Origin of the sequence: Pseudomonas fluorescens (genome assembly GCF_000802965.1) — a bacterium.
GTDB lineage: Bacteria > Pseudomonadota > Gammaproteobacteria > Pseudomonadales > Pseudomonadaceae > Aquipseudomonas > Aquipseudomonas fluorescens_A.
Window position 1 is genome coordinate 113,581 of sequence record NZ_JSAK01000015.1, and the last position, 56,654, is coordinate 170,234.

Annotated in this window: 55 protein-coding genes and 1 tRNA gene (2 of these 56 only partly in view); 18 read left to right on the top strand and 38 right to left on the bottom strand. The window is 57.8% G+C overall.

What is annotated here, in order from left to right; translation table 11 throughout:
- Both NL64_RS13020 and NL64_RS13025 read right to left on the bottom strand, forming a co-directional pair.
- Window positions 1–160 carry the 5' portion of a hypothetical protein gene (locus NL64_RS13020; protein ID WP_034148484.1) on the bottom strand. 137 nt of this gene lie to the left of the window's left edge, so 160 of the gene's 297 nt are visible here — the first part of the coding sequence; the start codon lies at window positions 158–160; its stop codon lies off the left edge, out of view.
- A 403-nt stretch (window positions 161–563) separates the two neighbouring features.
- On the bottom strand, window positions 564–854 hold the full coding sequence (locus tag NL64_RS13025) for a hypothetical protein (RefSeq protein WP_034148485.1): 291 nt from the start codon (window positions 852–854) through the stop codon (window positions 564–566).
- 472 nt (window positions 855–1,326) lie between these two features.
- On the opposite strand from NL64_RS13025, the gene NL64_RS13030 reads away from it, so the two are divergent.
- From NL64_RS13030 to NL64_RS13040, 3 genes are all read left to right on the top strand, one after another.
- Window positions 1,327–3,255, top strand: a complete 1,929-nt coding sequence (locus NL64_RS13030; protein WP_034148486.1) for a RecQ family ATP-dependent DNA helicase — start codon at window positions 1,327–1,329, stop codon at window positions 3,253–3,255.
- A 200-nt stretch (window positions 3,256–3,455) separates the two neighbouring features.
- Window positions 3,456–4,682, top strand: coding sequence for a 3-hydroxyacyl-CoA dehydrogenase (locus NL64_RS13035; RefSeq protein ID WP_034148487.1), 1,227 nt, complete (start codon window positions 3,456–3,458; stop codon window positions 4,680–4,682).
- Window positions 4,683–4,825: 143 nt separating this feature from the next.
- Complete coding sequence (locus tag NL64_RS13040; RefSeq protein ID WP_034148488.1) at window positions 4,826–5,245, top strand: acyl-CoA thioesterase; 420 nt, start codon at window positions 4,826–4,828, stop codon at window positions 5,243–5,245.
- Between the two features lie 71 nt (window positions 5,246–5,316).
- Here the strand turns inward: NL64_RS13040 and NL64_RS13045 are convergent, their stop codons facing one another.
- The 4 genes from NL64_RS13045 to NL64_RS13060 form a co-directional block, all read right to left on the bottom strand.
- Window positions 5,317–5,808: a glycine zipper domain-containing protein gene (locus NL64_RS13045; protein ID WP_034148489.1), complete on the bottom strand. Its 492-nt coding sequence runs from the start codon at window positions 5,806–5,808 to the stop codon at window positions 5,317–5,319.
- A gap of 303 nt (window positions 5,809–6,111) precedes the next feature.
- Entirely contained in the window at window positions 6,112–8,460 is a 2,349-nt protein-coding gene (locus NL64_RS13050) for an FdhF/YdeP family oxidoreductase (RefSeq protein WP_034148490.1), read from the bottom strand.
- Complete coding sequence (gene fdhD, locus NL64_RS13055) at window positions 8,457–9,296, bottom strand: formate dehydrogenase accessory sulfurtransferase FdhD (protein ID WP_034148491.1); 840 nt, start codon at window positions 9,294–9,296, stop codon at window positions 8,457–8,459. The genes NL64_RS13050 and fdhD overlap by 4 nt, the downstream gene beginning before the upstream one ends.
- Window positions 9,297–9,388: 92 nt before the next feature.
- Entirely contained in the window at window positions 9,389–10,276 is an 888-nt protein-coding gene (locus NL64_RS13060; RefSeq protein WP_034148492.1) for a LysR family transcriptional regulator, read from the bottom strand.
- Between the two features lie 136 nt (window positions 10,277–10,412).
- On the opposite strand from NL64_RS13060, the gene lysM reads away from it, so the two are divergent.
- Complete coding sequence (gene lysM, locus NL64_RS13065) at window positions 10,413–10,853, top strand: peptidoglycan-binding protein LysM (RefSeq protein ID WP_034148493.1); 441 nt, start codon at window positions 10,413–10,415, stop codon at window positions 10,851–10,853.
- 154 nt (window positions 10,854–11,007) lie between these two features.
- Here the strand turns inward: lysM and yrfG are convergent, their stop codons facing one another.
- A complete protein-coding gene (gene yrfG / locus NL64_RS13070; RefSeq protein WP_034148494.1) occupies window positions 11,008–11,670 on the bottom strand; it encodes a GMP/IMP nucleotidase in 663 nt (220 codons plus the stop codon).
- Window positions 11,671–11,761: 91 nt separating this feature from the next.
- Between yrfG and nudE the strand changes: the two genes are divergently transcribed.
- Entirely contained in the window at window positions 11,762–12,328 is a 567-nt protein-coding gene (gene nudE / locus NL64_RS13075; protein WP_034148495.1) for an ADP compounds hydrolase NudE, read from the top strand.
- Window positions 12,325–13,152, top strand: coding sequence for a 3'(2'),5'-bisphosphate nucleotidase CysQ (gene cysQ, locus NL64_RS13080; protein ID WP_034148496.1), 828 nt, complete (start codon window positions 12,325–12,327; stop codon window positions 13,150–13,152). Before nudE ends, cysQ begins: the two co-directional genes overlap by 4 nt.
- A 167-nt stretch (window positions 13,153–13,319) precedes the next feature.
- Here the strand turns inward: cysQ and NL64_RS13085 are convergent, their stop codons facing one another.
- The 4 genes from NL64_RS13085 to rfbC all read right to left on the bottom strand — a co-directional run bounded on the left by NL64_RS13085 (window position 13,320) and on the right by rfbC (window position 17,657).
- Complete coding sequence (locus NL64_RS13085) at window positions 13,320–13,775, bottom strand: YiiD C-terminal domain-containing protein (RefSeq protein ID WP_034148497.1); 456 nt, start codon at window positions 13,773–13,775, stop codon at window positions 13,320–13,322.
- A 39-nt stretch (window positions 13,776–13,814) separates the two neighbouring features.
- Window positions 13,815–15,209 carry a sigma-54-dependent transcriptional regulator gene (locus tag NL64_RS13090; RefSeq protein ID WP_034148498.1) on the bottom strand — a complete coding sequence of 465 codons (1,395 nt, stop codon included), beginning with the start codon at window positions 15,207–15,209 and terminating at the stop codon, window positions 13,815–13,817.
- Entirely contained in the window at window positions 15,206–17,014 is a 1,809-nt protein-coding gene (locus NL64_RS13095; protein ID WP_034148653.1) for a sensor histidine kinase, read from the bottom strand. The genes NL64_RS13090 and NL64_RS13095 overlap by 4 nt, the downstream gene beginning before the upstream one ends.
- A 97-nt stretch (window positions 17,015–17,111) precedes the next feature.
- A complete protein-coding gene (gene rfbC, locus NL64_RS13100) occupies window positions 17,112–17,657 on the bottom strand; it encodes a dTDP-4-dehydrorhamnose 3,5-epimerase (protein WP_034148499.1) in 546 nt (181 codons plus the stop codon).
- Between the two features lie 189 nt (window positions 17,658–17,846).
- Between rfbC and NL64_RS13105 the strand changes: the two genes are divergently transcribed.
- From NL64_RS13105 to NL64_RS13125, 5 genes are all read left to right on the top strand, one after another.
- Window positions 17,847–20,759, top strand: coding sequence for an aminotransferase (locus NL64_RS13105; protein ID WP_034148500.1), 2,913 nt, complete (start codon window positions 17,847–17,849; stop codon window positions 20,757–20,759).
- Between the two features lie 263 nt (window positions 20,760–21,022).
- Complete coding sequence (gene aguB / locus NL64_RS13110; RefSeq protein WP_034148501.1) at window positions 21,023–21,901, top strand: N-carbamoylputrescine amidase; 879 nt, start codon at window positions 21,023–21,025, stop codon at window positions 21,899–21,901.
- A 5-nt stretch (window positions 21,902–21,906) separates the two neighbouring features.
- The gene (gene aguA, locus NL64_RS13115) at window positions 21,907–23,013 is read left to right on the top strand and encodes an agmatine deiminase (protein ID WP_034148502.1); all 1,107 of its coding nucleotides are present in this window, start codon (window positions 21,907–21,909) and stop codon (window positions 23,011–23,013) included.
- 246 nt (window positions 23,014–23,259) lie between these two features.
- The gene (locus NL64_RS13120; RefSeq protein ID WP_034148503.1) at window positions 23,260–23,472 is read left to right on the top strand and encodes a hypothetical protein; all 213 of its coding nucleotides are present in this window, start codon (window positions 23,260–23,262) and stop codon (window positions 23,470–23,472) included.
- A 477-nt stretch (window positions 23,473–23,949) separates the two neighbouring features.
- On the top strand, window positions 23,950–25,254 hold the full coding sequence (locus NL64_RS13125) for an OprD family porin (protein ID WP_034148504.1): 1,305 nt from the start codon (window positions 23,950–23,952) through the stop codon (window positions 25,252–25,254).
- A 100-nt stretch (window positions 25,255–25,354) separates the two neighbouring features.
- Here the strand turns inward: NL64_RS13125 and NL64_RS13130 are convergent, their stop codons facing one another.
- Genes NL64_RS13130 through NL64_RS13140 form a run of 3 tightly spaced genes read right to left on the bottom strand, consistent with a single transcriptional unit; the run spans window position 25,355 to window position 28,685 of the window.
- Window positions 25,355–26,932 (bottom strand): M48 family metallopeptidase, encoded by a 1,578-nt coding sequence (locus tag NL64_RS13130; RefSeq protein ID WP_034148505.1) that lies wholly within the window; start codon window positions 26,930–26,932, stop codon window positions 25,355–25,357.
- A gap of 10 nt (window positions 26,933–26,942) precedes the next feature.
- Window positions 26,943–27,305: a hypothetical protein gene (locus NL64_RS13135; protein ID WP_034148506.1), complete on the bottom strand. Its 363-nt coding sequence runs from the start codon at window positions 27,303–27,305 to the stop codon at window positions 26,943–26,945.
- Window positions 27,306–27,344: 39 nt separating this feature from the next.
- The gene (locus NL64_RS13140; protein WP_034148507.1) at window positions 27,345–28,685 is read right to left on the bottom strand and encodes a CHASE2 domain-containing protein; all 1,341 of its coding nucleotides are present in this window, start codon (window positions 28,683–28,685) and stop codon (window positions 27,345–27,347) included.
- Between the two features lie 267 nt (window positions 28,686–28,952).
- Here NL64_RS13140 and NL64_RS13145 point away from each other — a divergent pair, with 267 nt between their 5' ends.
- The 4 genes from NL64_RS13145 (at window position 28,953) to NL64_RS13160 (ending at window position 31,473) form a co-directional block, all read left to right on the top strand.
- A complete protein-coding gene (locus NL64_RS13145) occupies window positions 28,953–29,171 on the top strand; it encodes a tautomerase family protein (protein WP_034148508.1) in 219 nt (72 codons plus the stop codon).
- Window positions 29,168–29,812: a DsbA family oxidoreductase gene (locus tag NL64_RS13150; protein ID WP_034148509.1), complete on the top strand. Its 645-nt coding sequence runs from the start codon at window positions 29,168–29,170 to the stop codon at window positions 29,810–29,812. Before NL64_RS13145 ends, NL64_RS13150 begins: the two co-directional genes overlap by 4 nt.
- A gap of 44 nt (window positions 29,813–29,856) precedes the next feature.
- Window positions 29,857–30,567 (top strand): SDR family NAD(P)-dependent oxidoreductase, encoded by a 711-nt coding sequence (locus NL64_RS13155; protein WP_034148510.1) that lies wholly within the window; start codon window positions 29,857–29,859, stop codon window positions 30,565–30,567.
- A gap of 63 nt (window positions 30,568–30,630) precedes the next feature.
- On the top strand, window positions 30,631–31,473 hold the full coding sequence (locus NL64_RS13160; RefSeq protein WP_034148511.1) for an oxidoreductase: 843 nt from the start codon (window positions 30,631–30,633) through the stop codon (window positions 31,471–31,473).
- 77 nt (window positions 31,474–31,550) lie between these two features.
- Here the strand turns inward: NL64_RS13160 and NL64_RS13165 are convergent.
- The 6 genes from NL64_RS13165 to NL64_RS13190 all read right to left on the bottom strand — a co-directional run bounded on the left by NL64_RS13165 (window position 31,551) and on the right by NL64_RS13190 (window position 36,267).
- Window positions 31,551–31,626, bottom strand: a tRNA-Thr gene (locus NL64_RS13165).
- Window positions 31,627–32,066: 440 nt separating this feature from the next.
- On the bottom strand, window positions 32,067–33,296 hold the full coding sequence (locus NL64_RS13170; RefSeq protein ID WP_034148512.1) for a methyltransferase: 1,230 nt from the start codon (window positions 33,294–33,296) through the stop codon (window positions 32,067–32,069).
- A complete protein-coding gene (locus NL64_RS13175) occupies window positions 33,277–33,966 on the bottom strand; it encodes an ABC transporter permease (protein ID WP_034148513.1) in 690 nt (229 codons plus the stop codon). Before NL64_RS13175 ends, NL64_RS13170 begins: the two co-directional genes overlap by 20 nt.
- A complete protein-coding gene (locus NL64_RS13180; protein WP_034148514.1) occupies window positions 33,963–34,658 on the bottom strand; it encodes an ABC transporter permease in 696 nt (231 codons plus the stop codon). Before NL64_RS13180 ends, NL64_RS13175 begins: the two co-directional genes overlap by 4 nt.
- Before the next feature lie 75 nt (window positions 34,659–34,733).
- The gene (locus NL64_RS13185) at window positions 34,734–35,480 is read right to left on the bottom strand and encodes an ABC transporter substrate-binding protein (RefSeq protein ID WP_034148515.1); all 747 of its coding nucleotides are present in this window, start codon (window positions 35,478–35,480) and stop codon (window positions 34,734–34,736) included.
- Window positions 35,481–35,493: 13 nt separating this feature from the next.
- Window positions 35,494–36,267, bottom strand: coding sequence for an ABC transporter ATP-binding protein (locus NL64_RS13190; RefSeq protein ID WP_034148516.1), 774 nt, complete (start codon window positions 36,265–36,267; stop codon window positions 35,494–35,496).
- 553 nt (window positions 36,268–36,820) lie between these two features.
- Here NL64_RS13190 and gabP point away from each other — a divergent pair.
- Window positions 36,821–38,212, top strand: coding sequence for a GABA permease (gene gabP / locus NL64_RS13195; protein ID WP_034148517.1), 1,392 nt, complete (start codon window positions 36,821–36,823; stop codon window positions 38,210–38,212).
- A 73-nt stretch (window positions 38,213–38,285) separates the two neighbouring features.
- On the opposite strand, the gene NL64_RS13200 is transcribed toward gabP, so the two are convergent.
- The 4 genes from NL64_RS13200 to NL64_RS13215 form a co-directional block, all read right to left on the bottom strand.
- Complete coding sequence (locus NL64_RS13200; RefSeq protein WP_034148518.1) at window positions 38,286–38,738, bottom strand: hypothetical protein; 453 nt, start codon at window positions 38,736–38,738, stop codon at window positions 38,286–38,288.
- A gap of 6 nt (window positions 38,739–38,744) precedes the next feature.
- Window positions 38,745–39,161 (bottom strand): hypothetical protein, encoded by a 417-nt coding sequence (locus NL64_RS13205; RefSeq protein WP_034148654.1) that lies wholly within the window; start codon window positions 39,159–39,161, stop codon window positions 38,745–38,747.
- Between the two features lie 36 nt (window positions 39,162–39,197).
- Window positions 39,198–40,163: an alpha/beta hydrolase family protein gene (locus tag NL64_RS13210; RefSeq protein ID WP_034148519.1), complete on the bottom strand. Its 966-nt coding sequence runs from the start codon at window positions 40,161–40,163 to the stop codon at window positions 39,198–39,200.
- A 71-nt stretch (window positions 40,164–40,234) separates the two neighbouring features.
- Window positions 40,235–41,287 carry a PDDEXK nuclease domain-containing protein gene (locus NL64_RS13215; RefSeq protein ID WP_034148520.1) on the bottom strand — a complete coding sequence of 351 codons (1,053 nt, stop codon included), beginning with the start codon at window positions 41,285–41,287 and terminating at the stop codon, window positions 40,235–40,237.
- A 261-nt stretch (window positions 41,288–41,548) separates the two neighbouring features.
- On the opposite strand from NL64_RS13215, the gene NL64_RS13220 reads away from it, so the two are divergent.
- A complete protein-coding gene (locus tag NL64_RS13220; RefSeq protein ID WP_034148655.1) occupies window positions 41,549–41,998 on the top strand; it encodes a hypothetical protein in 450 nt (149 codons plus the stop codon).
- A gap of 582 nt (window positions 41,999–42,580) precedes the next feature.
- Here the strand turns inward: NL64_RS13220 and NL64_RS30125 are convergent.
- From NL64_RS30125 to NL64_RS13265, 9 genes are all read right to left on the bottom strand, one after another.
- Window positions 42,581–43,144 (bottom strand): hypothetical protein, encoded by a 564-nt coding sequence (locus NL64_RS30125; protein WP_155292752.1) that lies wholly within the window; start codon window positions 43,142–43,144, stop codon window positions 42,581–42,583.
- A 6-nt stretch (window positions 43,145–43,150) separates the two neighbouring features.
- The gene (locus NL64_RS13230; protein ID WP_034148522.1) at window positions 43,151–43,795 is read right to left on the bottom strand and encodes a hypothetical protein; all 645 of its coding nucleotides are present in this window, start codon (window positions 43,793–43,795) and stop codon (window positions 43,151–43,153) included.
- Window positions 43,792–44,616 (bottom strand): TIGR04255 family protein, encoded by an 825-nt coding sequence (locus NL64_RS13235; protein ID WP_172668669.1) that lies wholly within the window; start codon window positions 44,614–44,616, stop codon window positions 43,792–43,794. Before NL64_RS13235 ends, NL64_RS13230 begins: the two co-directional genes overlap by 4 nt.
- Window positions 44,617–44,975: 359 nt before the next feature.
- On the bottom strand, window positions 44,976–45,167 hold the full coding sequence (locus tag NL64_RS29600) for a helix-turn-helix transcriptional regulator (protein ID WP_080757964.1): 192 nt from the start codon (window positions 45,165–45,167) through the stop codon (window positions 44,976–44,978).
- A gap of 273 nt (window positions 45,168–45,440) precedes the next feature.
- Window positions 45,441–45,659 carry a hypothetical protein gene (locus tag NL64_RS13245; RefSeq protein WP_034148525.1) on the bottom strand — a complete coding sequence of 73 codons (219 nt, stop codon included), beginning with the start codon at window positions 45,657–45,659 and terminating at the stop codon, window positions 45,441–45,443.
- A gap of 554 nt (window positions 45,660–46,213) precedes the next feature.
- A complete protein-coding gene (locus NL64_RS13250; protein ID WP_216594569.1) occupies window positions 46,214–47,062 on the bottom strand; it encodes a hypothetical protein in 849 nt (282 codons plus the stop codon).
- A 331-nt stretch (window positions 47,063–47,393) separates the two neighbouring features.
- Window positions 47,394–47,843: a hypothetical protein gene (locus NL64_RS13255; protein WP_052321244.1), complete on the bottom strand. Its 450-nt coding sequence runs from the start codon at window positions 47,841–47,843 to the stop codon at window positions 47,394–47,396.
- 395 nt (window positions 47,844–48,238) lie between these two features.
- Window positions 48,239–48,436: a toxin-antitoxin system protein gene (locus NL64_RS13260; protein ID WP_155292753.1), complete on the bottom strand. Its 198-nt coding sequence runs from the start codon at window positions 48,434–48,436 to the stop codon at window positions 48,239–48,241.
- 245 nt (window positions 48,437–48,681) lie between these two features.
- Entirely contained in the window at window positions 48,682–49,518 is an 837-nt protein-coding gene (locus tag NL64_RS13265) for a hypothetical protein (RefSeq protein ID WP_034148527.1), read from the bottom strand.
- An 847-nt stretch (window positions 49,519–50,365) separates the two neighbouring features.
- Between NL64_RS13265 and NL64_RS30130 the strand changes: the two genes are divergently transcribed.
- Entirely contained in the window at window positions 50,366–50,527 is a 162-nt protein-coding gene (locus tag NL64_RS30130) for a hypothetical protein (protein ID WP_155292754.1), read from the top strand.
- Between the two features lie 4 nt (window positions 50,528–50,531).
- On the opposite strand, the gene NL64_RS13275 is transcribed toward NL64_RS30130, so the two are convergent.
- From NL64_RS13275 to NL64_RS13295, 5 genes are all read right to left on the bottom strand, one after another.
- Entirely contained in the window at window positions 50,532–52,523 is a 1,992-nt protein-coding gene (locus NL64_RS13275; protein ID WP_034148529.1) for a hypothetical protein, read from the bottom strand.
- A 3-nt stretch (window positions 52,524–52,526) separates the two neighbouring features.
- Window positions 52,527–53,747, bottom strand: a complete 1,221-nt coding sequence (locus NL64_RS13280; protein ID WP_034148530.1) for a hypothetical protein — start codon at window positions 53,745–53,747, stop codon at window positions 52,527–52,529.
- A 357-nt stretch (window positions 53,748–54,104) separates the two neighbouring features.
- Complete coding sequence (locus tag NL64_RS30990) at window positions 54,105–54,281, bottom strand: hypothetical protein (protein ID WP_367379619.1); 177 nt, start codon at window positions 54,279–54,281, stop codon at window positions 54,105–54,107.
- 462 nt (window positions 54,282–54,743) lie between these two features.
- Window positions 54,744–56,546, bottom strand: a complete 1,803-nt coding sequence (locus NL64_RS13290; RefSeq protein WP_034148532.1) for a DUF927 domain-containing protein — start codon at window positions 56,544–56,546, stop codon at window positions 54,744–54,746.
- Window positions 56,533–56,654, bottom strand: partial view of a toprim domain-containing protein gene (locus tag NL64_RS13295; RefSeq protein WP_034148533.1) — the 3' end only. 760 nt of this gene lie beyond the right edge of the window; 122 of the gene's 882 nt are visible here — the last part of the coding sequence; its start codon lies beyond the right edge, outside the window — the gene reads right to left on this strand; its stop codon occupies window positions 56,533–56,535. Before NL64_RS13295 ends, NL64_RS13290 begins: the two co-directional genes overlap by 14 nt.

Here is a 56,654-nt window from a genome sequence, read left to right on the forward strand (position 1 = left end):
GCAGGGTTCGGAGCAGATCGCTGGACGCTCGGATGCGCTGGAGAGCGGATTCGAGAATGTCTTGGGGGTTGGCTTCTGTGTCGATAATTAGCGGGGTGGTGTCGGTGAGGTTGGTTTGGAGTGGGCGGTAGCGATTTGGAAACGGATTAAGAGTTGGCATAAGAGGTACTCGGTTTGTTGTTTAGTAACCGCCAACACCGTGACCAAACGATAGGAGGCGGACTGTGCGCAGGCTTGGTCAACCGAAAACAACAAATCGGCTCGCCCGAGGGCGTCCCACACACAGCCGCCATAACAAAACACTACGAGGACATAGATGTCCGCGGCGCGAATGATGGCACACATGTGTGCGTTGTTCTCAGGTGACCAAACCTGATCGCTGAATTTGCAGCGATGCAGGGACAGTAAATGTTCGTTGCCAGTCAGCGATAGCCGACAAGGTGTCTTCTTTTGTAGGACGTTGCCGAAGCTTTGATAGGGCGTTGCTGACGGACTTGTCCACATGGCACCGCGTTATCGTTCATCGCTGGCAAGCCAGCTCCCACAGGAAAATGGGGTGGGACTTAGCCGGTGAGTTTCGGCAGGCGTTGGCGGGCGATGTCGAGCAGGTCGTTGCCGTCCTGGGTTAGCAGGTACAGGGCGCTGACGATGTTGGGGATGTCGCTGGTGTCGGCCTGTTTGAAGCACAGGCAATACAGGGTTTCGAGCAGGTCGCTGGCGGCGCGGATGCGTTGGCGGGCGGCGTCGAGGATTTCGAAGGGGTCGGCTTCGGTGTCGATGACCAATACCGGGGTTTCGCCGTAGCGGGTTTTGAGTGGGCGGTAGCGGTGGGTCAGTGGATCGGGGGTGGTCATCGAGGTAGGTCCTGTGCGAAATCGGCAAGTGTGCCCGGCAGGCCGAGACACTGTTTTCAGCCGTGCCGGAAACTATAGAAGGGCGCGGCGCTGTGCGACAAGACGGCTGAGGTCGACAGGTTTTGTAGGGTATTTGATTGGGTGTGAGGAAACGGATTACGTCTTGGTTGAAGGGGCTTCAGACGCTGTAGGTCATTTCGGGATGTGTGGTGGATGTTCCGGCCTCTTCGCGGGCAAGCCCGCTCCCACAGATATTTCGATTGAGCACAAAATATACGTTCGCTGAAGATCAACTATGGGAGCGGGCTTGCCCGCGATAGCGATTTGTCATTCAGCCAATTCTTCAAGCCTGGCATGCCGGCCCGCCATCCGCTGTATCATCCCGTATCGTTTTTTGCCCCGACCTTTTCTCGACTCGCTGCGATCGCCGGCTAGGCTTTGCTCATCGCAGCAGTCAACGGAGTGACAGCTTATGCACAACACCCTGGAACAGGTTTTCGGTTATCCACAGTTTCGACCCGGTCAGGAGAAAACCGTCAGCGCCGTGCTGGCGGGGCGTTCGGCGGCGGCTATTTTTCCCACCGGTTCCGGCAAGTCCCTGTGCTATCAATTGTCGGCAGTGTTGCTGCCGCATCTGACGCTGGTGGTCTCGCCGTTGTTGGCATTGATGCAGGATCAGTTGGCGTTCCTGCAGCGTCATGGCATTGCCGCGGGCAGTATCGACTCGGCCCAGAGCCGCGATGACGCAAGCGATGTGATGGCCCGCGCCAGGTCCGGCGAATTGAAAATCTTGATGATCTCGGTGGAGCGCCTGAAGAACGAGCGTTTCCGCAATTTCCTGCAGCAAGTGCCGATCTCGTTGCTAGTGGTGGATGAGGCCCATTGCATCTCGGAATGGGGCCACAACTTCCGCCCGGATTACCTCAAGCTGCCGGACTACCAACGCCAGTTCAACATCCCGCAGGTCTTGCTGCTGACGGCTACGGCGACACCCAAGGTCATTGTCGACATGCAGACGAAATTCGCCATCGCTCCCGATGACGTGGTGACCACGGGTTTCTATCGACCGAACCTCAATCTGTGGGTAGAACCGGTGCGCGGTCCGGACAAACGCCGACGTCTTGTCGAGTGGATGAGTGAACGTCCCGATCAGCCGAGCATCGTCTACGTCACCCTGCAGAAAACCGCCGAGCACATTGCCGAACATCTGCAACGCAACGGCATACAGGCCGAGGCCTATCACGCCGGTTTGCCCCATGACCAACGTGACGGCATCCAGAAACGCTTCATGGGCGGGCAGTCCAATTGCATCGTCGCGACCATCGCCTTCGGCATGGGCATCGACAAGAGCAATATCCGCAACGTCGTGCATTTCGACCTGCCCAAATCCATCGAAAACTACAGCCAGGAAATCGGCCGTGCCGGGCGTGATGGGCAGACGTCCGATTGCCTGGTGCTGGCCAATCGCGACAGCCTCAACGTGCTGGAAAACTTTGTTTACGGTGATACCCCTGAGCTCGACGGTATCCGCCATGTCGTCGACGAGTTGCAAGCGTGTGCGCCGCAAGGGGAGTGGGAGTTTCTGTTGGGACCTTTGGCGGATAACAGCAACATCCGCCAGCTGCCGCTCAAGACGTTGCTGGTGCAACTGGAGCTGCGTGGAATCATTGCCCCGCGTTATGCCTATTACGCTGAGTACCGTTTCAAATACCTGGAGGAACCCGAGGCGTTGCTGGCCCGTTTCGAAGGCGAGCGCAAGGATTTCGTCGCGGCGATCATCCAGACCTCCAAGCGTGCACGGAGCTGGGCCACGGTTAACTTCGACGCGTTGTACGAGCAACACCAGGCCGAGCGCAACCGGGTGGTCAAGGCGCTGGATTATTTCCAGGAGAAGGGCTGGGTCGAGCTTGAAAGCAAGTTGATGACCGAGGTCTATACCCTGCTGCAAACAGACTTTGACCCGCAGACACTCAGCGCTGAACTTCACGCCGGTTTCACCCGGCACGAACAAACCGAGATCGCGCGAATCCACGCCATGCTGGATTTGTTTGCCACCGAGCGTTGCCTCGGTTTCCGGTTGGCCGAGTATTTCGGCGACAGCAACGCCCCGCAGCAATGCGGGCATTGCTCGGTGTGCCATGGGCAGGTTGCACGGCTCCCGACACCGCCGGAGTTGTCGGCGCTTGTGGATAAAAACTTCGAGGCGCTGTGTGGCGAGTTTATCCACAAGCATGAGCAGCACACTGGCAGCCTGCCCTCGGCAGAGCGAGTGACGCGGTTTCTGTGCGGGATCAGTGTGCCGCTGTTCACCAAGCTCAAGGCGCGGACGATATCGGGGTTTGCGGTGCTGGAAGATTATCCGTATGCCGAGGTGCGGGGGTGGGCCGAAGCGAATCTCTAACCTGTAGGAGCTGCCGAAGGCTGCGATCTTTTGACTTTGCTTTTTAAGATCAAAAGATCGCAGCCTTCGGCAGCTCCTACAGGGGATCATCGGTTGCATCCACGCGCTGAATGTTGCTCATCACAGGAATAAATTTCAAAAATGCGCGGTGGCTGACTATGGTGAGGGCTGTCTTTGGATCGCCAACAAGAGAACAAGAGATGAACCAGACACCGTTCAACATTCAGCGCGCAGCCGTGATCGGCGCGGGCACCATGGGCCGTGGCATTGTCATGTGCCTGGCCAACGCCGGCGTGGCGGTGCAATGGGTCGATAACAATCCGCAGATGCTTGAGCAGGCTCTGGTTGCCGTCGCCGACACCTACGCCCACAGCGTGCGACAGGAGCGTATTGATCAGGCCGAGGCAGAAGCCCGTATCGCCCGAGTCACGGCAGCCGCCGATTACGCGGCCATCCGCGACGTCGACCTGGTGATCGAAGCGGTTTACGAAAACCTCGAACTCAAGCAGTCAATCTTCCGCGAACTGGATGGCCTGCTCAAACCTGAAGCGATTCTGGCGAGCAACACTTCAGCGCTGGACATCGACGCGATCGCTGCCGTTACGCGCCGTCCGCAACAAGTCCTGGGCCTGCACTTTTTCAGCCCGGCACACATCATGAAACTGCTCGAAATCGTCCGCGGTGCCCAGACTGCTCCGGCGGTGCTTGAGGCCGCGCTGGCGTTGGGCAAGCGCATGGGCAAGGTCAGTGTGGTGGCGGGCAACTGCGACGGATTTATCGGCAATCGCATGCTCAATACCTACGTGCTTGAGGCGCGCAAGATGCTGCTGGAGGGCGCTTATCCGTATCAGGTGGATGCGGCGCTGCAAGGTTTCGGTTTTGCCATGGGGCCGTTCCGCATGTTCGACGTAGTGGGTGTCGACCTGCAATGGCGCGCCCGGCAGCTGTCCGGCGTGGGGCAGGATGCGCCAGAAGTGCAGGTGGATAACCGATTGTGTGAGCTGGGCCGTTTCGGCCAGAAGAGCGGCAACGGCTTTTACCATTATGAGCCGGGCAGTCGTCAGGCGGAACACGACCCGCTAGTTGATGCATTGGTATTGGAAGTGAGTGAAGGTTTGGGCTTCCATCGTCGTGAGATCAGCCAGGAGGAAATTCTGGAGCGCTGCTTGCTGGCGCTGGTCAACGAAGGCGCGAAAATCCTGCAGGAAGGGATCGCCGGATCGGCTCATGATATCGATCTGGTGTACCTCAATGGTTATGGCTTCCCTGCGGAAAAGGGTGGTCCGATGGCTTGGGCGGATCAGCAAGGGCTGGCGGATATTCATCAGCGCCTGCTGGCGCTGGAAACGCGCCAAGGTGACCACTGGCAGCCGGCGCGGTTGATTGGGGAGTTGGCGGTGGCGGGTAAGGGGTTTGCTGATCGTTGAGTGATGAATTGCCTGAACCGATGCTTCGCTGGCAAGCCAGCTCCTACAGGGGGAGCAATGTTCTGTGGGAGCTGGCTTGCCAGCGATGAATGCGACACGGTTTTCGACATAGACTGGCAACCCAACTCCAGGAACCAATACTGATGCCCCAACGCACCGAATATCCACACTTCCAACCCATCACCACCCGCTGGCACGACAACGACGCCTACGGCCACGTCAACAACGTCACCTACTACAGCTTCTTCGATACGGCGGTGAACACTTACCTGATCGAAGTTGGTGGTCTGGATATCCATGACGGTGAGGTGGTGGGGTTCGTGGTGAGCTCAGCTTGCGATTACTTTGCCTCCATCGCATTCCCGGAGCGGATCGAGATCGGTTTGCGGGTCGGCAAACTGGGCAACAGTTCGGTGCAATATGAGTTGGCGGTGTTCAAGCAAGGCGAGGACGAAGCCTGTGCAGCGGGGCGCTTTGTGCATGTGTTTGTCGACCGGGCTTCGAATCAGCCGGTGGCGATACCGGACAACCTGCGCAGTGCGATGGAACGTCTGATGGTTTAAATCAGGCAAAAAAAATCGCAGCCCTCGGGCTGCGATTTCTGTTTGTCAGTGAACATTCCGGTGTTCCGGGATCAGTCACGATGACGATAGTACTTGTGGTGCTTGCGATGGCCGTAGGCATGACCGCGACCTGGGTGGCCGTCACGGTAGTAACGACGACCATCATGGCCACGATAACGACGATCATCGTCGTCGTCATCATCGGCCTTGTTGCCCATGTAGTTACCCAGCGCGCCACCGGCGCCGCCGCCTGCTGCGGAGCCGATCAGGCTGCCGGTGGTGCCGCCCACGCTACGGCCGACCACGTTACCGCCCGCTGCGCCCAACGCACCGCCAATGGCGGCTTCGCCACGGCTGTGTTTGTCTGCGCCGACTGCACTACCACCCGCGCCGCCCAGGGCCGCGCCGATGGTGGAACCTGTATTGCCGCCCAGTGACTGACCGACGACCGAGCCCAAAACCCCGCCCAATGCGCCGCCCACACCGGCTTCGGTGTTGCCGCCAGCAGAAGCGATGCCACTGACCAGGCCAAGGGACAACAAGAGAATCGAGGAGAACTTCATAAAGGAACCTCAAGGGGATGACGACGCGATCCTGAGGCTGTGTCAGAGGTGTGACAATCGAAATCCGACGAGTAACACGACTTCAGCACATTTCTATAAGTTGCTGTTTTTTGGGCGGAACTTAACGGTTTTTCGCCGGTCTTTAGTTACTTCGGACAGGCCGTTTTTGTGAAAAAACGGCCTTTTTTGTGGGCGGTTGAAAAGTTGTTGTGCCAGCAATAATGTCAAAAGATCGCAGCCTGCGGCAGCTCCTACAGGTATCGGTGTAGGAGCTGCCGCAGGCTGCGATCTTTTGTTTTTGCTTTAAGCCGATCTGGCCAAAATCAACCCGGTCTCACTCGCCGCTTCCAACCGGATCGCCACGAACTTCGACGTCGGCGTATGGCTGCCATCCCCGGTGCTTTCCAGCGGCACCAGCGGGTTCACTTCCGGGTAGTAAGCCGCCGCTTGCCCCGCCGGGATATCAAACGCCAGTAGCGTAAAGCCCTTCACCCGACGTTCCACGCCATCATTCCAGATCGACACGATGTCAGCTTTCTGCCCCGGCTTGAAGCCCAGGCGAATGATGTCGGCTTCGTTGACGAACAGCACATCACGTTGCCCCTTCACTCCGCGATAACGATCGTTGAGGCCATAGATCGTGGTGTTGTACTGATCGTGGGAACGCATCGATTGCATGATCAGGTCCGGCAGCTTGCCGGTGGCACGGGTGCGTTCGTGTACCAGATCCTTGGGCAAAAGGTTCGGCTTGAAATTGGCTCGACCCGACGCCGTGTTCCAATTGCGCGCACCGGCACTGTTGCCCAGATAGAAGCCACCCGGGTTCTTGATCTTCTCGTTGAAGTCCTTGAAGTTGGGAATGGTGTCGGCGATCAGGTCGCGGATGCGCCGGTAGTCGGCGACCAGCCAGTTCCAGTCCACGGGTTTGCTGCCCAGCGTGGCGGCGGCGATGCCGGCCAGGATCGCCGGCTCAGAGCGCATCTGGTTCGACAGCGGTTCCAATTGGCCGTTGGAGGCGTGGACCATGCTGAACGAGTCTTCGACAGTCACCGCTTGGGGACCTTCGGTCTGTCGGTCGATGTCGGTACGGCCCAGGCACGGCAGGATCAGCGCGTCTTTGCCGTGAGCCAAATGGCTGCGGTTGAGCTTGGTGCTGATCTGCACGGTCAGGTCGCAATTGCTCAGGGCCTGGAAGGTCCGTGGGCTGTCCGGGGTGGCCTGGGCGAAGTTGCCGCCCAGGGCGATAAACACTTTGGCGCGACCTTCGGCCATGGCATGAATCGCCTCGACCACGTTGTGGCCATTTTCACGCGGCACCTTGAACTGGAAGCGCCGCTCCAGCGCATCGAGGAACGCCGCCGGCGGGCGTTCGTTGATGCCCATGGTCCGGTCGCCCTGCACGTTGCTGTGGCCACGCACCGGGCACAGGCCCGCGCCCGGCCGGCCGATGTTGCCGCGCAGCAGCATCAGGTTGGCGATTTCCTGAATGGTCGCTACCGAATGGCGATGCTGGGTGATGCCCATCGCCCAGCACATGATGACGTTCTTGCCCTTGAGGTACATCCGCGCCGCTTGCTCGATTTCAACAAGGGTCAGGCCGGATTGCTCGACGATCTGTTCCCATTGCGTGTCGTCGACGATGCCGAGGTACTCCAGCACGTTGGCGCTGTGTTCGTTGAGGAAATCGTGATCGAACACGGCAGGCTCACCGGCCTTCTGCGCGTCGCGCTCCCATTGCAACAGGAACTTGGCCATGCCACGCATGATTGCCATGTCACCGCCCAAGGCTGGACGGAAGTAAGCGGTATTGGTCGCTTTAAAACCGTTGGTGAGCATTTCGATCGGATGCTGCGGATGCTGGAAACGTTCCAGCCCGCGCTCTTTCAGCGGGTTGATGCACACCACTTGCGCGCCACGTTTCACCGCTTCGCGCAACGGTTCGAGCATCCGTGGGTGATTGGTGCCAGGGTTCTGACCCCAGACAAAAATCGCATCAGCGTGTTCGAAGTCGTCGAAGGTCACGGTGCCTTTGCCAACACCGACACTTTGCGACAACGCCACACCGCTGGCTTCGTGGCACATGTTCGAGCAGTCGGGGAAGTTGTTGGTGCCATAGGCGCGCACGAACAATTGATAGAGAAACGCCGCTTCGTTGCTGGCGCGGCCCGAGGTGTAGAACTCGGCTTGATCCGGGCTCGACAAGCCTTGCAGGTGTTTGGCGATCAGAGCGAAGGCATCGTCCCAGCTGATGGGCTGGTAACGATCGGTTTCGGCGTTATAGCTCAACGGCTCGGTCAGGCGACCCTGATACTCAAGCCAATAGTCGCTCTGTTCCAGCAACGAAGTGACGCTGTGCCTGGCGAAGAATTTGCCATCGACACGCCGTTTGGTCGCTTCCCAGTTCACCGCTTTGGCGCCGTTCTCGCAGAACGCCACCATGCCGGCTTCATTGGAATCGCCCCAGGCGCAACCCGGGCAGTCGAAGCCGCCGTTCTTGTTGGTCTTGAGCATCATGCGCAGGTTTTTCAGGGCGTTGTCGCTGGTCAACCAGGCCTGGGCCACGCTGATCAGTGCACCCCAGCCACCGGCCGGGCCTTTGTAGGGTTTGTAGCGAGGTACGGGTGTCTGATCGGCTTGACGGTGTTGACTCACGCTTGATTCTCCAAAGCCGGGCTGTACACCCGCGGCGCATTCTTTTGTGGCAAATGGATGAGATTGAGGTTGTGGCGACGGGCCCATTGCACGGCGAGGCCCGTGGGCGACGACAGGCTGACCAGTGTCTGGATACCGGCGCGCAAGACTTTCTGGATCAATTCGAGGCTGCACCGGCTGGTGACAATCGCCAGCCCGCCAGTGATCGGGATGTTGCGGCGGATCAAGCCGCCGATCAGTTTGTCGAGAGCGTTGTGCCGGCCGATGTCTTCTCGACCCAGCAGCAGTTCGCCCTTGTCGTTCATGAACACGGCCGCATGCACCGCGCCGCAATACTGGCCGAGCGGCTGAAATTCATTGATGCGCTGGCGCAGGCCGTCGAGCCATTCTCCAGGTGGTAGTGGCGCTCCGGGCAACACCTGGAGGTCCGGCAACGCCTGCTCCACCGCTTCCACGCCACAGAGCCCGCAACCGCTGGTGCCGGCCAGTTGCCGACGCTGCTGCTTGAGGTTCCAGAAGGCGCGGTTGGCGATGGTCACTTGCGCGTACTGCGCCGACCCCGAGCCGCTGAGTTGCAGGTCGTAGATATCAGTGGCGTCCTGGATGATGCCGCTGCCCAGGCTGAACCCGACGATGAAGTCTTCGAGATCCGTCGGAGTCACCAGCATCACCGCCTGGCTGATGCCGTTATAGGCAATCGCCAACGCGACTTCCTCGGCCAAGGCAGTGCTGGCCGATTCGGAGTATTCAAGGTTGCTGTAGCTGTAGGTCTGGCTGGCAGCGGGCTCGGGCGTTTTTGGGGCGGGCGCCGAGCAGTCAGGGCGCTTGGCGTTCATGGCATCACCGGCGGTTTGGTCAGCTTTAAGACTAGGCGCGACAACTTGTCGCGTCTAATCGCTAATACTGATCTACCGATAGATGGCGTCGATCAAGCGCTAGGCAGCGATTGCTGAAAAATCGCGAAACAAGCTTCCGCCAACGCTGAGCGAGGGGCGCTACGACGCATGATCAGCCCCAGCCGGGCGAGGGTCTGGGCATTTTCGATGGGGTGCAGGCGCAGATGATCGGTGAGGTTTTCCAGGCCACCGTCCAGCGGCATCACGGCGCAGCACAGGCCGCCGTGCACAGCTTGTAACAGTTGATGCACCGCATCGGTCTGCAACAGCGGTTGCGGTGTCAGGCCGCGGATGTGGAAGTTGTGGTCGATGGACTGGCGAAAGTGCATGCCGCTGGTGAGCATGCCCAATGGCAGCTCCATCAACGATTCCCAACTTAGCGACGCCTCACTGAAGGTAAAGAAGCGCTGATCGTAGAGCAGGCCCATACGTGCTTCGCTGAAGGTCAGCGACTCGAAGCGTTCGCTGTCCAGACGTTCCAGATAAGAGACGCCGATATCCAGCCGATTGTTCGCCAATTGTTCGAGGATCTGCTCGGAGCTCAGCGCCGAGAGTTCGAAGCGCAGGTTCGGGTGCTCGGCGTGCAGGCGTTGCATGAGCGGCAGCGGGTCGAAACTCGACAGTGGCACAACGCCCAAACGCAACGTACCGACCAGATTGCCGCGACAAGCGGCGGCCTCGGCGTACAAGCCGTCGTAGGCCGCCAATACCGTGCGCGCCCAGGCCAGAACCCGCTCACCCGGTGCGGTAAAACCTTCGAAACGCTGACCGCGATTGACCAGCGGCAGGTCGAGTTCTTCTTCGAGACTGCGCAGGCGCATCGACAGGGTTGGCTGGGTGATGTGGCAGCGCGCGGCGGCCTGGCCGAAATGCCGGGTTTCGTCGAGAGCGATGAGGAATTTCAGCTGCTTGATGTCCATCTTCGCTCCAGTGTTCGGGAAGGGGCGGATTCTATCGCTTGGCGGGAAGCGGCGTCATTGGTCGGGTTGAATCCGCAAGTGACGGGTGTGGTCTAGGCTTTTGCGTCTGGAACCCGAAACCCAAGGAGAGTGCACCATGAGTCTTTTGAGCTTTGTGAAAGAAGCCGGCGAAAAACTGTTGGATTTACTGACACCGGGAAACGCTAATGCCAGCGAGCAGTTGAAGGAACACATCAGCAAAGTCGGCCTGGGTAATCCAAATGTGCAGGCGACAGTCGATGGTGACAAGGTCACTGTGACCGGTGAAGTGGCAAGTCAGGAAGAGAAAGAAAAGATCCTGCTTGCAGTGGGCAATATTGCCGGTGTCGGCAGTGTGGATGATCAGATCACCGTGACTGGGCCTGTGGTAGTGGCCGCAAAATTTGTGGTGGTCGAGAAGGGCGACACCCTGAGCGCCATTTCCCTGCGTGTGTATGGCGATGCCAACAAATATCAGAAAATCTTCGAGGCCAACAAACCGATGCTCAAGGACGTGAACAAGATCTATCCAGGGCAGTCGTTACGTATTCCTGAATAACATAACACCTGTGGCGAGGGAGCTTGCTCCCGCTGGAGTGCGAAGCACTCCCAATCCGGCCAATGCGTTCTATCTAATAGATCGCGTCAGTTGAATTGCGACTGCTGCGCAGCCGAGCGGGAGCAAGCTCCCTCGCCACAATGACGTGTCGGGTCTAAAGCCCGGTAATGAGCTCCCGATAATCCCCCACCGCCGCAAACTCTGCCGTGTCCTTCGGCCCCTTGCGGCTGTCCGGCTCGCGCACGGCCAACAGATGGGCCACGCCAAAATCCCGGGCACTGCGCAGGATTGGCAGCGTATCGTCGATAAACAGGCTACGCGCCGGCTCGAAGTCGATGTCTGCCTGCAACGCCTCCCAGAACTGCGGGTTTTCCTTGGGAAAGCCGTAATCGTGGGAGCTGATCAAACGCTCGAAGTACGGCGCCAGTTCGATTTTCTCCAGTTTCAATGACAGGGAATCGCGGTGCGCGTTGGTGATCAGCACCACACGCTTGCCAGCCTGTTTGATCGCCGCCAGGAACGTATCGGCATCTGGGCGCAGGGCGATGAGGTGCGCGGTTTCCAATTTCAATTCGCGCACCGGCAGCTTCAGTTCGGCGCTCCAGAAATCCAGGCAGTACCACTGCAACTGGCCGGCATTGCGTTCGAACAACGGCTGCAGTTCCAGCTCGGCCATGGCCCGGCTCACCCCGTGCAACTCGGCATAACGCTGAGGCAGGTGCTCCAGCCAGAAATGGTTGTCGAAGTGCAGGTCCAGCAGCGTGCCATCCATGTCCAGCAGAACAGTGTCGATGTCGCGCCAGGGCAGCAGGGACATAAAAAACTTCTCCAGCGGTAAAAAAAGGTATCCGAAGACAACAATCAGGATAGGCCGGGTATAGTAACCCGCTATTGCCCAGGAGCCGCTCATGCGCCAGAAACCCACCATCCTCGCCCGCGAGATTGTCGCCACCAGCCGTTTATTCTGCGTCGAAGAGCTGAAGCTGCGCTTTTCCAACGGCGTGGAACGCACCTATGAGCGTTTGGTCGGCAAGGGCGCGGGTTATGGCGCGGTGATGATCGTGGCGATGCTCGATGCGGATCACGCCGTGTTGGTCGAAGAGTATTGCGGCGGCACCGATGCCTACGAGCTGTCGCTGCCAAAAGGTTTGATCGAGCCCGGTGAAGACGTGTTGGCAGCGGCTGAGCGTGAGCTCAAGGAAGAAGCCGGTTTCGGTGCCCGGCAACTGGAGCATCTGACCGAGCTGTCACTGTCGCCCGGTTACATGAGCCAGAAAATCCAGGTGGTGCTGGCCACCGATCTCTATGAAGAACGTCTTGAGGGCGATGAGCCTGAGCCGATGGGCCTGGGCAAGGTCAATCTGCGCGAACTCTCGGCCTTGGCGCAAAACCCTCAATTCACCGAGGGCCGCGCTTTGGCGGCTCTGTATCTGGCTCGTGATCTGCTGACTCAACGTGGAGTGTTTCTGCCATGAATTTCCCACATCCATTGATGGCGTCGGTGATTGAACTGGCGTTGCAGGCCGGTGACGCGATCCTGCCGTTCTGGCGCACGGGCACAGCGGTAACTGCCAAATCGGACGACTCGCCCGTCACTGCGGCAGACCTGGCGGCTCATCACCTGATTCTGGCCGGGCTCACGGCGCTTGATCCGAGTATTCCGGTGTTGTCCGAAGAGGACGCCAATATCCCCCAGAGCGTGCGCGCCGGGTGGCAACGCTGGTGGCTTGTCGACCCGCTGGACGGGACCAAGGAATTCATTTCCGGTAGTGAAGAATTCACCGTCAACATCGCTTTGATCGAGCAGGGGCGTGTGGTGTTTGGTGTGGTTTCGATGCCTACCAATGGGCGCTTTTACGTGGGCGGTGCCGGACTGGGGGCGTGGCGGAGTGACAAGGGCAGCACGCCGGTGGCCATTCAAGTGCGTGACGTACCGGCACCGGGCGAGGCCTTTACAGTGGTTGCCAGCCGGCGGCATTCCAGCCCTGAGCAGGAGCGTTTGCTGGCGGGATTGAGTGCCAGTCTGGGTGAGCTGGAACTGGCGAATATCGGCAGCTCATTGAAATTTTGCCTACTGGCGGAAGGCGCCGCGGATTGTTATCCACGCCTGGCGCCGACTTCGCAGTGGGACACAGCGGCAGCGCAAGGCGTGCTGGAAGGCGCGGGCGGTGAGGTGCTGGAGTTGAGCGGCGTGCCTTTCAGCTATCCGGCGCGGGAGTCGTTGTTGAACGAGTTCTTTTTGGCGCTGCCTGCGAAGGCGGCGTGGCGCGAAAAATTATTGGAACTGGCCCGGGCCTGAACTTCACAACATATTGTGGCGAGGGAGCTTGCTCCCGCTGGGGCGCGTAGCGGCCCCAAACCCAGGCACCGAGCAACATCAGTAAACCCGGTTGCGTGATTTGCGGCTGCTGCGCAGCCGAGCGGGAGCAAGCTCCCTCGCCACAGGTTTTTTGTAGGTGTTGATGATTACCGGTGCAGGACGTACTGCCCGACAAACCGCACCGCATCCTCATCACTCCCCGCATTCAACACCCGCGTAGCCAACGTCAGTCGCGCGCGTCCATAGCGCTGGTACATCGTCAGAAACTTCTTCCACACCTGTGCACTCGGCGCCTGGCAAATGGCATGGGCGTCGCCCGTCACCGGCAGCGGATAGCTGATCTGCCCTTCCTGAATCACGATGTGCCCGTCAGTAATGCCTTCTTCCTTCAAGCGCAAATGCAGCCAGCCCCAACCCGCCAGCACCGCGCCGCAGTACAGGCTGCCGCCGAACATGGTGCTCTTGTGATTGACGTTGGCGTCCAGCGGCAAGTGCAGGCGCAGTTGCTGGTCATGCCAGTCGAGCACCTTGAGTCCCATGTCCCGGGTGAGGGGGATGTCGTGGTGGAGGACTGATTCCAGTTGACGACTTTCGCGGCTCATTCAGGGCCTCTTATTGGCAGTTGATGATTTGACGGTGGCTCAATCGAGTTCGTCGGTGTGACTGGCGGCACCGCTGTCGGCGAAGCTCAGACCGTGCTTACGCAGTTTGTCGTGCAAGGTCTTGCGGGGAACGCCCAGCGCTTCGGCGACGCTGCGCACCGAGCTGTGCGAGCGTGCCAGTTCAGCGGCGATCAAGGTTTTTTCGAAGTTTTCCACTTGCTCGCTCAGGCCGCCGCTGACCATTTCGATCGGCGCGCCGGACGGGTTTTGCGATTCGTTGTTATCCAGCGCCAATTCCAGGCCCAAAGCAAAGCGCTCGGCGGCATTCTGCAGTTCGCGCACGTTACCGGGCCAGGTGTGGCGCAGCAGCATGGCGCGTTGTCCCGGTTGCAGTTCGTGGGGCGGCAAGCCGTGCCGGGCACTGGCTTCATCGGCAAAGTGCTGGAACAACATCAAGGCATCTTCGCCGCGCTCGCGCAGGGGTGGAATGCGCAGCGGTGCGACGTTCAGGCGGTAATACAGGTCGGCGCGGAAACGTCCCTGATCGGCGGACTGACGCAGGTCTTCCTTGGTGGCGGCGATGATGCGGATGTCCAGCGGAATCAGCTGATTGCCACCCAGGCGTTCGACCACACGCTCTTGCAGCAAACGCAGCAATTTCACCTGCACATCCAGGCTCATGCTTTCGATTTCATCAAGGAACAATGTGCCGCCGTTGGCGAATTCGAACTTGCCGATGCGTCGCTTCTGCGCGCCGGTGAAGGCGCCCGGCTCGTGCCCGAACAGCTCGCTCTCGACCACCGATTCGGCCAGTGCTCCGGCGTTGATCGCTACGAACGGTCCGTTGCGTCGGCTCGACAAGTCATGCAGCGCCCGAGCCACCACTTCTTTACCGGCACCGGTTTCACCGAGGATCAACACGTCAGCCTTGGTCGCCGCCAACGCACCGATTTGCTCGCGCAGGCGCAGCATCGACGGCGAATGGCCAACCAGACGGGTGCTCAACTCATTGCGATCGCTCAGGGCCAGACGCAGGCTACGGTTGTCCAGCACCAAGCGGCGCAGGGCCAAGGCGCGGCGCACGCTGTCGAGCAGGGCGTCGCTGGCGAAGGGTTTTTCCAGGAAGTCATAGGCCCCGGCGCGCATGGCTTGCACCGCCAGCGGCACGTCGCCATGACCGGTGATCAGCAGAACCGGCAGTTCCGGGTCCTGGGCGTGGAGTTCGGTCAACAGTTCCAGACCGTCCATGCCCGGCATGCGGATATCACTGACGACAACGCCCGGCCAGTCACGCTCCAGTTGCGCGGCCAGGCCCTTGGCTTCGGCCAGCGGCAGAATCTTCAGGCCGGCCAGATCCAGCGTCTGGCTCAAGGCCTGGCGCAGATGGGGATCGTCGTCGATCAACACGACCTGGATGCGGTTGTCGATGGTCATGCACTTCGGTCCTCGGACGGTTGCAGGCTCACACCCGGTGCGCCGGCGCGCAGCTTCAGGGTAATCAACGCGCCACCTTCCTTGTGGTTGGCGAACGACAGTTCACCGCCGAAGGCGCGCATCAGTGTTTCGCAGATCGCCAAGCCCAAACCCAGACCCTGCGTGCGGGTCTTGGTGGTGTAGAAGGGCTCGCTGGCGCGACCCAGTGCCTCCAGGCAGAAACCGGGGCCATTGTCGCGAATGTACAGGTTGACGCCATCGGCGGTGGACTGGGCACTCAGCCAGAGTTTACGCGGCGGACCTTTTTCGGTGAGGGCATCCAAAGCATTGGCGAGCAGATTGCCGAGCACCTGGCGCAGACGGGTTTCCCCGGCCTCGACCCACAACGTGGCGGCGGGCAAGTCGCGGATCAGTTCGACTTCCATGCTGCGCCGACGCTTGGCCAGCAACGCCAGGGCATCGTCCAGCGCCGGTTGCAGGGCGACGCTTTCCGGGGCGTGGCGATCGCGGCGGGCGAAGGCGCGCAGGTGAGCGATGATCGAGGCCATGCGCCCGGTCAATTCGCTGATCAGCTTGAGGTTGCCGCGGGCATCGTCGGTGCGCTGATGATCGAGCAGCACTTCGGCGTTTTCCGCATAGCTGCGAATGGCCGCCAGCGGCTGGTTGAGTTCGTGGCTGATGCTCGCTGACATCGTCCCCAGTGCCGACAATTTGCCGGCCTGCACCAGGTCATCCTGGGCGCGCACCAGCTCTTGTTGGGCCTGCTCGCGCTCCAACACTTCCTGTTTCAGTCGACGGTTGAGGCCTTCCAGATCGCTGGTGCGCTCGGCGACCCGGCCTTCCAGTTCGCGCCGTGCCTTGGCTTCGAAGGCGATTCGTTCAAGGTAATGGCGGCGGCGTTGCATCATCAGGCCGAGCAACAGCATCACCACCAACAACGTCGCGCCACCGATGGCGAGTACGGTGCGCACCGGGCGATCGATCAAAGTTCGCGGCGCGAGGATGCTGACATTCCAGCCGGTTTCCGCGATCGGCTGGGTCTGGGTCAGCCAGGCGTTGGGATTGAGCCTCAACGGCTTCGGATCGCGGGTTGGATAAGGCTGGATCGCGGTGATGGCCTTGCGCTCGTCTTCGCTCAATGGCCGGGTCGAGCGGAAGCGCCATTCCGGCCGCGAGGTGAGGATGACCACGCCGTTATGGTCGGTCAGAAGCAATTGTTCCGGGGTTTTGCCCCACAGGCTTTCGGTGTGATCAAGGTCGACTTTGACCACCAGCACACCAGTAATTTTCTCGCCATTACGTACGGCAGCGGCGAAAAAGTACCCGCGTTTGGCGGAAGTGGTACCCAGCCCGAAAAAGCGCCCGAGTCGCCCGGCCATGGCTTCGCTGAAGTAAGGGCGGAAGGCAAAATTGCGCCCGACGAAACTGTCGTGTTTGTCCCAGTTGGACGCGGCCAGGGTTTTGCCCGTGGTGTCCATCAGGTACATCACTTCGGCACCGGTCTGGGTGCTGATGTTTTTCAGCAGGCGATTGGCGTTGCCTTGGGTGACGCTGTCGTCCGGCGCCCCAAGCACCGCGCGCAGGGCAGGCAGATCGCCGAGGATCTGCGGCAACACTTCATAGCGGTGCAGGGTGCCCAGCAAGTTGGCGACGTAGAGGTCGAGGGTCTGACGGTTCTGGCCGGCGAGTTCGCTGCGGTAGTAGCGCTCGGCCAGATGCTCCAGCGGCCACAGCAACGGCGCCAGGCATAAGGCGAGCAATGCCAGGCTGCGCCATCGAGGTCTGCGGGGGAGAGTCGGGGTCATGAGCATCGAGCGCCTGTGGGTACAGGCGCATTATGCCTAGGCTTGCGGGCGCAGTCTGCGCACCTTGAGGCTGCGGGGTGAAGCTTCAACCTGCGTTTCAGGCAAAAACTTCAGCGTCCTTGAACAGTACCCCGGCCTTATCCTTGCCTGACAGTTGCGGTTCGGCGTCCAAATGCCAGTCGATCGCCAGGTCCGGGTCGTTCCACAGAATGCAGCGCTCGGATGACGGGCTGTAGTAGTCGGTGGTCTTGTAGAGGAACTCGGCGTACTCGCTCAACACCACGAATCCATGGGCAAAACCTTCCGGTACCCAGAGCTGGCGGTGATTCTCGGCGGACAGGCGTACCGCCACCCATTTGCCGAAATGTGGCGAGCTGCGGCGGATATCCACTGCCACATCGAGTACTTCACCGACCGTGACTCGAACCAGTTTGCCCTGGGTATTTTCCAGTTGGTAATGCAGGCCACGAACTACGCCTTTTTGCGAGCGGGAATGGTTGTCCTGAACGAACCTGACGTTCAGGCCGGTAGCTTCCTGGAAAACCTTTGCGTTGAAGCTTTCGTAAAAAAAACCTCGCTCGTCACCAAATACCTTGGGTTCGATGATCAGAACACCGGGCAGGTCGGTGGTGACTACATTCATGGTGTTACTCCAGTAATGGGCGTTGATGGTCAACATTCTTGCGCAGAGTCTTGATCAAGGCGAGTGGCGGGTCATTTTTTCCTTGTTCATGTGTGAGGCCGGTTGGTCGTCAGACCGGTGAACGGGGGGTTGCGTAACGCCCCGAGCAGTGGCGATATAGGCGCCTAATAAAACTTCAGGGGTCGTTGTATGCCGCTCGCCACGTTGATTCATCGCGCCAGTTTGCCCAGCCCGCAAGTCTCTGCGGAGCAAGCGCTCGAGCTGTTGCAGAACCATTACGGGCTCAGCGGCAGGTTGCAGGCCCTCGGCAGCCAGCAGGACCTGAACTATCGCGTCGACAGCGACCAGGGCCGTTTTGTCCTGAAAATCTGCCGTGGCGACTATTCGGCGCTGGAACTGCAAGCCCAGCACGCCGGGCTCAAGCATTTGGGCGAACACCCGGACGTGCACGTACCGCGGGTGATCCCGGCGAAAAACGGCGCGGACTTACTGTCCCTTGAAGTCGGCGGGCAAGCGGTGCACGTGCGCCTGCTGGACTACATCGAAGGCCAGTCCCTGACCCACCTTGATCATTTCAACCGCACGGTGGTGGCCGGCTTCGGTCGCTTGTGCGGCGAGATGGACCTGGCGCTGGCGGCGTTCGACCATCCGGGGCTGGAGCGCACACTGCAGTGGGATGCCCGCCATGCCCAGGCGTTGATCACGCATTTGCTGCCGGTGATCCAGGATGATGCCCAGCGCAAGCTGATCGCCGAAGCGGCGGAGCAAGCCGAGCGCCATCTGCAACCTCTGGTGGATAAGTTGCCGGTACAGGCCATCCATATGGACATCACCGACGACAACGTGGTGTGGCAGCGCGACGCTGAGCGTCAATGGCAGTTGCAGGGCGTGATCGATTTCGGCGATTTGATTCGCACCTGGCGTATCACCGATCTGTCGGTGACCTGCGCCGCATTGCTGCACCACGCCGATGGCGATCCGTTTTGCATCTTGCCGGCGGTGCAGGCCTATCACGCGGTCAATCCGCTGACCCATGAAGAGTTGCTGGCGCTGTGGCCGCTGATCGTCGCTCGCGCGGCGGTGCTGGTGCTCAGCGGTGAGCAGCAAGTCAGCATCGATCCGGGTAACGACTACAGCCGCGACAACCTGACCCATGAGTGGGAGATTTTCAGTGTGGCGACATCGGTGCCGCTGGCGTTGATGGAAGCCGCGATTCTGAGTTCTGTCGGGCAAAACCTTCCTGCCATCGGCAGCGAAGATTTCGCGCCGCTGCTGCCAAGCCTGGTCGGGCGTGAATTTGCCTTGATCGATTTGGGTGTACTCAGCCCGCATTTCGAGGCCGGTAACTGGGAGCAGGAGGGTATCGACCAGCGGTTGTTGAACGAGGCCGCCGCTGCGCACGGTCTGGCGGCCAGTCGTTACGGGCAATACCGTTTATCCCGCACCCGGCCGGACAGCGCCATCGAACCGGACACCTGTCCGTTGCACGTCGAGTTGCGTGTGCCTGATGGCACGGCGGTGGAATCGCCGTTTGCCGGCATCGTCCATCAGCCGGCGCCGGGCGTGCTGCAACTCGACGGCCCGCAACTGAGTGTTCGGCTGTGGGGCGTAACGCCGTCGCTGCACGCGGGCGCTGCGCTGGTCAAAGGCCAGGTGCTGGGTTCGGTCAGCGGGCCACTGATTGTGCAGTTGAGTCGTGGTGCGACGCTAACGACGCCATTGTTTTGTACCCCGTCGCGCGCAGATGCCTGGAAAGCGTTGTGCCCGTCACCGGCGGCGCTGCTGGGGCTGGCCTGCGATGCGGAAGAAGAACTCGACGCGCCCACCTTGCTGGCCCGTCGCGACGCCAGTTTCGCCCGCACGCAAAAACACTATTACGTCGACCCGCCGCGCATCGAGCGCGGCTGGCGCAATCACCTGATTGACATGCAGGGCCGCTCCTACCTCGACATGCTCAACAACGTCGCGGTGCTCGGCCACGGCCATCCGCGTATGGCGGAGGTAGCCAGCCGTCAGTGGTCGCTGCTCAACACCAACTCGCGGTTCAACTACGCCGCCGTCGCCGAATTTTCCGAACGCTTGCTGAAGCTGGCGCCGGACTCCATGGACCGCGTGTTCCTGGTCAACAGCGGCAGCGAGGCCAATGACCTGGCGATTCGCCTGGCGTGGGCCTACAGCGGCGGGCGCGACATGCTCAGTGTGCTGGAGGCTTACCACGGCTGGACCGTGGGCGCGGACGCGGTGTCGACTTCGATTGCCGACAACCCCAAGGCCTTGAGCAGCCGTCCGGACTGGGTGCACCCGGTGATTGCGCCGAATACCTATCGCGGCGAATTCCGCGGCCCGGACAGTGCGCCGGATTACGTGCGCAGCGTCGAACACAACCTGGCGAAAATCGCCGAACAAAAACGTCAGCTGGCCGGTTTCATTTGCGAGCCGGTGTACGGCAATGCCGGTGGTATTTCGCTGCCGCCGGGTTACTTGCAGCAGGTGTACGCCATGGTTCGCGCCCGGGGCGGTGTGTGCATTGCCGATGAAGTGCAAGTCGGCTACGGGCGTATGGGCCATTTCTTCTGGGGTTTTGAAGAGCAGGGCGTGGTGCCGGACATCATCACCATGGCCAAAGGCATGGGCAACGGCCAGCCGCTGGGCGCGGTGATCACCCGCCGGGAAATCGCCGAAGCGCTGGAAGCCGAGGGTTATTTCTTCTCGTCCGCGGGTGGCAGCCCGGTCAGTTGCCAGGTCGGCATGGCGGTGCTGGATGTGATGGAAGAAGAAAAACTCTGGGAAAACGCTCAGGTCGTTGGCGGCTATTTCAAGGAGCGTCTTGAAGCGCTGATCGATATTCATCCGTTGGTAGGCGCGGTGCATGGTTCCGGGTTTTATCTGGGGGTGGAGTTGATCCGCAACCGCGAAACCCTGGAGCCGGCTACCGAAGAAACCACAGCGCTGTGCGACCGCTTGCGTGAGTTGGGAATCTTCATGCAGCCGACCGGTGATTACCTGAACGTCCTGAAAATCAAACCGCCGATGGTGACCTCGCGCCAGAGTGTGGATTTCTTCGTCGACATGCTCTCGAAAGTATTAAACGAAGACCTCTGATCCGCCCCTGTAGGAGCTGCCGCAGGCTGCGATCTTTTGATTTTTCTTTGCCATTCATGGCGCTGAAGATCAAAAGATCGCAGCCTTCGGCAGCTCCTACATTTCTGGGTGGTAATTCGATTGTTATCGGGAATAAGCGCTTAGATTTAGACGAATTGCAGATTATTAGCTTCTAAAGCCGATTTTTATCGGCTATAAAGTCGCCAATGCCAGGGCGTGGATGAACCATGCCCGACCGTCACGCACTTGCCCGGAGATGATTCATGAGCCGTAACGTTACCGTCGCCGCCACTCAGATGGCCTGTTCCTGGGACCTCGAAGGCAACATCGAAGTCGCTGAAAGGCTGGTGCGCGAAGCCGCTGCCAAAGGTGCACAGATCATCCTGATCCAGGAACTGTTTGAAGCGCCGTACTTCTGCCAGAAGCCGAACCCGGATTACCTGCAACTGGCCACGACGGTGGAAGACAACGTCGCCATCAAGCATTTCCAGAAAGTCGCCAAGGAACTGCAAGTGGTGCTGCCGATCAGCTTCTATGAGCTGGCGGGCCGCGCGCGTTTCAATAGCATCGCGATCATCGATGCCGACGGCAGCAACCTCGGGATTTATCGGAAAAGCCACATCCCGGACGGCCCTGGCTACCACGAAAAGTATTACTTCAACCCGGGCGATACCGGCTTCAAAGTGTGGAACACCCGTTACGCGAAAATCGGCGTGGGCATCTGCTGGGACCAGTGGTTCCCAGAGGCTGCGCGCAGCATGGCGCTGCAAGGCGCGGAAATCTTGTTCTACCCGACCGCCATCGGCAGCGAGCCGCACGACAAGACCATTTCGTCCCGCGATCACTGGCAACGCGTGCAACAGGGCCACGCCGGCGCTAACCTGATGCCGCTGATCGCCAGTAACCGCATCGGCAACGAAGAACAAGACGGCTACGACATTACCTTCTATGGTTCGTCGTTCATCGCCAACCAGTTCGGCGAGAAGGTGCAGGAACTTAACGAAACCGAAGAAGGCATTCTGGTTCACACCTTCGACCTCGACCAACTGGAACACATCCGTAGCGCGTGGGGCTCGTTCCGTGACCGTCGTCCGAACCTGTACAGCGCGCTGAAAACCCTCGACGGTACCCTGGAGTCCTGATCGACATGACCACTTTGAGCAGCACCCCTCGCGCAGACGGCTTCTACATGCCGGCCGAGTGGGCACCCCAAACCCAGACCTGGATGATCTGGCCCGAGCGCCCGGACAACTGGCGCCTGGGCGGCAAACCGGCGCAAGCCGCGCACGTCGCGGTGGCCAAAGCCATCGCCCGTTTTGAACCGGTCACGGTGGCAGTCTCCGCCGGCCAATACGAAAACGCCCGTGCCCGTTTGGACGTGCCGAATATCCGCGTCGTAGAAATGTCCAGCGACGACGCCTGGGTCCGCGATACCGGCCCGACATTCGTCATTAATAACAGCGGCGAAGTCCGCGGCGTGAACTGGGATTTCAACTCCTGGGGCGGCTTTGATGGCGGACTGTATTCGCCTTGGAACCGCGACTCGCAGGTGGGCGGCAAGATCCTTGAGATCGAGCGCAGCCAACGCTATCGCACTGAAGGCTTCGTGCTTGAAGGTGGTTCGATCCACGTGGATGGCGAAGGCACGCTGATCACCACCGAAGAGTGTCTGCTCAACCGCAATCGCAACCCGCACCTGAACCGCGCGGAAATCGAAGCGGTGCTCAGCGCCAACCTGGCTGTGGATAAAATCATCTGGTTGCCGGACGGTTTGTACAACGACGAAACCGACGGTCATGTGGATAACTTCTGCTGCTACGTGCGTCCGGGTGAAGTGCTGTTGGCCTGGACCGATGACCCGCAGGATCCAAACTACCCACGCTGCCAGGCTGCAATGAAAGTGCTGCAAAGCAGCACCGATGCCAAAGGTCGCCCATTTACGGTGCACAAGATGCCGATTCCAGGGCCGCTGTATGCGACCGAGGAAGAATGCGCCGGTGTCGACCCGGTGGATGGCACTCAGGAACGTAATCCGTCCGTGCGTTTGGCGGGTTCCTACGTGAACTTCCTGATCGTCAACGGCGGCATCATCGCCCCGAGTTTCGACGACCCGCTGGATGGTCCGGCAAAAGAGATTTTGCAGACCCTGTTCCCGCAGCACGAAGTGGTGATGGTGCCTGGCCGTGAACTGTTACTGGGAGGCGGTAACATTCACTGCCTTACCCAACAACAGCCAGCGCCGCACAAAGAGTGAGTGCAGTTGTAACAGCTTGAGTTAGCGGCGAAATCATTCAGGCAAACGTTTTCGCGCACTGCCTCCTGGCAAGCCCGCAGCCCTTCAGGACTGCGGGTTTTTTTGTATCCGCTTGTCGACAGTTCGCAGACCTTGGCATAGCTCTTGTATCTGCGATGGTGCAATGCAGGGAGGGGGAGAACTTAGTTGTTCTGTCATAAACCTTGGATAAGTTAGGCCGCTCACAAACCAGGAGAGAGCGCTGAAATGAACGCCGAAGTGAATGTGGTGAGCGAGCGGACGTTGCATCCCCTGGCAGTCAATGGTGAATCGCTCCAGATCCTGGCGCACTGGTTCAAGTCCAATGGAACGCGTCAGATCGCAGAATGTGATCCGCGCCGGACGATGATCGAGCGCTACCCCGCTGGTTTATTCAGCGAAGCGGAACTGGATGCGTTGTGGGATGTGATGGAAGGATAAGAAGAAAAAACAACGGATTGATAAAAGAAAAGCGCTGCCAGGATGGCAGCGCTTTTTTTATGGGCGAAGACGCGGACACCCCACCTGTAGGAGCTGGCTTGCCAGCGATGAGGCCATCCCATCCAACGTTGATGTCGGATGAAAAACCGCTATCGCTGGCAAGCCAGCGCCTACAGGAGATTGTGTGGATTCAAACTCTTCATGCCGCGCGCCGATTGAGTTTTTCTGCCAAGTAAAGGCATTTCTTAGACGATTTTTGCCTGGTAACAGACGATTCACGAAATTGACACATCAATAAGGGCGCGGCTACGATTCGGCCAACGCCTGTGGCTGACCGCCATGACCCTAAAATAATAAAAAGGCCCGCCGCGAGTGATCGTGGGCGGGCCTTTTTGTTTGCGGAATGAAAAAAGAGCGCAATAGTGCCGTTTCAGCCGTTCGACACAGCGCGTTTCAACCCGTAATAAGGAAAACAACATGTTGAACAAGCGAATCAGTCTGATCGCTCTGGGGATTTTGAGCGCTACACAGGCCATGGCTAACGACCAGGCCGAATCCAAGGGATTTGTTGAAGACAGCAGCCTCAAAGTGCTACTGCGCAACGCCTACATGAACCGCGACTACAAAGATGGCAACCCGGATAAATCCGAGTGGGGCCAAGCCGCCATCGGTACGTTCTCCTCCGGCTTCACCCAAGGCACCGTTGGTGTGGGTGTGGATGCCTTCGGTCTGTACGCACTCAATCTGGAGCGCAATGAAGACCGTAGCGGCGCACAAGGTATCGATTTCTTCAAGAAAGGTGCCAGCGGCGAGCCGGCTGATGACTTGGCCAAAGGCGGCGCAGCCGTCAAATTCCGCCTGTCCAGCACGACGCTGACCTACGGTGACCAGATGCCGGCCCTGCCGGTGCTGAGCTACGACAACGGGCGTCTGCTGCCGGAAAGCTACACCGGCACCCTGATCACCTCCAAGGAGATCAAGGGCCTGCAACTGGACGCCGGTCGCTTCACCGCCGAATCGCGTAAAAGCGCTGAAGGCCGTGATAGTGGTGGCTTGAAGTCGATCAACGTGTTGGGCGGTAGCTATCAGTTCACCGAACAATTCAAGGCTGCGCTGTATGCGTCCGACGTTGAAGACGTGTTGAAGAAGCAGTACGTGAACGCCAACTACGTTTTCCCGATCGACAAGGATCAGTCCCTGACCCTGGACTTCAACGGCTACCGCACCAAACTGGATAGTGCGTACGTCCGCGAAAACACCATCCCCGGCGAAAGCATCGTCACCGGTGACGACAACAAGATCTGGAGCCTGGCAGCGACCTTCGCCACCGGCCCGCACTCGTTCACCCTCGCTCACCAGCGCAGCACCGGCGACAGCAACCTGGGCTACGCCTACGGCGGCTACCAGAAAGATCAAAACCGCGTCGGTGACGGTGGCAACACCATCTACCTGGCCAACTCCTACTGGTCCGACTTCAACGCTGAAGACGAACGCAGCTGGCAGCTGGGCTACGGCCTGGACTTCAGCACCTTCGGTGTTCCGGGCCTGAGCTACAACTTCGCTTACGTGCGCGGTGACAACATCACCACCTCCACCAGCGAAGGCGGCACCGAGCGCGAAATCTTCAACCAGTTCAAGTACGTCGTACAAAGCGGCCCGGCCAAAGACCTGAGCGTGAAACTGCGCAGCTCGATCCTGCGCGTGTCGCAGAAGTCGAGCGAGTACAACGTCAGCGGTAACGAAGTGCGTGTGTTTGTGGATTACCCGATCAATATTTTCTGATGATCGATTGCAGTATCGAGGCCTGACTCAAGGCTGGAAAAAAGAAGCCCCGACTGGTTCGGGGCTTCTTTTTGCTTAAGGTTTTGCAGTGACTGTGGCTTCAGGCTTTTACCGGAGCCAGTTTTTTGCAGCTTTCCTTGCGGGTGGGGTACTGCTCGCACTTACTGAGAACCGCCTGCACCTGTGCAGCGTTTTTGAGTTGCTGGTTGGCCAGCAGCTTTTCGGTAATGAACAATTCTTCCGAACCCAGGTTCCGCTCTGCCTTGTCGATCATGGCCAGTGCCGATTGAGCATCACCGCGCTTGAGGTGGTAACCGATCATCAGGTCATAGATGGACGGGCCGGCCAGTGACCAATCCTTGATTGACTCAAGATCTTTCAGTGCTTCGGCGCTCTTGCCTTGCGCAATATGCACGGCAAATGCGGTTCGACGAATGCCGGGCTGGTCTTTTACCGGCGAGGACAGCGCACGCTGGTTAAGTGCGTCGGCCTCACTCAGCTTGCCTTGCTCCAGTGCGGCGGTCGCCGCGTAAGCGTCCTTGTAAGCCTGCGTGGCGGCAACGACGGGCGCGGCATCGCGGACCTTCGGCCAGCTGCGTGTATCAACCCGGGCTCGGCGCTCCTGGCGGTACTCACGTTGCAGGTACTGTCGAAGTTCCTCATCGCGGTCTATGGGTGACATGTGCGAGCGATTGAAGTACTCACTTGTCGCGGTGATGCTGGTGGTCAGCCCCTGATTGATCAGTACATCCAGTTCTTTGGTGAAACTATTGAGATTGAAGTGCTCAAGTGATTGCTGCATCGCGGTCTTGCGTTCACTGAGAAAGCTGCCGAGCAGCGGCTTTTGTTTGCCCTGGAAGTCGTTCAGGCGTTGCAGGCTGTAACTGGCGGCACGAGGCGCATATCCGGCACGGATCATCAAGTCGGTGCCCAACAGATCCGCCTGATCTTCCTGGCTACGACCCCAGGCCGTGCTCCAGATGTTGTCCGAAAAGCTGTTGGCCAGTGCGGTGTATAAAACCGTATTGCCAATGGTCTTTTGCGTACCGAGGGGATCCTTGCTGATCAACTTCATCGTTCCGGAACTGCGGTCCACGCCGGTGTTGGAGGCCATCGCGGCGAACACCACCGTCGTGGCGATGTTGGTCATCAGTTCTTTCTGCTCCTTGAAGGCCGCCACGCGATCGTGGTGGCGCAGCAGCACATGGCTCATTTCGTGCCCCAGCATGGCCGCGATTTCGTCTTCGCTTTCGACGTTATCCAGCATGCCCAGCGGAACGAACACATTACCTACCGAATCCGCCGACGGCCCGAAGCTGTAGCTGTCGGTGATCCGTACCTGCAACGCAGGCATCTCGCCGGGCCAGCCCTTGGACAACCTGGTGACGATGCCCTGCAAGTAGTTCTGCAGCATCGGGATATCCACCAGATTGTTCTGGCGGGTCTCATGGGCGGGAATGGCGTGGCCGTCATAGCTCAAGCGCTGTTTGCTCTGTTGCTGCACGTCGAGTTTGTAGTGCTGACGAACGTCTGCGTTTTCGACGTACTTACCGGCGACTCTGGATTGAGTCGAAGGACCTACCAGGTTCATCACCGCATCATTGGCGCCATTGAGGGTGCTACAGCCGCTGAGCAACGAACCGGCGAGGATCGACAGCGCAAGGACAGACCTTTTCATGACCGACCCCTTATTGTTTGCAGCCCGCACCAAAACCGATGGTCGAGTTGTTCTGGCTGTCGGCAATCTTGCTTGCCGGCATTTTCTGGCACGGCAGCTTCACCATTTTGCTGGGGTTCAAGCGCAAGTCCATGGTGTCCAGCCAGACTTTCCGGCCCGCCAGTTCAACCTGCACCAGTTCCAGCGACTCGTTGTATTGCAGCACCGGGAGCGGATTTTTCGGTGCGTCCTTCAACGGCAGTTCGCGTTCGAGTTTTCCTTGTTCGTCGAGCAACGCGATCGGATCGGCGAGAAATGCTTCAACAGTGGGCGCGGCGGCCAAAACTGCCTGGCTGAATACGGCGGCGAGCAAAAACAGGGCTGTTCTGGTCATCCTTGATTCCTTTTTTATTTGATGAGAATGCGTGGGCAATCAGTTCTTGCGGGCAAAAAATTCCTGGATTTTTTCGCTGAATATCGCCAGCGAAATCATCAGGACAGCGAGCACATTGACGGGTGTGTAGTGGAACTTGTGAAGCCCGTAGCTCAGTAGCAGGAGCACGCTAACGACCAGTGCGAAGGACAGGAGCGACGAGCTGAAAAAACCGCTTCTTCCGACGTTCATTCCGATGATTCCCGACGCTGGACTCTGTCGCTCATGTAACGCTTTCAGCAGCGCGATCAGCCCAAGCAGCGCAATCTCCACCAGGTCGAGCCAATTGACATCGGATCTCGGCAGGTTGGCCGGCTCACGGTTATAGTTCATGCCCAATGTGATGAGGTTATCCAGCGCCATGGCATGCAGGTAAATGCCGGGGATTTTGCCGTGCACGGGCGAATGGACCAGATCGCCGGTGGAGGTGATGTTGGCGCCGACCAGTACCAGGCGATCACGCAGCAGTTCGGCGAGCAGGGCTCGGTCCTCGGGTGTACTGGCCTCCAAGTCGCTGGCCGAAAGTGTGAAGTTATAGAGGCAGCGCGATTGATCGGGCCCGGCGAGCTTCCAGAAAATCGCCTGGAAAAACTCTTTCGCCATATCGACGAAGAAGCCTTTGGGGGCGGAGCAGTGAGCGATATCGGCGATGCGCATCTGTTGTGGGGCGAGATTGACTCCCCACTGAATGGCCATGGGGGGCGCCTCAATGGCGGCTTGCATATCGCTTGGAAGATCAACGCAGGAATTGGCCTGGCAATACTGGCGATACATTGAGAGCGCCGGTGTTTCCATGGGACCCAGCGGCGTTTCGAACGCCAGCGGGTACTTATCGCCCAACCCGCTCCACACGACCAATGCCGGACTGCTGACCCTGGCCAGATTGGCCAGCGTGTTGGCCTGTCCCTCTTCGCCGCGTTCCTGGCCCGTATTGGCCAACAACAATGGAATGCCCTGATGGCGGTAGCGTTCGAAGACATTGGCCAGTAACTGACTACCCTGAGCCGGGTCGCCCACGGAGTGATCGTGGCTATACAGGAAATCCACGAATACGGCCTTCGGCTTGTAAGCCAGCAAGCGCTTGAACAGCTTGCTTTGCTCGCCGTATGGCATTGGCCAGTGTGTGTTGTTGCGCATCAGGTACGCGTCGTCGATCAGAATGACCGCGATTTGCTGTTGCCCGGTGTCTTTGTAGCTGCTGGCAAATACCCGATTCAGCCATTGCGCGGAGGCATTGTTGCTCGAACTTGAAAGCCCGAAAGGGTCAAGCACAGCGAGGGCGACGACAAGGGCTCCAAGCACGTACTGCCATCGAGAAAATAGTGGTGGTCTGGCCGACATCCCTGTCTCGATAAAGTCAAATGAGCCGACGTTTTAAGTGAATGCGATGGCTGATGTCAAGGTGCCATCTTTTATGGGGGTTGGTTCTGGCGCCAATGATCCAGGATGGGTGCAGGCGTTTTCAGCCCATCATCGGCACCGCAACCCATTACACCGCGTAACTAATGATGTTCCCGTTCCCACCTTTATCCCCTCCAGCTAACTCCATACATTGAGCTCCAACGCCTCTCCCATCATCCCGACGGGAAGGTCACTGGAGTTTCCCTCATGCCTTTCGTAAGCGTACGCATCACCCGCGATGGCGTTACCACTGAGCAGAAAGCTCAGGTGATCGCGGAAATCACTGGAACACTGGAACGCGTCCTCAACAAGCGTCCGGACCTGACCCATATCGTCATCGAAGAAGTCGACACCGATAACTGGGGTTACGCCGGGATCACCACCACTCAGTACCGCAAGCAACTGGCGGAAGAGGGGCAGTCATGACGCCGTCGGTCACCGTCGATTTCGTCTCCGACGTGGTGTGTCCGTGGTGCGCACTGGGGGCGACGGCGCTGGAGCAGGCGATCGAGAACGTGGCGGGTGAGGTGTCGGTCGAGCTGACCTACAAGCCTTTCGAACTCAACCCGAACATGCCGGCCGAAGGCGAAAAAGCGGTCGAGCACTTGATGCGCAAATACGGACGTACCGCCCAGGACGTCGCCAATGGCAAAGCGATGCAGATCGAACGCGGCAATGCCATCGGCTTCAAGTTCGACCTGGAGAAGCGCACCCACTTCTACAACACCTTCGACGCTCACCGGTTGTTGCTTTGGGCGCTAGAGGAAGGGCGTCAGGTGGCGCTGAAAAAGATCCTGCTGCGCGCTTACTTCAGCGAAGGCCAGAACCCGAGTGATCAGCCGACGCTGGTGCGCTTGGCCGTAGAAGCAGGGTTGGACGAGAAGCGTGCACGCCAGGTGTTGGCGTCTGGCGAGTTTGCCGACGAGGTGCGTGAGCTTGAGGAGTTTTACCGGCAGCACGGCATCAATTCGGTGCCGGCCATGGTGCTCAATGGCCGCCACCTGGTGTCCGGATCGCAGTCGGTCGAGTACTACGAACAGATGTTGAGACAAATGGCGCAGGCCTGATTAGTTGCTTTTTCAAACCATCATTTAATTAGTAGAGGTTCATCATGAGCAATTCGAAAAAAGTCGTTGTCATCACTGGCGCATCCCAAGGTCTCGGCGACGGCATGGTCAAGGCCTTCCGTGAACTCGGTTACCAGATCGTCGCGACCTCGCGTTCGATCAAGCCATCGACCGATCCGGACATCCTCACCGTGGCTGGCGACATCGGCGAACCAGAGACGGCACAGCGCGTGATTCGTGAAGCGATCGCCCGTTTCGGCCGCGTCGACACCCTGATCAACAACGCCGGGATCTTCATCGCCAAGCCGTTCACCGCGTACACCGCAGAAGACTACGCGAACGTGTTGTCGGTGAACGTCAACGGCTTCTTCTACATCACCCAACTGGCTATCGCCGAAATGGAAAAACAGGGCAGCGGTCACGTGGTCAACATCACCACCAGCCTGGTAGACCACGCCATCGACGGCGTGCCATCGGTACTGGCCTCGCTGACCAAAGGTGGCTTGAACGCAGCAACTAAATCCCTGGCCATCGAATACGCCAAACGCGGTATTCGGGTGAACGCGGTTTCCCCGGGCATCATCAAAACCCCGATGCACGGCCAAGAAACCCACGCCGCACTCGGCGCACTGCACCCGGTCGGGCACATGGGCGAGATCGAAGACATTGCTCAGGCGGTCGTGTACCTGGACAACGCCAAGTTTGTCACCGGCGAAATCCTGCACGTGGATGGTGGTCAGAGCGCAGGTCACTAAGACCTCACCTGTCCACAACGCCGTCGATCGATATCGACGGCGTTTTTATTTGGAGAGCGCACCATGAACGCCCACGTTCACAAGGTTTTCCTGATCACCGGGGTCAGCTCGGGCTTCGGCCTGGCTTTTTCACAAGCAGCGCTGGCGGCGGGGCACACGGTGGTGGGGACGGTGCGGCGCGAAGCCGAGCGGGCTGCGTTCGAAGCCCTGCACGCACATCGCGCCAAAGCGTTAGTACTCGACGTCACAGACTTTGCGGCGATTGAACCCTTGGTGGCCGATATCCTTCGTGAGGTAGGCCGGATAGACGTGCTGGTGAACAACGCCGGTTACGGTCATGAAGGCATTCTCGAAGAGTCGCCGCTGACTGAAATGCAACGTCAGTTCGACGTCAATGTGTTTGGCGCGGTGGCAATGATCAAGGCGGTTCTGCCTGGTATGCGAGAACGGCGCAGCGGGCATATCGTCAACATCACTTCCATGGCTGGCTTCATCACCTTGCCGGGGATCGCTTACTACAGCGGCAGCAAATTCGCCCTTGAAGGTGTCAGTGAAGCGCTGGCCAAAGAAGTAGAAGGTCTGGGCATCCACGTGACGGCCGTGGCCCCGGGCTCGTTTCGAACCGAATGGGCAGGCCGCTCGATGATCCGATCGGGTCGCACGCTGGATGACTACGACGCAGTGTTCAATCCGGTCCGCAAGGCGCGAGAAGAAAAGAGCGGCAAGCAGGCGGGCGATCCCCACAAAGCTGCGCAGGCATTGTTGACCCTGGTGGCTGCAGAGAAGCCGCCGGTTCATTTGTTACTGGGTAAGGATGCGGTGGGGCTGGTGCGCCAAAAAATTGCAAACCTGCAGGCGGAAATCGATGCCTGGGAGCATCTTTCGGCATCGACGGAGTTCGATTGATCGAAACCGTTGGCGTAGGAAATTCAAATCCCGGAAACAACAAAGCCCTCGTATTGCTACGAGGGCTTTGTTTTGTATGGTGCCGGCACCAGGAATCGAACCCGGGACCTACTGATTACAAGTCAGTTGCTCTACCATCTGAGCTATACCGGCGTGTCAGGGCGACGATTATAGCGATTGGGTTGGTTCTGTAAACCCCTGAATTCTGACTATTTTTGCGTAAGCCTTTGTCGAGGATTAATAGCGCTCTCCGCTTGTGATCTAGCGCGGTAATCGCTCCTCTACTTTCCACGCTTTTAGTGGAAAACCTTTACAGGTTTATCAGTCGCAGAGAATTCTCGTTTTCTGCTCAAGCAGCCCTTTAGAACGGCGGTTATGTCCTTTTCGTCGAATGCTTATGCACAACGGGATTTGTGTCGGGCCGTCTATATGACGGATTTGTGGATCCGTTCTCATTTGTGCGCAAATCACTGTTTTACGGGTTTTTTATTTTGTGTACGAAAACTGAACAGTATCGTTTCACCCCTGAAACAGCTGTAAATATTGGATCCACGATATTTTCATCAACAGAGTTATCCACAGGCTGTGATGGATTAATCGCGTTCCGCCAATATCAGCAAATTGCGCGGTGTGAGCGGGGTTTTGCAGAAGGTGCCGAGTTGAACGGTGTAGCCCTGCTCAAGGAGAAAAAGCGCTCGATCGAGAACCAGCCAAAGCTCCAGCGGGCGTCGGAAAAGCCCGCGCAGCAGCTCCAGGTTGCGGACTTGCGCCAGGCGCTGCCAACCGGCAGCCTCCAGGGCTGACCAGTCTTGCGAGCCGATTGTGGATAAGTCTTTTAGTCGGGCCAAATGATGGCAGTACTCGGTGAACGGTTTATCAAGCCAGGTGCTGGAAAGGGACGGAGTTGGCAAGTATTCGTCAATGCCGCGCAGTTGCCGTTGTAGCAGGTCAAAAGCCAGGCGCCGCGCCATGGAGGTGTCGCGCTGACGTCGGACGCGAGCGCCGGCGGTGACGGTTTCACTCATTGGCAGCGCGAGATCGTCGAGGGACAGCTGTAGGCCGGATTTTTGGGCGGACGAGGAAATCGGTGAGTACTGGGACAGACTGATCCGGTTGTAGCAACAGGGTGCGACGGCGAGTTGCGCGCAGCCTCCCGCGCTGGCGAGCTGGATCAATCTCACATGCAAATCCCCGCAGGCATGCAGGGCGACGGGTGTGTGGTCAGCCTTTATCAGGGCGGCCACTTCACTCGCGAGCACATCCTGCTCGACATGCAGCGCATGCAACTGGTGACGTTGGCTGAGGGCTTGGCCGCTGGCAACTAGCGCCGGGTCATATTCCAGGCATGTCAGCTGTTGGCCGGTTTGTAGCAGGCGACGCCCCAAGTGTCCTTTACCCGAGCACCAATCCAGCCAATGTGTGGGGGCAGAAGCAAACGACAAACGACTGGCGAAGGCTTCGATTTGCTCCCACTTGCGTCCTGGCACATCAACATTCAGGCGATGACCCGGTGCTTCTAGCGCATGCGCGGGCAGTTCACCTATCGTGCTCAATTCCAGTGACATCGCAGCCAACGAAGCAAAAGGCTCCGGCGCATCCAGAAGGGCGGGTTGGTTGTGAGCGTTTTCCGCGTCTTCCAGCGAGCGCCCGCGTAGCCAAGTGGCCAACTCGGGGTAGGAGGTTTCCCAAGGAAGTTGCAGATGAGTGAACGGTCGAGGTTTCCACAGCGCCTGATGCTGTGTCAGAAAAGCATCGAGCGCCGTGAAACGGGCGAGTAGGGTCTCGCCCGTCAGTACGTGGGAATCAGCGTCCTTGGCAGGCATCGACGCGCAACCAGCGCTCCAGCAGCTTGAAGCCGCGCACCAGCACATAAGCCATCACCAGGTAGAACATGCCGGCGGCGAAAAAGATCTCCACCGGCAGGTAAGTGCGGGCAATGATGGTACGGGCCATGCCGGTCAGTTCCAGCAAGGTTACGGTGCTGGCCAGGGCGCTGGCCTTGAGCATCAGGATCACTTCGTTGCTGTAGGCCGGCAGGCCGATGCGCGCGGCGCGGGGCAGCATGATGTAGATCATTGCCTTGGCCTTGGACATGCCCAGCGCTCGCGCCGCTTCGATCTCGCCCGGTGGAATCGCCTGAATCGCACCGCGCAGGATCTCGGCGATGTAGGCCGCGGTGTGCAGGGTCATGGTGGCGGTGGCGCACCAGAACGGATCGCGCAAGTAGGGCCACATCGAACTGTTACGGATCGCGTCGAACTGCGCCAGGCCGTAGTAGACCAGGAACAGCTGAACCAGTAACGGCGTGCCACGGAAAAAGAAGATGTAGCCGTAAGGAAACGCCCGCACCCACCACAGGCGCGACGAGCGTGCGATGCCCAGTGGAATCGCCAGCAGCAGGCCGGCGATCACGGCGATCGCCACCAGTTCCAGGGTCAGGGTTGCGCCCTGGGCCAGTTTCGGCAGCCACTTGATGATGACTTCCCAGTTCATTGGGTGCTCCTCGCGAAGCCGCGAGCGGCGCGTCTTTCCAGGAAGTGCATGCCGGTCATGGCCAGGATCGTCAGGCTCAGGTACATGAACGCCGCGACCATATAGAAGGTGAACGGTTGCTTGGACACGGTCACGCCGATTTGCGCGTGACGCATGATTTCTTCCAGGCCGATCACCGACACCAGTGCGGTGTCCTTCATCAGGATCATGAACAGGTTGCCCAGGCCGGGCAGGGCGATGCGCCACATCTGCGGCATGATCAACTTGGTGAAGATCCGCCACTTCGAAAGGCCCAGGGCCACGCCGGCCTCACGATGGCCTTTCGGAATGGCGAGGATCGCGCCGCGAAACACTTCCGTGGCGTAGGCGCCAAAGCACAGGCCCAGCGCAATCACGCCAGCGGCGAAGGCGTTGAGTTCAAGGTCGGGGTTGCCGAAAAACTCGCCCAGGGCACGCATCAGATTCACGGTGCCGAAATAGATCAACAGCACCCAGAGCAATTCCGGGATACCGCGAACCAAAGTCGAATAAGTGCCGCCAAGCCATTGCAGCGGCTTGTACGGGGAAGTCTTGGCCAAGGCGCCAAGCAGACCGAGCACCAGCCCCAGGCACAGGGCCGAGAGCGCCAGTTTCACAGTCATCAGCGCGCCAGCGGCGAGCGCCGGGCCGAATCCGTAGAGGTCGATAATCATGGATTTCTTTTCAAATCGCGGCAGGCAAGGCCGGGGACCGGCGCCGTCTGAAGGCGGCGGTCCGGCAGGTCAGTATCAATAGATGCTGAACGGGAAGTACTTGTCGTTGATCTTCTTGTAAGTGCCGTCAGCGACAATTTCTTTCAGCGCGATGTTCAGCTTCTCGCGGATCGGGTCGTTCTTACGCACCGCGATACCGATCTTGTCGCTTTCTTCCACCGGGTCGCCCTTGAATTCGTAAGAACGGCCGGCGTCGCTTTTCAGCCACTCGTAGTTGACGTATTTGTCAGCCAGGATGCCGTCCAGACGACCGGAGGTCAGATCGAGATAGGCGTTTTCCTGGGTGTCATAGAGTTTGACTTCAACGCCTTCCATGTTGTCTTCCAGCCAGGTGCCGGCGAGGGTCGCACGTTGTGCGCCGATCACTTTTCCTTGCAGGGAAGCCTTGTCGGTTTTGAAGTCGACGTCTTTCTTGGCGATGAATTGCAGTTTGTTGGAGTAGTACGGGTCGGTGAAGTCCACCGCTTGCTTGCGCTCGTCGGTGATCGACATCGAGGAAATCAGGAAGTCGAACTTCTTGGCGTTCAGGGCCGGGATGATGCCGTCCCAGTCGGAGGTCACGACGGTGCACTCGACTTTCATCTTGGCGCACAGGGCGTCGCCGATTTCCTTGTCGAAGCCAACGACATTGCCACTGGCATCTTTATTGTTGAACGGCGGGTAGGCCGCTTCGATGCCCATCTTCAGGGTTTCGGCCATGGCACCGGCACTGAACGCCAGGGTGACGGCGGCAGCCAGGAAGACCTTTTTGTAGTTCTGCATGCGGGTAGCTCCGTTAGCGGTTGCTGGACATGAATTGTTTGCAGCGCGCCGAAAGCGGGTTTTCAAACACCTGCTGTGGCGATCCTTGCTCTTCTACCAAGCCCTGGTGGAGGAACACCACTTCGCTGGAGACCTGACGGGCAAAGCCCATTTCGTGGGTCACGAGCAACATGGTGCGGCCTTCTTCGGCCAGTGCACGGATGACATTAAGTACTTCCTGGACCATTTCCGGGTCAAGCGCGGAGGTGGGCTCGTCGAACAGGATGACCTTCGGCCGCATGGCCAGGGTGCGGGCGATGGCCGCGCGTTGTTGTTGACCGCCGGACAATTGCGCCGGGTAGGCGTGGCGCTTGTCGAAGATGCCGACCTTGTTCAGTAACGCTTCGGCGCCTTCGATAGCCTCGGCCTTGCTCTGGCCGAGTACGCGGCGCGGGGCTTCGATGATGTTGTCGAGCACGCTCATGTGCGGCCACAGATTAAAGTTTTGAAACACAAAACCAATCTCGCTGCGCAGGCGGTTGATCTGCTTGCCGTCGGCTGCGACCAGTTCACCGTTCTTCGCGGCTTTGAGCTTGAGCTCTTCGCCGGCCACCAGAATCTGGCCCTGATGCGGGTTCTCCAGCAGGTTGATGCAGCGCAGGAATGTTGACTTGCCGGAGCCGGAAGAACCCAGGATCGAGATCACATCGCCGTCGCGGGCGGTCAGCGAGATGCCTTTGAGCACCTCCAGCGAGCCGTAGCGTTTGTGCAAGTTGCGGATTTCAAGCGCGGGCGTGGCCTCAGCCATGTGCGTTCCTCATTGTGTATTCGCTCCTGCTGTTGGGTGGCCTTCCTGGCGAGGCGGCCAAGCTAGCATAGCGTTTCAAAGGCAGCCAACAGCGCTACGGGCAGTAAACGGGTGGCGTGTGGCAGGTTGTCGCATCGGCACAGCAGACTGTCGCCCCATCAACAACCGAACAGCCGTTTGAACGAGAGTTTTCCGGGCTGTCGCGTAAAAAAAGGCGCGATGTTGCCAGCTTTGGCGGGGGGTTGGAAGCGCTAACGGGCCAAAGGTTGCAGATCCGCACTTTTATCGTGCGTCGTACCGTTTTCAGGTGTGTTTCCGGTGCGCTGCTTCGTTCAATAAAGTGAGTCGCTGGGTAACGCTCTGGCAAAGTGCCATTAATTTCAATGGCTTGCGATGACTGTCCGGTCAGGGCGGAATTCCCGTGTTAGATGGTTTTGAAACATTTTGGCGCAAATATTGCGTGCAGATTCCGGAACGCCCCGTTTGTTTCTTTTTACAAGAGCGAACACAAGCGGGATGCACGCATTCGCTTTTCCTTACAAAGGTAGTTTCAATGAGCAGTACCCAAAGCTCTAACGGCCTCGAACAGGGGCTCAAACCGCGGCATGTCACCATGCTGTCGATCGCCGGGGTTATCGGTGCCGGCCTGTTCGTTGGCTCGGGCCACGCCATTGCTGCAGCAGGCCCGGCCGTGCTCCTGGCTTACGCCGCCGCCGGCATGCTAGTGGTGTTGGTGATGCGCATGCTCGGTGAAATGGCTGTTGCCTCGCCGGACACGGGCTCCTTCTCGACATACGCCGATCGCGCGATCGGTCACTGGGCCGGCTTCACCATCGGCTGGCTGTACTGGTGGTTCTGGGTGCTCGTCATCCCGTTGGAAGCCAACGCCGCCGCGACTATCCTGCATGCCTGGTTCCCGGGCGTGGACATCTGGGCCTTCGCCCTGGTCATCACCATGCTGCTGACCGTCACCAACCTGTTCAGCGTTAAGAACTACGGCGAGTTCGAGTTCTGGTTCGCCCTGATCAAGGTTCTGGCGATCATCGGCTTCATTGTCCTTGGCGTCATGGCCATCTTCGGCTTCCTGCCAGGCAGCCAGGTGAGCGGGGTATCACACCTGTTCGACACCCAAGGCTTCCTGCCAAACGGCATGGGCGCAGTATTGGGTGCCATCCTGACCACCATGTTTTCCTTCATGGGTACCGAGATCGTGACCATCGCGGCCGCGGAATCGAAGAACCCAGGCAAGCAAATCTCCAAGGCCACCAACTCGGTGATCTGGCGGATCGGCTTGTTCTACCTCGTATCGATTTTTATCGTCGTGGCCCTGGTGCCATGGAACGATCCGGTCCTGGCCAGCCTTGGTTCTTACCAGACCGTGCTTGAGCGCATGGGCATCCCGAACGCCAAGATGATCGTCGACATCGTGGTACTGGTCGCCGTGACTAGCTGCCTGAACTCGGCGCTCTACACCTCGTCCCGCATGTTGTTCTCCCTGGGCAAGCGCGGTGATGCACCAGCCGTTTCCACCCGTACCAACAAAAGTGGCACGCCATACTGGGCGGTAATGCTGTCCACTGGCGCAGCGTTCCTGGCAACTTTCGCCAACTACGTCGCCCCGGCCGCGGTGTTCGAATTCCTGCTGGCCAGCTCCGGCGCCATTGCGCTGCTGGTGTACCTGGTGATCGCGATCTCGCAACTGCGCATGCGCAAGCAGCGTATGGCTCGCGGAGAGAAAATCGTCTTCAGCATGTGGTTGTTCCCGGGCCTGACCTACGCGGTGATCGTGTTCATCGTCGCAGCCCTGACCATCATGCTGTTCCAGGACGCCCACCGCGTGGAAATCCTCGCGACCGGCCTGCTCAGCGCTCTGGTGGTGGCTTCCGGTTTGCTGGTTGCTCGACGTCGCAAGGTGCAGAAAGCGGGTGCAGTGGTACTGAACTGATTCGTACCGCATGACGCAAAACGGCCGCTGTCAGTGATGACAAGCGGCCGTTTTTGTTTCTGGCGGTGAGTATTTACTCGCCTTTCTCTTCCGGCGCATCCAGCGACTCTCGATAAGCGTCCAGTGCAATGCCGAAATCGGCGATGAACTGCGGTTCGCTCAGCCAGGCCTGGGCGGTCTCGCGGTCCATGCCGTCGGCCCACATGCGGTAGTCGATCAGCATGTCAGCGGCCAGGTGGGTGGCGGCCATGCCTTCGTCGTCGGCGTTTTCCATGTCCAGCAATTCAGGATGGTCGACGATGATAAAGGCGAGATCCGAGAGTAAAACCGAGAGCATCTCGCCGCGGCTGACGGCTTCCGCATCGCGCATTTTGCTGAACATCGCCAGGGTGTATTCCGGGATCGGCTCGGCGAGGTGGCCGAGGTCATCGTCCAGCGCGGCGGGTTTGCGGCCGTGGATATTGATTTGTTTAGCTTTGGCTTTTGCGCGCTTGGCGCGTTTCTGCTGCTTGTTCAGGGAGGCCATGGGAACTCAGTTCGGTTTCTGTTGGGTTTGCGCGGCGATCGCGTCGGACGCCGCCACGTAGTCAGCCTGGAAGGCGGGGGATTCGATCCACGCCAGGGCACCGGCTTCGTCGGTTTCGGTGGACCATTGGCGATACTCGATCAGCGCAGCGAGGATGAAGTCCATCGCGCCTTCTTCGCCTTCCTGCTCGTAGACCAGTTCCAGCAGCGGGTCTTCGAGGAAAGCCGTGCACAGGGCTTGCTGGCTGATTTTTTCGGCGTCGATCATTTTCTTGAACAGTTCGGTCAGGTCCACCGACTCGAAATCAATGCGATCGTCATTCGGATCCAGCTCGACCGGCGCGGCAGCACGTTGGGTGCGGTTCTGCTTGGCCTTGGCCTTTGCGCGAGTGGCGCGTTTCTGCTGCTTGTTGGCGGAGGCCATGGGCTTCATTCCGTAATTCGTTGAAAGGGCAGAGGGCTAGCTGCGAGGCACTGTCCGCCCGGGTGTGTCGGGGGGCAGTTCGCCGGTTTGCAGCCAGGACAATGCAATGGGCCATAGTGTGGCTTGGTATGCGCTGCGAAAAAAGGCGAAATGTCCGACTTCTTGTTCTCCGATGTCTTCGGGGGCAATGCGCAGGTGAGTGTTTGTGCTGCCGGTGAAGTAGCCGAGCAGGCGTTCGATGGCAGGGATTGTGCCGTAGGGATCGTCGCTGATGCTGATCGCGAGGGTTTTTGCGGTGACGCTGGCGAAGGGCAGGCGATCGTTGATTACGCGGCCACTTGGGCGAGTTTCGTAGCGGGCTGTGGGCGTGCTCCAATCGCGCACCACGCCCGCGGGCGTGTCTTCCAGCCAGCCGAGGCGTTTGCCGGGAAAGTAACCGCACATCATCGTCACCAAAGGCATTACCACATGCCACTTGCCAAACATCCGCCAGCGATGGGCGGGCGCATAGTCGCGCCAATAAGCGAATTGAGCGCCAACGGTCACCAAGCGCCGGATCATATCTCCCGAGGCTCCCAGTCCCGCTGCACAGCCGCCAAAGCTGTGACCGACCACATCGACAGGCTGACCGGGGAATTCTCGCTGTGCGCGCTTGAGCATGGCCTCGAAGTCCAGCGCGCCCCAGTCTGTCCATGAAGCCCGAAGCCCTTTGATCGAGGCCGGACGCGATTCGCCGATACCTCGGTAGTCATAAGTGATGACATCGAAGCCGTTGGCGAACAGATAATCGGCGAAGCGTGAGTAATGCCGGCAGCGGACCGAGGTGGCGGCGTTGATGACGACGACGGGCCGAGTGGTGTCCTGGGCCGCGTGCCTCCATGTGAAACCACCGAGTGCGAAGCCATCCGCGGCGGGCTCCTTGAAGGGCTCGCCAAGGGCATCTGCCGTCAACGGCAACTCGATTTGAGTGGAGGCCAGTGGTGGTGTTTCCTGCAAATTCATCGGCGCCGTTCCTTTGCGGATAGCTGCCAACGATAGTCTTCGAGTTGCAGATGAACAATCCACCGGAACCATCACTGATTTTGATTGAGCCGTTCTTCCAGTACCGCCCGCTCTCGATCCAGCTCCGCACGCAACTCTTCTTCGCTGGGCAGTACTAGCTGGTATTTGCTGGCAAACAATTGTTCGTTGCCCTCCAGCACCGAGTAACGCACCACGGACTCATCCTTTTGTGCGCAGAGAATGATGCCGACAGTGGGGCCGTCTTCCACGCCGCGTTTGAGGTCGTCGTACATGCGCACGTACATATCCATCTGGTCCACATCCTGATGGGTCAGCTCACCGCGTTTGATATCGAAGATGACGAAGCACTTGAGCAGGTAGTTGTAGAACACCAGATCGATGTAGAAGTCCTTGCTGTCAGTGCTGATGCGCTGCTGGCGAGCGATGAAGGCAAAGCCTTTGCCCCGTTCGAGCAGGAAGCCCTGGAGCTGCTCGATCAGTGCTAGTTCGATCTCACTTTCCTGAAGTCTGCCCGCGTGGGGTAAGCCAAGAAACTCCGCCACCACCGGATCACGAATGAAGTCCCGAGGGCTGCCCTTCATTTGCTGAATATTGACCGCGGCCTCTTGCTTGACGGCGCAGCGGTCGCGGCTGGCCAACAGGCGTTCGTAGTAGAGCGTGTTGATCTGGCGTTCCAGTGCCCGGCTTGACCAGTTCTGGCTGGCTGACTCGTTCATGTACCAGAGACGAGCGCTTGCGTTGTCGACTCTCAACAGTCTGCGGTAGTGGGTCCAGCTCAATTCGTGACGCAGTGCGTCACGAATGGGAAAGGCTTGATAGAAAAGGCGCATGTAGCGAAGGTTGGAGGCATCAAAGCCCTTGCCAAACTCCGCTGTCAGCGCCGTTGCCAGAGTCGACAGCAGTTGTTTCCCGTAACCCGCCCGCCGAGCCCCTTCCTGCTCGAACTCAACGATATGCCGACCGATTTGCCAGCAGGTTTGTACTTGAATGGTATCGACTGCACGCAACACTTTCCGGCGTGCCTGGCGGATCAATTCGCCGGGATTGCCAAGCAGTGAATTGATTTGTGGGTCTTGGGTGTCGCCGGGTTTCAGCGCGCTCATGAAGACTTCCGCATCGGTTTGATCAGGCAGAAGAGAATGGCAAAAGGGCTTGGGGCAAAGATGCAGGGCGACGCTGAGAAATCGGCCAGAAATACCGGGTTCGCTTGCAGGACGGAGCTGACACCGGGTCAGATCCTGGGAGTGCCTCATGTAGTACGTTTCGTACTCAACCCAAGGTTGAATCAATCTAAAACACAACCCTTCAGCAGCCAATCAAACGTAGGTAACGAATGGGTTCTAAAGAGCCCGGGAGTCACCATCATGAAATTCTTCCATTCACTGATGTTGCCCATCACCGCCTTCAGCGTGCTGATGTTTCCAGCTGTGTTGCCTGCCGCCAGCCTTGAGCCCATCGACAGTTCGGCCGTGCAGGTTCAACGGCAGGAGCAAAACGGGATTACTTACCTGTCCGGCGGTATAGGTGAGGATGAGTCAAAGGCCATCCAGCAGACCACTGGCTATAACCTGCACATGACGTTCTCTGTCGGGGCAGGGAATGAATACATTCCTGATGTGAGCGTAGTTATCCAGAAAGCCCAAGGTCAGACCGTGCTGACGCTGAATGAAGCTGGTCCACTGGTGTATGTGAAATTGCCTGCCGGCAAATACATTGTCGTCGCGACACGCAATGGTGAGGAGCGGCGTGACACTGCGGATGTTAGCAGCGGCGCTGCTCGCAATTTGGTCTTCCATTGGAATGGTGACAGTTAGGGAGCGGCGAGTCGCCAAGCCTGCTTCCATTTCCGGCAGGCATAAAAAAACCCTGAATCTTGCGATTCAGGGTTTTCGGTATTTGGTGCCAGAGACGGAATCGAACTTTATATCTAACTTACTGTATTTGTTTAACAATCTGTATGTGGAAAATGTAATCTACTCACAAATCTACTCGCTTTTCACAATCTTGCATCGTTTTCCCATCATCAACGCGTCACCGCCAAGAGTGTTTTCGTAGTCCTGTCAGTCGGACAGACGGTATCAAACTAGCGGCTTTGGACTTCCGAGTTTTGAGGCTTTGCTCAACGGCGTCGCGGGACTTATCGCCGGCCGGTACCAATTCACGCAATCAGCCTTGGATGGTGCGCCCATCTCTACCCAAGCTTCGTAGCCATCGACATCGATCAGCACCCGACCATCAGGCGCCTTTCGCCAAACGTAATCTTTTTCCCAGGTGCCGTCAGCGATCTTTGATCGAATCGCGGCCTCTGTGTATCCCGACTCACTGGAAAACTTTCTGACCGTCACATAACGCAAGGCACATACATCTCAGGCAGAAGAGCGCTATCATCAATGTACCTATTGATTCTCATCTGCTTTCGCCCACTCTAAAGGCAAAGATTCGCCAGTAACATTGCCATCAGCGTCCACTGCATATACATGCAGGGCTTTCGATAGCATGCGGCTGTAACCGAGAGAAATCGACCGCCTCTCAGTTTTGTGGGTATCGTCATCATACGCAACAATTTCGGCATGATTTTCATTGCCGGGGTAGTCGCCGTTGGCTTTGACCTTTTCTTCCCAAACCTGCAAATAGATACAAGCGCCTGGCTTTGGTACTGGGACTGGAGATTTGCCTACAATTTTTAAAAGGGAGACAGTTATCTTGCCGACACCCTTAACATCTCGTGCAGGCCGACCGGGCCGTTCGATGTCTCTCTTAACGACAACAATGGCAGGATGAAGACCGAGCGTATCAATCCGAGTTACAGAGGTATTAGGACGACGAAAGATGCTCGGTGATCCCCTATTGGTATCAGGCACCCATTCCTCTTCAACTATTGCACGGATAACTGTTTCATTATCGGCAAGCAATACCTGCCTAGCCGGATATTCTTGATCCGGCGATGAATTAGAGGTCATGTATGATTAAAGCTCGGCTATCAATCTGTAGAGGCCATTATCACCAATGGCGAAGACCTCATCGTGCTCATCCGTGGCCAGTTCAATCTGGTGATCTCCAAAGGACATGTCCAATGTAGATCCATCTTTAAGCCCCCAAGAGGTCACGATCTCACCATAGAATCCAAGGAATATATGGATGTCTGAAGGTACTTCGCGGTTCTTTTCCAAAAAGCTCACGAAGTTGATCAGCGATGAAAGAGACATCGCCTTTGAACCCTCACCGTCCCAATTGTCGAGAGATCGCGCGAGCCGCGAGAGCCTGGCGACTGAAGGGTTGCTGAGTTTTTGTCCGGCCATAACAAGATATGCAGCCTTCGCAGCCATTTCCATGGTGAGCACGCTCGCCAGACTTGGATACGCTGAGACGGTTTTCAACCGTTCCGAGTAAGCAAACTCAATCAACTCCGCGCTGCTTGGTTGGCTTTTCGAGTTGGTAGGACTAACCCATCCTGCCTTCATCAATGTCCAAAGATGGCTCAGTGCGTCATATCCGCGTTGCAAAACGCTATTACCACCCAAAGTAATACTTATGGACGTTGACGTGCTGCCAAATGCCGCTGCGCCAGCGGTGAAGTACGCTGCACTGCTTGTGGCCCTATAAGCGTTCATCCCTGTACCTCCACTGGCACCATCTTATCTCTGAGCGGTGCGGACAGATTAACGAAAACATCGTGAATCACATCGCGTGCTTTGGAGAAGCTTTCCATAATGGGCTCAACCCTTGGCTCGATCAGGCCGTCAATTATCACCACATTTTCTAAAATGAAAGCTCGGCCGCCGTCGATTTCGCCTTGTGTCATCTGTAATTGAAGTGACCCGAATTTCAACGGAACGATGATTTGCGACATAGGTATATCAATAAGGCGATCCTCGGCATGGGTGAGCAAGACCGGTGGTAGATCTATTCCAAAGCCTAGGACATTCTTCAAAAACTGCATATGAGTCATGTCGTCAGTCAGATCTTCACGGAATGCGTCGATGTAACGTAGGGTCAAAGAGTATCCGCCTACTTTTGCTTTCTGTGTTTCCAACAGAATTCGAACGCCATGCTCCACTACCGGCCTAAAGTCGTCCCATGATTTGTACGGTTTAACCGCGTTCGCAGTGAAAATTCCGCTGCCAATTTGAAAAAGCGTAGACGGCAGGTGTTCCCGATTTTTTTCAGTTACCCCCGAATAACGGTAACGAACGATCGGCGCTTCTGCGGGCGCGGGAAATCCAGCCGGCATCAACCTCTCAGATTGCCCATAACCAATCGAGGTCATCGCGCTGTTCATTTCTGGTAGCTGTTGATCAAATGCGACTTGGCTCCCTGGAAAAGGGAAGCCGGGAGGGAAGCCAGGCGGCAAACCAGCAGGCAAAGACAAGTCCTTCCAACGGAGCTCGGCTACTAGCTCTACGAGTGGTGGATTATCGAACCGTTCATTCATGAGGCGTGGGATGTCCTGAAATTGAGGGAATCGCATCATCTCCATGCGACCTACCGAAGAAAGGCAAATTCACTTTTTCGGCACCATCATGAAGCACTCCGTTTGCTTCATGATGGTGACAAAACAATATCACCTGATGGTTCATCGTGGCTATATGTAGACGTGCATAAGAAGGTTGGACCGTGGCTTATGAGCCGGAGAAAGAGGCTCAAGTCACGGTCCTGACTTCCCGTTACGATAGGGCAGATATCTCAACAAGCGTTATGTCTGTCGGGGAAAAAACGTTGGATAGCGATTAACGAAAAGCCCGGCCCCAGCGCCAAGCGTTGTTTCCTGACTAGGCCCCGCCTTCAAGCCATTCAATCGCCTGGGTTTAGATCGAACATCCATTTAGCGATTGTTGATTGACGCCAGGCCACCGAGTTAGGGCCTAGTCGAAATTGCTTGGGGAAGGTGCCTTCCCGAATCCGGCGGTAGATTGTGGCGCGACTGAGGCCGGTAATATGAAGTACCTCATCAAGGCGTAGAAAACGATCAATGCCCTCTGTCATCTTCTAATATCCCTCAGCGCTGGCGGTGTTTGCCGCGGTCTACCAACCCTCGGCACCTTGTTTTTCCCATCGCGACACTCACGCAGAAACTCCCGCACGTCTTCCTTAAGCCAGCAGTGTCTGGTGCCCATCCTGAAGCTCTTTGGCAACCAGTCCACGCCCCGGCGCATTCCCTCTCTGACCGACGCCTCAGTTCGGCCAAGCATCGTTGCCAGGTCGGCAACAAACAACACTTCGCAGTCATCGTCCATACACGCCCCTGCTGACGTCGGTTCAAACAGTGCCTTGTGACTTGAGTCTGGCCAGCCCTTGATTGATATGCCCGGCGTTTTCGCCGATCACGTCCAAGACAGTCCGGATATTGTCGCCGGCCGCGACATGCCCTTGGCTTTCGACTAACAGGGTCAGCTCCATTAGTGCGGCTTCCAAGGCGAGCTGGTTGTGATACATGCGTTCAAGCACATCCGGGAGAGAGTATTCAGGGGTAGGCATCGCTTCGACTCCATTCGAGAAAAACAAAGCGTAGCAGCGCTGGTTCGATCGGGGCATGAAACAAGCTGCTCACTGCTCACTGCTCGGCGGCTATTTTCAACCGGTGAAATGCGCGATGCCTGGGGGGTTGTGTATAGCCATTGTTTAAACGATGCCTGGGGGGGGTGTGTATAGCCGGCGCAGGAGCCTATTCAGAAGCGACCAGATTGACCTATTTCACATGAACTCGAGTGTGGTCCCCGCGCCACAAAGTGGCGTTCCCACCACCCTGATTCCGGGGCGAGGTCGGAAATTGACCCAGTTCATTTCTGGGGATTGTTTTCACAAATGAGAGCCGGCGCTAACGTGTTGGGATCTACACAGAGTGTAGATTTCAACACTCAATGGAGATAACGGTCAGCCTGGCTCAGCGAGCGGCCATCGTTAAAGGTCTAGCGCCAGTTCGGGCCGAAACGCACCTGGGGTAGGTTTCGTCTTATGCCTGTCTCACATTCCGCCAAAGCGTGGTCAAAGTATTAGCATTCAATCAAACACTTGAGACTGGCGCGGATAGCTCAAGCGGTGCGGGGAAAGACGTTCACTAGGAGCCCGTATTCTGGGAAGAAGGCAGCGTAAAAACCTTCCGCGAGAACTAGTTTGGCCGTAACTTCTGCCTCGTCTTTGTAACCAGCTTTTTTGAGCTCACATATAAGCTCGTCGGTAACTGCAACCAGCCGCCGCTCCAAGCATTCGAGGCGATCATGCTCGATGTCCATTTGGATAACTGAGAATACGTTGTGCCCTGACGCCACCGTGCCACCGCCGAGCGAGCCGTATGTAGTTTCATCCTTGGTAAGGAAGAAGGCGTTGACATGGACTTTTCTTAACGCAGCGCGCTCTTCATCGGTGAGCCTTTCCCCTTTCACGCCTTGCATGACCCAGCGAGCAACCGAAGCTGGCCAGTTGCGATGAACTGTTTCCACGATTTCGCTGTTCGTCCACGAATGATGGTCGTAAACATCGATCGCATAAAAATACTTGTCAGTGATTCTGGCGAAGAGCAAAGGGCCTGCCCTTTCGACAAAACCGTTTTTGATCTGAGTTCCAAGGTGTAAGTGGTAAACCCCCCAATCGTTCAGCATCAGGTCTGTTTTTGTCGTTTTTTCGATCAGCTTGCTCAGGTGCGGGGTTAAATCTTGTCCATCCTTCACTTTTTGCTGAATTAGATCCCAACCAGCTTGGTGTGTTGCGGGGCACCGGAAGGTATCCGATACAAGTAGCGTCCTGGGCTTGGTGGGTATGCGTCTTTGTGCTGCGTTGAAGTAATGAACGGGGACATCCGTAGTAAGCCCTGTTGTGTCCATCCCCCATTCATTACTCATTATTTCTTTGAGTGTGTCGTGCCAGTCTGCCTTGAAGTTCATGATCAATTTCATTAGGGCGCCCTCGATTTGCGCATCCTGATCCTACGTATCCGCGGGCTTTTGTGAAGGGCCTCCAACGCTGCCGCGTCACCTCCGTGGGCTTGTTCGGAAACTAACCACCTTGCCAGTGAAAAACAATGTAATACCGTGGAAACCAGAGTGGAAATCTTACGTTTGGCAACCAGTGAAAATGACGCGATACGGCATGGAATTAGGCTTTGGTACCTACTCCTGACTGGCAACTATCTCTGGCAACCGCCTTGGCAACCTTGTCGGTCAGGTTTGCTCCAGGATCACGCAGGAGGAGGCGAACCTGAGGGGGCGCCAGCTGTTAGCCAGGTTCAACCAATGTCAGTTTGATTCCAGCCAAATCTAGACGCGCCGTCACTGCGCCTGTTTCAAAGCACCAGTTCCCGGGCATAGTTGTTTTAAGGCCAAGGTCGACATCGAGGAGCCTTGCTTCCTCTTTGGTGATATGGGCAATTTTTAGCGTTCGCTGAAGCATGAGGGCAACCTCATCGACAACTTTGCCAGCCCAGAACATCCTGAAAGCTTGGTCACGGATCAGTGAGCAGGGGACAAGGTGTTCTGTGTGCCCAGTCCCTTTTTCAGAAACCCCATAGAGGATGAAGCTTGAGTGGATGAGGGTATCGAATATCCTGGAGTGCACACGAGCCGCGCGGGGCAACAAATCCTTTTGCTCTTCCCAGTGATGTTTCAGTACCCAAGCTGCTCGCTCGAATGCGCGTTGTTTCAGGTCTTCTGGCGTATAGCTGGACACGTAGCGCTTCCTTAGCTGGCGGGCGAATGCTCTGCCGCAAAAGGTAACCGCTCTTGCTCCTCGGGTGAAGATGGTGACACGCCACGACAGGTGTAAAGGTGGCAACCATTGGGGGAAACCACCAACCAGGTTCGCGCCCGCTCTGCGAACCAGAGGTGCGAACCGCGGTGCGAACTAGCTGCGGTATGCATTGGCGAGTGCGTACGTTTACTGCGTACCGACCTGCGTACCAATGGCCTGCTTACAAGGTCGTAAGGATTTCACGCGATCCAGAGTGCGTGAAATCACTGCGTGAAACAGCGCGTTTTGCTGTAACAGACTCTGTAACAGACTGCCATGTTACAGGTCGTCAGCATCGGTCGGTCTGGTGTCGGAGCTTTCCCTTTTTATGGACATCAAAAATCATCAGAGTTGTCCCTCAACAGCTTCTCCTCGATGGCCAGACGCACGAATTCAGAGCGATTACCCTTGGCGGCGTGTAGCCCTTCGCTAGGGTGGCGAATCAGTTGGTCGATGACGCTCACGGTTTCAGCCCCCACTGATACGATCAATCGGGTTTTGGCCTTACCGTTGAACATACGGTTTTTACTCATGCCTTCGCCTCTCTGCGGATTGGAAGCATCACCTGAAAACTTGCCTTGGTTCCCGCTCCAGAATGGTAACCAACCGTGGTAACTCGCGTGGTAACTCGCGTGGTAACCATCGCCCTGGTAACCTCCATAACTGCCGCTTTCCGTGGATACCGAAGTGGATACCACCCGGTTGCCAAAGATTCCGCTGATGGGTGACCTCGCATTGCCAAAATGCCTTTTACGTGACTGGTGCCGGTGTTTAGAGGTCAATGATGAGCGCGAAGCGCGTCCGTGAAAGCAGTGAGACTTTCATTCAGATACGCATCCAAAATGGCGGTCCTCTCCGAGAGTACATCGCATAATCTGCCAGGGGAGTTGGAATGAGCGAGGTTTTCACCACCACCAACAAGCCTAAATCCCTCACACGTTAGGTTGAATATCCCCGCAGGAACGAACTCGTAATGAGAAATCGTATCCCGAACTGAACGACCATTTTCGGAGGAGAGCACAAAGTCAAAGCTGGGTTTGTGTTTTTCGTAAACTTGAAGAAGTGGCTCATGTATTTCCGGGGCAGCTTTCGGCCGGTTTAAAGCCTTCGGCAAATCCTTGAATGAATTACATTCAGTCCTGAAGTATGCCGCTAAACCTGCAGCGAAATATTCCAATGTGCGTCGATAAGCGTAAACAAATGCGTGGTATTCCACATCGAGCTTTTGAGTGTTTCCGATCGCGTGGCAGCTGCCTTTGGGAATTTTTGAGAGGTCTTGGCGCCCTAAGTAGGTTTCCACCTCGCTCTCGATTTCGCCAATGCGGCACAGGTGGTACTCCACTGCTTTCCTGGCTCCTTGAGTGTGACCGAACAAGCCTTCCGCTAATCTCAAATACCACTTCATCGATCTTTCATTCTGTCGCAGCTCTGTCACCCAATCCGGCTGGGGGTTGGTGAAGTAATCATGAAAAAGGGTGAAGCCATATCGCTGATCCTCCGTAACTGCCGGGATGCCAGCGATCTCATTTACCTCAACGACGAGGTTGCCAATTCCATCAGGCATTATTAGACGAAGCATACTTGCCATTGCCTCTGGGATTACTCTTTCGTTCACTAAAGCCATCCTGTTTCGCGAGCTATGAATTTATGGGTGCCGGATGATCTGGTTGGCACCAGCGACTTAACAAAACTTAACCTTTTTTCAGCGCGAAAACTTGTCAAAATTTGACATTGAAATGCTACGGAAATAGCAGTGTCGGGCGAGCTATCGAGCTTTGGTCAACCCGTCAGCCTGTTAGTAAATGTTAGTGTCCAGGCCGGGGCGCGGCCCGCCAATCTGTTAACAATTGTCAAGGTTGCGCAGCGCTGGGAACCGCCATCTGTCGGTCAGTAGAGGCATGTGAAGGCAGAGTGCTATGTCGCTGCTAATTTTGAAGCTATTGCAACCGATAGAGAGGCCTAGGAAATGGCGACTCGACTCCAAGAGACTAACCGCTTTGAGGCAGTGGGAAATTCCGGTCAGCGCTACATAATCGTTGAGTCAACACAGCAGGTCTCATTGGATGCAACGAAGGATGGCAGGACGCTTTGGGCGGACGGTTCAAGATTTCTTAGAGCGCTGAATTTTGGCCCGGTCAGCCAAATCAGTGATTCAGAGTTCGTAGTTTTTATCAGTGGCGAAAGGTTGAAACGGGTTTGATGCGGGCTGGGAACCGCTGTGAACTGGTTACTTTTACTGGTTACCGAAGCGCGACTAGCCCGATTAAAGGTCAATCTTATTGACCTTCCTGGTGCCTCTGAACGGCTAGACTAACTGACGAATAGGGTGCCGGTCGGGCAGGTGGTTCCAGCCGCGGTGGACTGCAGTGGTCGAAACATGGATCGACGTTTTGGTCATCTCAGTAAAAAAGCCCACTTCAGCGGGCTTGGTTGAGTGAGGGCGTTATGCCTAGGAGGTTCGTTTGAGCCAGCATCTGCTGCATGCACTCCAACTTTCAGCCGTATTCATCGGCGTTCAACTGCTGGTGAAGCTAGAGGACCTGCTGACCTATCTGGCCAAAAAGCACCTCCCGAAAGGCAGCAGGATCAGGAAAATCGTCCTGATCAACCCCGATGAAGACTGAGCGACTACTGTTCCGTGATTCCCAGCAAGCCTGGCGCAGTGAGCAGTGGCAGTAGGCTTTGCTGTGGTCGGCGCGGAACGTTAATTTTCATCGATGGATTCAAGGCTGCATTGGCGTCTGCCATTTGTTTCACCTTCCCGGCCCCTGACGCGACTACATCCAACAAACCAGGGAGCACCGGAAGTTTTTTCAGAACGCCCAGCGGCATGCGCAGGTAGTTGGGGAATGTGCTTGAACCTACTGGCTTCAGCGGCGCGTTATGGATATTTCCGGCAGCCCGGAGCGCGGCTTGGTAGTCTTCCCAACCATCCTTTCCAAACAATGCTTGGCCTTTTTCAGGGCCGATCTTATCCAGCGCTTTACGCATGCCATTGACGGAGAAGGCACCTCCGGTTTCGCTCTGAAGCGTCGAGGCGTCGCGTATGTAGACACGAGCGGCATCCTGCAATGAGCTCATAATCGGCACGCCGCGCTGCTGTTCAAGCAAGGAAAGGTTTTTGAGCTGATCGACCTTCATTTTCCCAACAAGAGCAGGCAAATCCTCGGGCGCGTAATTGCCCTTCAGGATTTTCTCGATCAGGGGGCTGGCTTCCTGAAAGCGGAAGCGGTCAGCTGCGGCGCCCCTGGCCTCCTTAAATGCATTCGACAGGTCAGCCTGAGCGCCTGTTGGTGACGCACCGTGGCCTTCAATTTCGTTGACCAAGTGCTTCTTGACGATCCCTAGCGCCTTAGCTTCAGCCGGATCGTTCGTGCCGTAGATGCGCCCATTCAATGCCTGGAGACGCTGCAGGGCCGTTCCCATTTCAAACGGTTCCTGGCCCCCAGTAGCTTTCTGGAACCATGACAACGTATCTGCCGGTAGCTTCGAGCCGAGCATCTGCTGATCGAGTTCAAGCGAGGCATTGTTTACGAACCGAGCTGCATCGAGGGGGATGTCACGACCTGCAGTGTTACGCGCAGCCTGATACAAATTGTCGGCTTTCGCTTTGAGCGTATCATCATAGCCAGTCACGGCATTTTGCAGCACCCGGCCGCGCTCATAATCGGTAGCATCTCCGGCTCCCTTCGAAACCTGCTGCAGCAATGAGGTGTTTGCATCCTTGAAGCGTGCAGCGACCTGGCTGTCGACGGTGTTTAGGTTGTTTGCCTTCCACCAGTCTTTGGGATCACGCGTCACCCAGCCGCGCATAGGGGTGATTTCTAACTTGTTAAAATCTGCCATACGCGCGAGCTGATCAGTATTCACCAGCCCGATATCGTCCATATTGCGCTTGGCAATTGAAATCATCTGATCTTTGGTGGCCTGGGGCAAAGAGCTGTAATCGATGCCATTTTGCGCAAGCTTCGTAGCAATCTGTGTTTCAACAGGCGCGACAGGCGTGATCATAGATTTAACGCCGCCAGCTACTTTGCCGATCCCTCTCCCAACTGCCATACCTAAACTCCCGCCCACAGCGCCAGTCACTGCGTTAGTGGCGCGAGTAGCAGCATCACCAGGCTGAGAAAGTACGCCAAAGGCTGCCCCACCGCCTGCTGCTTGCTTATAGCTCCCAGGATTGATCAAGGCATTGCCAGCCCCCTCAACTAGACCACCAACGGTCTTTACCGCTGGCATGGCGCGGGCTGCGCTCGCCGCTTGGATCGCTTTGCCGCCGGCCTGCAGTCCTCGACCACCCAGGTATGCAAGACCAATCTGACCGCCGATATTGCCACCGAGGCCTGCCGGGTCAGACATCAGGTCGTCATCCGCGCCAGGGGCGCGTTGCCAGCCACGCGGCCAGAGCACTCCACCGAGGCCGACACCTTCCATCAGGTCAGCCACAGCCTTACCTGCGCCGAGCGTGCCTTTTTCAAGCCAGCCACGCCCCTTGAGGCGATCTGGCGGCGAATTTTGGCGCTGAGCCGAGGTCGCTTGAACTTGAGGCTGCTCGGCAGATTGGGCTGCCTGTTCTTGCTCCAGGCGCATGCGAAATTCAAATTCTTCATGTTCGGTCATGGTTTATTGCCCCTGACGCCGTTTGAACTCTTGGTAACGGGCTTCTTTGTCCGGATCGGAGAACGAGCCCGCTTGCGGCATAGTCATAGGCACCTGAGGCGGAGCATTGCGTTGCGTGGCTTTTTCCGCGCCGCGGCCGGCCGGTATCGCCATGTCCCTTTCTGCTTGCCGGCGTGCGACTGACTTCTGCTTTATCACTGCTTCGCTGTCACCCACCACTGGGAAAAAGGTGCGAATGTTGTTATCCACTTCGCCCGGTGTCGCCGCAGCCCCAGTCTTGGCGCGCAGGAAGCCTTCTGCCCACTGCCGTTGCGTCTGGGCGACGAGCTGCGCAGTCTCACCGGCAAGCGCGTTGGTATAAGGGCTGTTGGTGAGTGCTACCCGCGCAGGTGAAACTTTCCCACCGACTTTTTCAAGAGTGTTGGATGCGTCGATCATTTGACTCAGGTACAGCGTGCTCTTGCCTTCCGACTCGGTGAGTTTGGAGGCCGTGCCATCCTGAAATGGTGCGCCATTCTGCGTAACCACGGGTGTAGCTTGTCCAGTCCCTTTGTCGACTCGATAGGTAGTGCCGTCGGGGCCGGTAATGATTTGGATGCGCTGAGCTTCTTTTTGGATTTCGTTGGTGTTTTGAAGGATGTTGTTCTGCTGCCGCTGATTCTGGATGCCAGCCCAGCCCCTGGCATCTGTGGCCCTCGCTTCTGGCGACATGCCGACGTTGAAGGATTGGCCTGCAGTTGGGATGACAAAGCGCTTCTCGTTGCCGAGGTCCACCTGCTGCGGGGCAACGTAGGAGTCGATGGCCTGCCCCACAGGCCGACCAAATTCGTCGTATTGCATGGTTTGTTTGCCGCCGTTGGCACCCGGTACCTCGACGGTGCGCGCGACCTTGGACTTATTTGCATTCGGGAGCTGGGAATACTTGAGCAGGGTGTCCGGATCAAACCCGAGCGGCGCAGCAGCCTTCCAGTCGAACGTGGTGTTGCCCTGATCATCTGTCACGTAAAGGCTTGGGAGTGCTTGCATTTGACGTTGAGCCAATTCTGCCTTCTGCCGCTTAAAGGCGTTCGAGCTGGCTGCCGAATATCCAGCAATTCCGGACAGGCCCGCTGCGCCCAGCGTATTTACAGGCCCACCGCGCCCAGCCGTCGCCGCCGCGCCAAACGCAGCCGAAAGAAGGCCTTGGCCTTCCGGGGTTTTCACGAAATCGAGTAGTCCGTCCATATCAGCTCCACGTGGTGCGATGCTGGGCCATCATTTGCTGACGGCTCGGGAGAGGGGAGGCTTGAGGGCCTTGGGTAAGTTGACGAAGGGTCATGCGACTAAGACCTCCATAGGAAGCAGAGGGCGACGTTCCGCCAGGGCGATCAGTGCGGCGTTCGCTTGTACGCTTCCTGAGCTCGCTGCGATGCGCAGGCGCTCATAAGCGGCGCTGATCTCTGCGCGGGTTGGCTTGGTCTGGTGACCTCGGATCTTGGTACTTGTGGTCATCCTAATTCTCCGACGTAAGGTTATAACCTAATAAGGCCAGATTTGATCAGATTAGGCCTGATCTGTACGTTTGTACAGTAGTTTGAGTTGTCACTTGTCCAGCTTTTGGGGCTGCTCCATCGTGGTTTTTTCGTAGATGGCGCGCAGGTCGACACCAACCAGGCAGTAACGGGCTGTCGGCGCATAACAGGCTCGACACGCCATGATGTGGTTGAGGTATTGGTCGCGGGCGTGGCGCCATTCAGGCGTGGCGGTGGCGGCGCTCATATGGCGGGATGTGGCAGGGGCACACTCGATAGTGTGAGGGGGCGTCGATACTGGTGAGGGCTTTCCTGATGGCTCTGACGCAAGGGGTGGCGGCATGTGATCGAGCAGGCCGGAAAGTAGACTCATGCCGTCACCTCACCCTGATTGCTCCATTGCCCATATGTCTCTCTAGAAAAAAATCGGGGGAACGGGGGAACAGTGGGAACAACCAATGTTTCCGGGGCTTTCAGAGGGGGATTCCGTTCCCCATGTTTTTTTGTGGGGAACAGTGATAACCAAACGTTCAGAAAGACTTGAGGTTCTATATTCAAAAACATGTTTGTGTTCCCCCTGTTCCCCATACATTCAAATAGGGGGAACGGCTACAGCCCACGGTTTTACTGGCTGTTCCCCCGTTCCCCCTGTTCCCCACGTTTGTAGGTTCCTATGAACTCGGGCATTCGCATTTGATGGCGATGGTGCTCATGCGCCGCCTCCTTCGCTGTCCAGGGCTTCGGGATCGATCACGTACAGGCGCGCCGAACCGCCGGCGGGGATGCGGTACTTTTTGGTTTTGCGGCTATCCCGGTCGGTGTCTCGCTTGGCCAGAGCCCCGCCGATCTCTAGCGCCTTGATCACGCGGGTGAGGCCGAACCCGTGAGCGGCTTCGGTGAGTGCGGACTTGTTGAACAGGTAGAGCCGTTTGCCCGCCACCAGCTCCCAATAACCTGCGCGGTTGAAGACCTTGGCGTCGACCTCAGTGGCGTCGACATCGGAGAACCGGCTGCTGCCGTGCTTGTCGATAAAGTCGATGATGCCGGCCAGGATCTGGCGATCCTCGGCGTTACCCCCGCCGACACGGGAGAGCCATTCGCCATAGAGCAGGCGGCAGTCGGCGAGGGCGGTACCCGGCTCCCAAGGCAGCAAGCCATAAGCGATGGCCATTTCGCCTGCCAGCGCGATCACGGCGAATCGGTCAGCCACTCGTCCAGCTTGGGCGTTGTCCTCGACGAACTGGGCGCGAATGCCGTCAAAGTCGCTGAGCAGGCCGGGCTTGTCGTCGGCGGCAACCAAGTGCTCCACAAAGGCTGGCCCAAGGTGACCATGGTGGGCGCCGACAGCAACGGTGAGCTGACGGTGGAAGTCCGCCCCCTCGAGCCCATGCAATTCATCGAAGGCCCGGTGCGTGCGGGTGCCGGCGTTCACATCGACCATGCGCAGTTCAGCGCCGGCGTGGGCAGCATTGCCGGATATTGCAGCGTGCTCGGAGAGGGAGCGCTCGCCGCTGGAAAGTGTCAGCAGCCGCCAGCTCAATTTTGCACGGCCTTCACGCTCTCGGGTCATGGTGCCCTTACCCTGGCCGTTGGCGAGGGAGTAGGCCATTTCCTGCACCCGTTTAGGGTCGGCGCGCTTGATCTCGTCCAGCGGCAAGATGGTGTCGTTACGGCTCGACGCCTCGATCTCCAGTCCGCCCTTGGTCATATCCCAACTTGCCGCGAACACGCCCGGGTCACCCCAAACCGACGAGCCGATCAGTTGCGCCAGCGATTTGCCGCTTGAACTGTCGCCCACCAGGTGAACACCACCACCCAGCACGCCGACCAAGCTCAGCAGAGGGCCGGCCAGCGAGCAGCCAATCGCCAGTGTCAGTACCGGATTGCCCGCGCACTTGGAGGCAACCTCCGACTGCCAGAGCGCCAACTCGCCTCGCTGACTGAAAAGTACTTGTGCCTTGTTGCTGGCTTGGTACCGCACATTGGCACTGCCGATCGTTCGCCCGGGCAGCACGAACGCGCCAGATTCATGCCAGCCTGGTCGGCAGGTGGTGGCGAACACTTCGGCGGGATGCTGATCGAGCAGGTACTCCATGAACGTGCCGCGCTTCTTCAAAGCTATGATTACGCCCATGCCGAACAATGCGCGCCGGGCGTCCTCTCCGCTGCCGCCGAATACTTCCATGGCGATGATCCATTCCTTGATCCCGCCCTCGGTGACCAAGCGAAGCAGCCGGCCCTCGCTGCCGTCGTCACTGTTGGTGGTGCGCGCTACGACCGTGACAGGGGTGGAGATCCACTCATCAGTGATCGGCTGGTCGGTAGCGTCGTTCTCCGCCTCATCCTGATCCGCAGCGCTGCGCTTGAAGCTGTGTCGGTATACGCCGGGGCGCAGCTTGCGACCGTTCTCATTGATCACCCAGTGCTCGTACACAGCCCAGCAAGGACGAGCAGGGGCGATGGTCGCGGCGTCTGGCCGAAGGTTGATTACGTTGGTATCAGGCTTGGCCATTGGCGAGCTTCCAGTTTGCGAGGTCGTTGAAGTCGGTAAGGTCATCGGGCGCATTCTCTGGCCACTCGGGGAAAGCCACTTGAGCACCCACTGCTGCCGCGGCTGCGT

Bases quoted from the DNA above. Each gene is read 5' to 3' on its own strand.
- NL64_RS13025 (WP_034148485.1), bottom strand. From the start codon at position 854: ATGACCACCCCCGATCCACTGACCCACCGCTACCGCCCACTCAAAACC.
- NL64_RS13030 (WP_034148486.1), top strand. From the start codon at position 1,327: ATGCACAACACCCTGGAACAGGTTTTCGGTTATCCACAGTTTCGACCC.
- NL64_RS13035 (WP_034148487.1), top strand. From the start codon at position 3,456: ATGAACCAGACACCGTTCAACATTCAGCGCGCAGCCGTGATCGGCGCG.
- NL64_RS13040 (WP_034148488.1), top strand. From the start codon at position 4,826: ATGCCCCAACGCACCGAATATCCACACTTCCAACCCATCACCACCCGC.
- NL64_RS13045 (WP_034148489.1), bottom strand. From the start codon at position 5,808: ATGAAGTTCTCCTCGATTCTCTTGTTGTCCCTTGGCCTGGTCAGTGGC.
- fdhD (WP_034148491.1), bottom strand. From the start codon at position 9,296: ATGAACGCCAAGCGCCCTGACTGCTCGGCGCCCGCCCCAAAAACGCCC.
- NL64_RS13060 (WP_034148492.1), bottom strand. From the start codon at position 10,276: ATGGACATCAAGCAGCTGAAATTCCTCATCGCTCTCGACGAAACCCGG.
- lysM (WP_034148493.1), top strand. From the start codon at position 10,413: ATGAGTCTTTTGAGCTTTGTGAAAGAAGCCGGCGAAAAACTGTTGGAT.
- yrfG (WP_034148494.1), bottom strand. From the start codon at position 11,670: ATGTCCCTGCTGCCCTGGCGCGACATCGACACTGTTCTGCTGGACATG.
- nudE (WP_034148495.1), top strand. From the start codon at position 11,762: ATGCGCCAGAAACCCACCATCCTCGCCCGCGAGATTGTCGCCACCAGC.
- cysQ (WP_034148496.1), top strand. From the start codon at position 12,325: ATGAATTTCCCACATCCATTGATGGCGTCGGTGATTGAACTGGCGTTG.
- NL64_RS13085 (WP_034148497.1), bottom strand. From the start codon at position 13,775: ATGAGCCGCGAAAGTCGTCAACTGGAATCAGTCCTCCACCACGACATC.
- NL64_RS13090 (WP_034148498.1), bottom strand. From the start codon at position 15,209: ATGACCATCGACAACCGCATCCAGGTCGTGTTGATCGACGACGATCCC.
- NL64_RS13095 (WP_034148653.1), bottom strand. From the start codon at position 17,014: ATGACCCCGACTCTCCCCCGCAGACCTCGATGGCGCAGCCTGGCATTG.
- rfbC (WP_034148499.1), bottom strand. From the start codon at position 17,657: ATGAATGTAGTCACCACCGACCTGCCCGGTGTTCTGATCATCGAACCC.
- NL64_RS13105 (WP_034148500.1), top strand. From the start codon at position 17,847: ATGCCGCTCGCCACGTTGATTCATCGCGCCAGTTTGCCCAGCCCGCAA.
- aguB (WP_034148501.1), top strand. From the start codon at position 21,023: ATGAGCCGTAACGTTACCGTCGCCGCCACTCAGATGGCCTGTTCCTGG.
- aguA (WP_034148502.1), top strand. From the start codon at position 21,907: ATGACCACTTTGAGCAGCACCCCTCGCGCAGACGGCTTCTACATGCCG.
- NL64_RS13120 (WP_034148503.1), top strand. From the start codon at position 23,260: ATGAACGCCGAAGTGAATGTGGTGAGCGAGCGGACGTTGCATCCCCTG.
- NL64_RS13125 (WP_034148504.1), top strand. From the start codon at position 23,950: ATGTTGAACAAGCGAATCAGTCTGATCGCTCTGGGGATTTTGAGCGCT.
- NL64_RS13130 (WP_034148505.1), bottom strand. From the start codon at position 26,932: ATGAAAAGGTCTGTCCTTGCGCTGTCGATCCTCGCCGGTTCGTTGCTC.
- NL64_RS13135 (WP_034148506.1), bottom strand. From the start codon at position 27,305: ATGACCAGAACAGCCCTGTTTTTGCTCGCCGCCGTATTCAGCCAGGCA.
- NL64_RS13140 (WP_034148507.1), bottom strand. From the start codon at position 28,685: ATGTCGGCCAGACCACCACTATTTTCTCGATGGCAGTACGTGCTTGGA.
- NL64_RS13145 (WP_034148508.1), top strand. From the start codon at position 28,953: ATGCCTTTCGTAAGCGTACGCATCACCCGCGATGGCGTTACCACTGAG.
- NL64_RS13150 (WP_034148509.1), top strand. From the start codon at position 29,168: ATGACGCCGTCGGTCACCGTCGATTTCGTCTCCGACGTGGTGTGTCCG.
- NL64_RS13155 (WP_034148510.1), top strand. From the start codon at position 29,857: ATGAGCAATTCGAAAAAAGTCGTTGTCATCACTGGCGCATCCCAAGGT.
- NL64_RS13160 (WP_034148511.1), top strand. From the start codon at position 30,631: ATGAACGCCCACGTTCACAAGGTTTTCCTGATCACCGGGGTCAGCTCG.
- NL64_RS13170 (WP_034148512.1), bottom strand. From the start codon at position 33,296: ATGCCTGCCAAGGACGCTGATTCCCACGTACTGACGGGCGAGACCCTA.
- NL64_RS13175 (WP_034148513.1), bottom strand. From the start codon at position 33,966: ATGAACTGGGAAGTCATCATCAAGTGGCTGCCGAAACTGGCCCAGGGC.
- NL64_RS13180 (WP_034148514.1), bottom strand. From the start codon at position 34,658: ATGATTATCGACCTCTACGGATTCGGCCCGGCGCTCGCCGCTGGCGCG.
- NL64_RS13185 (WP_034148515.1), bottom strand. From the start codon at position 35,480: ATGCAGAACTACAAAAAGGTCTTCCTGGCTGCCGCCGTCACCCTGGCG.
- NL64_RS13190 (WP_034148516.1), bottom strand. From the start codon at position 36,267: ATGGCTGAGGCCACGCCCGCGCTTGAAATCCGCAACTTGCACAAACGC.
- gabP (WP_034148517.1), top strand. From the start codon at position 36,821: ATGAGCAGTACCCAAAGCTCTAACGGCCTCGAACAGGGGCTCAAACCG.
- NL64_RS13200 (WP_034148518.1), bottom strand. From the start codon at position 38,738: ATGGCCTCCCTGAACAAGCAGCAGAAACGCGCCAAGCGCGCAAAAGCC.
- NL64_RS13205 (WP_034148654.1), bottom strand. From the start codon at position 39,161: ATGGCCTCCGCCAACAAGCAGCAGAAACGCGCCACTCGCGCAAAGGCC.
- NL64_RS13210 (WP_034148519.1), bottom strand. From the start codon at position 40,163: ATGAATTTGCAGGAAACACCACCACTGGCCTCCACTCAAATCGAGTTG.
- NL64_RS13215 (WP_034148520.1), bottom strand. From the start codon at position 41,287: ATGAGCGCGCTGAAACCCGGCGACACCCAAGACCCACAAATCAATTCA.
- NL64_RS13220 (WP_034148655.1), top strand. From the start codon at position 41,549: ATGAAATTCTTCCATTCACTGATGTTGCCCATCACCGCCTTCAGCGTG.
- NL64_RS30125 (WP_155292752.1), bottom strand. From the start codon at position 43,144: ATGACCTCTAATTCATCGCCGGATCAAGAATATCCGGCTAGGCAGGTA.
- NL64_RS13230 (WP_034148522.1), bottom strand. From the start codon at position 43,795: ATGAACGCTTATAGGGCCACAAGCAGTGCAGCGTACTTCACCGCTGGC.
- NL64_RS13235 (WP_172668669.1), bottom strand. From the start codon at position 44,616: ATGAATGAACGGTTCGATAATCCACCACTCGTAGAGCTAGTAGCCGAG.
- NL64_RS29600 (WP_080757964.1), bottom strand. From the start codon at position 45,167: ATGACAGAGGGCATTGATCGTTTTCTACGCCTTGATGAGGTACTTCAT.
- NL64_RS13245 (WP_034148525.1), bottom strand. From the start codon at position 45,659: ATGCCTACCCCTGAATACTCTCTCCCGGATGTGCTTGAACGCATGTAT.
- NL64_RS13250 (WP_216594569.1), bottom strand. From the start codon at position 47,062: ATGAACTTCAAGGCAGACTGGCACGACACACTCAAAGAAATAATGAGT.
- NL64_RS13260 (WP_155292753.1), bottom strand. From the start codon at position 48,436: ATGAGTAAAAACCGTATGTTCAACGGTAAGGCCAAAACCCGATTGATC.
- NL64_RS13275 (WP_034148529.1), bottom strand. From the start codon at position 52,523: ATGACCGAACATGAAGAATTTGAATTTCGCATGCGCCTGGAGCAAGAA.
- NL64_RS13280 (WP_034148530.1), bottom strand. From the start codon at position 53,747: ATGGACGGACTACTCGATTTCGTGAAAACCCCGGAAGGCCAAGGCCTT.
- NL64_RS30990 (WP_367379619.1), bottom strand. From the start codon at position 54,281: ATGAGCGCCGCCACCGCCACGCCTGAATGGCGCCACGCCCGCGACCAA.
- NL64_RS13290 (WP_034148532.1), bottom strand. From the start codon at position 56,546: ATGGCCAAGCCTGATACCAACGTAATCAACCTTCGGCCAGACGCCGCG.